Origin of the sequence: Coprobacter tertius, assembly GCF_024330105.1 — a bacterium.
Classification (GTDB): domain Bacteria; phylum Bacteroidota; class Bacteroidia; order Bacteroidales; family Coprobacteraceae; genus Coprobacter; species Coprobacter tertius.
In genome coordinates, this window is record NZ_JANDHW010000005.1 from 57,672 (window position 1) to 115,342 (window position 57,671).

The window sequence follows — 57,671 nt, forward strand, 5'->3', positions numbered from 1 at the left end:
ATTCCGGCAATGGCCACCGAGGGAATATGCCTTGTCATCACACCCCTCATCGCTTTAATGAAAGACCAGGTAGATGATCTAAGAAATCGCGGTATTAAAGCAAATTATATATGTTCGGGACTTTCTCGCCGGGAAACGAATGTCGCTTTAGATAATTGTATATATGGAAAATATAAGTTTCTATATGTCTCTCCAGAGCGTCTTTCAAGCGAACTTTTCCTCTCCAAGTTAAAAGCGATGAAAGTATCCCTAATCGTCGTAGACGAGGCTCATTGTATTTCTCAATGGGGATACGATTTCAGACCATCTTATCTCAAAATTGCCGATATAAGAGATATATTCCCTGAAGTGTCCATCCTTGCACTTACTGCCACCGCAACACCCCAAGTAGCCACCGACATACAAGAAAAACTTCGATTTAAAAAGGGTAATCTTTTCAAAAAAAGTTTTAACCGTCCAAACCTCAGCTATGTTGTACGATATGGAGACAATAAAATACAACAGCTTGTTCATATTTTAAATCGTGTTCCCGGAACAGCAGTCGTATATGTACGAAGCCGCAAAAGAAGCAAGGAAATATCGGAAATGTTACGGGAAAACGGCATCTCTTCAGATTTTTATCACGCAGGATTACAACGAGAGATAAAAAATGAAAAACAACAAAAATGGAAATCGGGAGAATGCCGAGTAATGGTATCTACAAATGCTTTTGGAATGGGTATCGATAAAGCAGATGTAAGGGTTGTCGCTCATATCGATTTACCAGATTCTCCTGAAGAATATTATCAAGAAGCCGGACGAGCCGGACGTGACGGGAAAAGAGCTTATGCCGTCATAATTTATTCTAAAACAGATAAGGCAAAACTAAAAAAGCGTATATCCGACGCCTTTCCCGAAAGAGAATTTATCCGCCGCATTTACGATTCTCTTTGTTATTTTCTACAAATAGCTGAAGGCGAAGGATTAAATACAATGTATGAATTCGACCTAAACGCTTTCTGCCGAACTTATAAATACCCCATTTTACCAGCTTATAATGCACTAAAATTATTGGAACAAGCCGGTTATATCGTTTTTACAGAAGAAATAGACTCTTTATCTCGTCTTATGATGACCATACAGCGCGATGAATTATATAAATTCAATCAAAGCGATAAAAACGAAAGACTTCTTCAATGCATTCTACGGTCTTATACGGGACTTTTCACCGATTATGTTTTTATACAGGAAGATCTAATTGCACAGCGAAGCGGTCTTTCTCGACAAGAGATTTACGAAGGCCTGATATTTTTATCCAAATCTCACATATTACATTATATTCCTCGTAAGAAAACACCTTACATCATATTTTCATCAAGACGCATCGAAAGTAAATATATTTCTATTTCCCGCGAAATATACGAGAAACGGAAAGAACGCTATGTACATCGTATCGAAAGTATGCTTGGATATGTACATGCCGAAGAAGAATGTAGGGTAAAAGTTCTGCTACACTATTTCGGAGAAGAAATAAATGAATGCGGTGAATGCGACATATGTAAACGAAAAAATGAAAGAAATCTTAGTACCAGCACTTTTTTAAAAGCAAAAAAAGCAATATATCAAGCAATAAGTACTGATAAGAACAGCCTCAATAAAATTATTGAAAGCATACAAATGCCCCAAGAAGAAATTGTCGAAACTTTACGTTATTTATGCGACGAAAAACAAATCGTACATAAAGAAGGATTATATTATATCAATCAGTAAAAAAAAATGATACCAATAATTATTCAATTTTTATGATTAAAGGAGCTGCAATTATTATGCTTTTCTACTTTTTAGGAGAATGCATAAGTTTAAGTATAGGAAGTATAATTCCCGGAAGTGTATGTGGCATGATACTTTTATTTCTTTCGCTATTAGCCAAATGGGTTAAGCCTAAAGATGTAAAAAATGTATCTAACGCCCTTACTCAGAATATGGCTTTGTTTTTTGTACCTGCCGGTGTAGGACTTATGGTCTCCTATGAACTTATAATAAAATACTGGGCCGTATTTTTAATCGTATCGGTAGTAACAACTGCCGTTATCATTGCTGTAGTGGGTTATATGCAAGATAAACTCGAAAAAAAAATCTGAAAAGAAAAAATATGAATGAACTGTTATCCTCTGCTCCTTTCCTATTATTTTTGGTAATGGGTAGTTATTTAGCCGGAGTATTTATTTATACCCGTAGTCATATTGCTCTACTCCACCCAATTATAATCAGCATCGCTGTAATTATCGGCGTTCTCAAATGGGCTGGCGTCGATTATGATACATTCCTCGAAGGAAGTTATATTATACATTTCATGTTAGGTCCTTCTGTTGTCGCCTTAGGTTATGTTTTATACGAACAAATCGGTTATCTGAAAGGTAAAGTCATTTCAATAACCAGTTCGGTCATAGTAGGCAGTTTCGTAGGCATTATCAGCGTTATCGCCATATGTAAAATCATGGGAGTAGATCGCTCTATCATGGCATCATTAGAACCGAAATCAGTTACTACTCCCATAGCATTAAGTCTATCGGCCAAATCGGGCGGAATTCCTTCCCTAACTGCAATTACAGTAGTAATTTGTGGTATATTAGGGGGAATTATAGGCCCTTTTATTTTGCGAAAACTACATATAAAAAGCCGTGTCGCCAAAGGATTAGCTCTCGGAGCAGCGGCACATGGTTTAGGTACGGCAAGAGCGATCGAGTTAGGGGCTGTAGAAGGTGCAATCAGCGGACTGGCCATTGGATTAATGGGTATCATGACCTCATTACTCATTCCTTTGATAGAAAGATTTTTCACATCCTGACTTTCCTCCCCTTTATAACATATTCTTTCATATTTTGTAAGTAAAACTCATAGAATACCCATCTCCGGTTAATCAAATTCATAAATTTACCCCCGAATCATTTTAAATCGTATATTTGTAAATTATCAAATTTTCTTTAACTGGAATCAAATGAAAAAATTCACACCTTTCAGAATAGGATGCATTACATTGCTATGGATTATATTGTGTTATATGCTCATCGACGCATACCGCGAAATCAATCTGAGGGTAATACTTGTTATCCTTACATCGGGAATTATTGTTTTTGTTCCAATTTACAAGCAATTACGCAAAAAGGATGATTAAATAATGCCTCGGTAATGCATACGACACTAATTAAAACGGCAAATGCAAAACATTTTCAATATAAAAAGTTACATTTGCAGGCGTTAATAATTTCCTTATGACTACTGAAACTAACGACATATTATCACTTATAAATACTCCCGACGATCTGAGAAAACTTGATATTTCACAACTTCCTCAGGTATGCAATGAACTCAGAAAATTTATTATCGACGAATTGTCACATAATCCAGGACATTTTGCATCGAGCTTGGGAGCAATAGAACTTACTGTTGCTTTGCATTATACTTTTAAAACACCCTATGACCGAATTGTTTGGGATGTAGGTCATCAAGCATACAGTCATAAAATATTGACCGGAAGAAAAAATAAATTTTGTACCAATCGTAAATTTAAAGGTTTAAGTGGATTTCCTACACCTTTAGAAAGCGAATTCGACACATTTACCGCCGGACATGCATCCAATTCAATCTCTGCAGCTTTGGGAATGGCAGTAGCTGCTAATCTTAAAAATGAAGAAGATCGTAAAGTCGTTGCCGTCATCGGAGACGCGTCAATTTCGGGTGGTCTGGCTTTTGAAGGACTGAATAATGCATCTACCAATCCCAACAATCTGCTGATTATATTGAATGACAACGATATGGCTATCGACCATAATGTAGGTGCTTTAAACGATTACCTCGTTCATATCACTACATCTCCCCGCTATAACAGGATGAGATATAAACTTTATTTACTGTTACGTAAATACGGTTTAATCTCTGAAGCAGCAAAAGGATCGATATTACGCTTCAATAATAGCATCAAAGCTCTTATCAGTAAAAGACAAAATATTTTCGAGGGTCTCAATATCCGATATTTCGGCCCTATCGACGGACACGATGTAAACAGTATCGTACGTGTGCTGAATGATATAAAAGAAATGAAAGGGCCCAAAATATTGCACTTACGTACAATTAAAGGAAAAGGTTATTCTCCGGCTGAAAAATCAGCAACAGAATGGCATGCTCCTGGGAAATTCGATAAAGATACCGGCATACGTATAAAAACCGATACTTCGAACCTACCTCCGTTATTTCAGGATGTTTTTGGCGAAACATTAGTAGAATTGGCTCGTAATAACGAAAAAATAGTCGGAATAACTCCCGCTATGCCGACAGGATGTTCCATGACATATATGATGCAGGAATTTCCACAACGAACATTCGACGTTGGAATTGCTGAAGAACATGCTGTAACATTTTCAGGAGGCCTTGCAAAAGAAGGCTTGTTGCCTTATTGCAATATATATTCCACTTTTATGCAACGGGCATACGACCAAATTATACATGATGTAGCAATCCAAAATCTACATGTCATATTTTGTATAGACCGGGCAGGTTTGGTTGGGGAAGACGGTGTCACTCATCACGGAGCTTTCGATCTGGCTTATTTGCGGTGCATACCCAATATGACGATTGCATCACCAATGAACGAGCATTACCTGCGACATCTCATGTTTACTGCTCAGGCTCAAAATACAGGTGCTTTTGCCATACGCTATCCACGCGGACGCGGTGTCCTCACAAATTGGAAATGCCAGCCTGAAATGCTAAAAATAGGAAAAGGACGTAAATTGAACGACGGCAAAGATATAGCAGTCCTGAGTATCGGCCCTATTGGAAATAATGTACAAAACGCCATAAAAAAAGCTACTGAAAAAGATATTTCAGTAGCTCACTACGATATGATTTTTTTAAAACCGATCGATACGGAGATTCTGCACGAAATAGGATCTAACTACAGTCGTATCGTTACTGTTGAAGACGGTGTTCTTAATGGAGGATTCGGAAGCGCAGTTATCGAATTTATGGCTGATAACGGGTATACCCCAAAAATAAAAAGAATTGGAATACCCGACCGTTTTATCGAACACGGTTCGATTCTGGAATTACGAGAACTTTGTCACATGGATGACGATAGTATCGCCCGACTTTTAGTTTCGGAATGGTAATTAATTAATGACAAATAATATCCTTTATCATTTAACCGATTATGAAAATTATTATTGCAGGAGCTGGTGAAGTTGGTACACATTTAGCTAAATTATTGTCCCGGGAAGACCAAGACATTGTTTTGATCGATACCGACGTCGAGAAATTGCAATGGATAGATGCTAATTATAATTTGATGACAGTAGTAGGCTCCCCCACTTCATTCGATATATTGAAAAAGGCAGGAGTAAATAAAGCTGATTTATTTATAGCCGTAATGCCTTTCGAAACCCGAAATATTACGGCTTGCATGATAGCGGCGAATCTTGGTGCTCAAAAAACAGTTGCCCGAATCGATAACTACGAATATCTTCTCCCAGAGAATAAAGCATTCTTTAAAAAACAAGGAGTAGATGTACTTATTTACCCCGAAATGCTTGCTGCTCAAGAAGTAATGACGGCTCTAAAACGTACTTGGGTACGTAATTGGTTTGAATTATGCAATGGAGAACTCATTCTGATTGGTGCAAAACTCCGAGAAAATGCGACCATACTAAACAAAAAATTAAGTGACCTTACCAGCGAACACAATTTCTATCATATAGCGGCTATTAAACGCAAAGACGAAACGATTATACCACGAGGAAATGACGAAATACAATTAAATGATATTGTGTATTTTACCACTACCCCTGATCACATACAAGATATACGTACAATGACCGGGAAAAAAGAGGTCGATGTAAAAAAAGTTATGATTATGGGGGGTAGTCGTATTGCTATACGAATTGCAGACATAGCACCTGAATATTTAAAAATAAAGCTGATCGAATCAGATCGCGCAAAAAGTTTTAAACTGGTTGAAAAAATGAAAGATACAGTGATTATTCAGGGAGACGGACGTGATATAGACTTATTAAAAGAGGAAGGAATAACCGATGCAGATGCCTTTATTGCCCTTACCGACAATTCTGAAACGAACATATTGGCCTGTCTCACCGCAAAAAACTTCGGAGTTCCGAAAACCGTAGCCGAAGTTGAAAACATTTCCTTTATTACCGTAGCCGAAGGATTGAATATCGGGTCGATTATTAATAAAAAACTAATTGCCGCAAGCCGTATTTACCAGTTGCTGCTCGATGAAGATGAATCGAACGTAAAATGTCTGAGTCTTGCTGATGCGGAAGTAGCCGAATTAGTAGCAAAAGAAGGTTCAAAAATAACCCGCGGAAAAATAAAAGATATTTCCTTACCGAAAGACCTCACTTTAGGAGGACTCATAAGAGAAGGAAAAGGTCTTATCGTAAATGGTAATACTCAGATACAACCCAATGATCACGTCGTTGTTTTTTGTCTCGACACAGCCATAAGTAAAATAGATAAATTATTTAATTAATATCAGTATGGGTAAAAATGCAATGACAAACTTTAATTTCAAAATCGTTTTTCGAGTCATCGGAATGTTGGTGGGATTCGAGTCTGTTTTTATGTTAGTTCCACTAATTGTTTCACTCATATATCGTGAAGACGATACGCCTGCATTCCTTATCACTATTGGAATTACGTTTGTGATCGGACTGATATCTACCTTTTCATTCAGAAATCATAGCAAACACATGGGCAAAAGAGAAGGCTATTTTATCGTAGCCTCTTCCTGGATATTCTTTTCTTTTTTCGGGATGCTTCCTTTTATGTTTCAAGGCAGTATTACCAATCCGGCCGATGCTTTTTTCGAAACAATGTCGGGATTCACAACTACTGGTGCGACAATCCTTACCGATATCGAATCGGTACCTCACGGACTTCTTTTTTGGCGTAGTATGATGCAATGGCTAGGTGGTTTAGGTATTATTTTATTTACATTAGCCGTATTGCCGATGTTAAATTCGGGAGGAGGTATTCAACTTTTTAATGCGGAAACAACAGGTATAACTCACAGTAAATTAAGACCTCGTATAAGCCAAACCGCAAAAAGGCTATGGTTTATTTATTTCATAATAACATTCCTTCTTGTTATTATGCTTGTATTAGGACCGATGAATTTATTCGATTCTCTCTGCCATGCTATGTCGACAACTGCAACGGGAGGATATTCGACAAAACAAGCCAGTATTGCATATTGGCATTCAGCTTATACCGAGTATGTTATTATTTTCTTCATGTTTATTTCCGGAATCAATTTTTCATTGGTTTATTTTGCAGCCCATGGAAAAATAAAAGACTTATTTAAAGACGAAGAAGTAAGATGGTACACATTTGTCCTTATTTTGGCGACAATGGCAGTAACCGGAGGTCTCATTCTTAGTGGTCACACGATCAATAATTTCGAAAACACTTTCAGGTCCTCCCTTTTTCAAATAACCAGTGCTATGACTACCACCGGTTTTACAACAGCAGATTTCACGGTTTGGGGGTCCTTTTGTAATCTTGTGTTATTTCTTGTTATGTTTTTCGGAGCATGTGCAGGATCGACCAGCGGGGGCGCTAAAATGATAAGAATGGTTGTTGTAATGAAAAATACGGCAAATGAATTTTATCGGAATATACATCCCAATGCGATTGTTCCCGTACGTATTAATAATCAGGTAATTTCGTATGAATTGGTTTCAAAAGTACTTGCTTTCCTTTTCGTATTTTCATTAATACTTGTAAGCGGTTCCCTTGTATTAACAGCAACGGACCTGACGTTTGAAGAGGCATTCGGTTGTACTCTTTCCTGCTTAAGCAATGTAGGCCCCGGATTCGGACGTATGGGGTCGAGCTTTTCTGCAATTTCTGATTTAGGGAAATGGGTGTTATCTTTCATCATGCTGGTAGGACGCCTCGAACTATTTACAGTTCTTATACTATTTACTCCATATTTCTGGAAAAAATAAAGGACAGAACAGTAAGTACAACTCACTCTTTTGTGAAAAGTTTTTATTACTTTTGTATCTGCGTAAATAGAATTCTGCTCCATGGCGAAAAAAAAAGAAGAAACAAAAAAAAATAAGAACGAAGATTCCGTTTTTCAAAAAATTAAATCATTTCTTAAGGACGAAAGAACGCATTTTATCTTAGGATTGTTCTTTGTCATGTCGGCAGTATATCTTTTTATTGCCTTTTTATCGTTTTTCTATACCGGAGAGATCGATCAAAGTAAAATAGAGAATCTTCCTCTTTCTGAATTGAGCAGTGTAAAAAACGATATTCATAACTGGACAGGTGCATTAGGAGCCTATCTCTCTAATTTATTTATAAACAAATGGGTAGGAATCTCTTCATTCATTATATGTTTTTTTATCGGAGCAATAGGACTTAAACTAATGAAAGTAAGAAGGGTCCCATTAATAAAATGGTCATTATACTGTTGTTCTCTTATTATTCTTATCTCTATTATTTGCGGTTTTTTCTTTATCGACAGTTACAAGGATTCGTATATTTATTTGGGAGGAGAGCACGGATATTATACCTCTTTACTTTTACAGGCAAATCTCGGATGGACGGGTACATTTCTCATTATAATAGGTTGTGTCCTTACTTTTTTCATCGTAGTAAGCTCACATACTATAACAATATTACGAAAAATATTTTCATTGAATATCGGTAGAAATAAAGAACTGAAAGAAAATACAGTAGAAGAAAATATTTCTATACCTGAAAATGAAAAAGAACATATTTCAGAAAGCCTCTCTTCCGATACAGAAGAAAAAATCAAAGAAGACGATGATGATAGTTATGAATATATAGCTACTGATAATGATGTAAAAGAAAACCTGAATAGACCAGATAATAATCCTTTCGAGGTGGTTTTCGACCAAGAAGAAGAAAAAGAAGAGAAAAAAACGGATCCGATACAAAACTTTAATAATCAAGATAACACCAACGAAGATCATCAATTTACAGTCGAAGCCGGTTCAATAACAGAAGAAGAAAACTATCAAAACAACGAACTCGAAGATTACGATCCCACACTCGATCTGTCTCATTACAAAGCACCAGGTTTCGACCTGTTAGAACGTTATAACGAAACGGAACGACAGATCGATATGGAGGAACAGAATGCTAATCAAAAACGAATTGCAGAGACTTTAAAAAATTACGGCATTCGTATAAAAATGATAAAAGCAACCGTAGGTCCGACAATTACTTTATATGAAATAATTCCTGAGGCCGGTGTCAGAGTATCCAAAATACGAAACCTCGAAGATGATATCGCATTAAGTCTTTCGGCTTTAGGAATACGTATTATTGCCCCTATTCCGGGAAAAGGAACAATCGGGATTGAAGTTCCCAATAAAGAACCTCAGATCGTCTCTATGCTTTCAGTAATTTCATCAAAAAAATTCCAGGAAAGTAAATACGACCTACCTGTTGCTTTAGGAAAAACAATCACGAATGATGTATTTACATTCGACTTATGTAAAATGCCTCATTTATTAGTTGCCGGTGCTACCGGTCAGGGTAAATCGGTCGGGTTAAATGCTATAATCGCCTCTTTACTTTATAAAAAACATCCTTCGCAATTAAAGCTGGTTTTAATCGATCCCAAAAAAGTCGAATTCAGTATATATGCAAATATCGAAAAACATTTCCTCGCCAAATTACCTGATTCGGAAGAAGCGATTATTACTGATGTAACGAAAGTTGTACAAACACTGAATTCGATCACAAAAGAGATGGATAACCGATACCTATTGTTAAAAGACGCGCAGGTAAGAAATATAAAAGAATACAATGCAAAATTTATATCCCGCCGCCTGAATCCGAATAAAGGTCATCGTTATATGCCATACATTGTTGTGATTGTCGATGAATTTGCCGATCTCATAATGACTGCCGGTAAAGAAGTAGAAATGCCTATCGCCCGTATAGCCCAACTCGCAAGAGCTATAGGCATTCATATGATTATCGCTACACAACGACCGTCGACGAATATCATAACCGGAGTTATAAAGGCCAACTTCCCCGCACGGGTGGCGTTCAGGGTATCTTCCATGATCGATTCCCGAACAATTCTCGACTGTCCCGGTGCCAACCAACTAATCGGACGAGGCGACCTTCTGTTTTCTCAGGGAAGCGATCTCGAACGCGTACAATGTGCTCTGATAGACACACCGGAAGTAGAAAAAATTTGTGACTGCATAAGCAGCCAGCAGGGATATCCTACGGCTTACGAATTACCGGAGTATGTGGGAGAAAACGGCGATTCATCCTTTGGTGAAGTCAATCTGAAAGAAAGGGATTCCATATTTGAAGAGGCGGCTCGTTTAATAGTTGTGAACCAACAAGGATCTACTTCGCTGATACAACGTAAATTCTCTTTAGGCTATAACCGGGCCGGTCGCATTATGGACCAGCTCGAAGCCGCCGGAATCGTTGGTCCATCAGAAGGCAGTAAAGCCCGTCAGGTTTTAGTTATGGATGAGATACAGTTGGAACAAATTTTTGCTAACTTGCATTGAAATTAAAAAGAAAGATAAAAAGAAAAATGAACAAATCAATTCAACTTCTTTTAGCTTCTATACTATTGTGCGTTTTTATTTATCCGGTAAAAGCGCAACAGGTAAACAAAGCAATAAAATTACTCGATCAGGTTGCCGCGAATTATGAAAAAGCAAAAGGTATTTCGGCCCATTTCGATATAACGACTATGAATTCTGCCGGAAAACAGGAAGGTACGGTTAACGGAAATATACAAATGTTAGGGAAACAATACGCTTTTTCTACCTCAGAAATGATAACTTGGTATAACGGAACGACACAATGGACGTATATACCTTCTAACAATGAAGTAAATGTAAGTACACCCTCCGAAGAAGAAATACAATCGATAAATCCCTACCTTTTACTAAAAGGGTACAAAAATAATTTTAATTGTATATATAAAGGGAAAAATAAAACCAATGAAAATATAGAACTCATACCGAAAGATAATAGTAACGAAATAAAGAAAATTATACTATATATAGATGTTAACAAGTATCTGCCTGTAAACATTATTATTGAAAATAAAAATAAAACTAAAATACGTATAGGGGTTTCCCAGATTAAGACAGGGTTGAACTTTAAGAACAGCCAATTTGTTTTTGACAAAAAGAAATATCCTGATACTGAAATTATTGACTTACGCTAAAACCACAACAACATGATTATGGAAGATATAGAAAAGGTTCGCTGCCTGATCGTTGGGTCGGGACCTGCCGGCTATACAGCAGCAATCTATGCAGGTCGATCGAATCTTGCACCAGTACTTTACGCCGGTATACAACCGGGAGGACAGTTGACTACAACTACTGATATTGAGAATTTTCCGGGTTATCCCGAAGGTATATCGGGCTATGACATGATGGAAGACCTCAAAAAGCAATCGATTCGTTTCGGCTGCGATGTACGTAACGGTATCGTAACAAAAGTAAATTTAAATGAAAAGCCATATCGAATAACGATCGACGATGAAAAAATCATCGAAGCCGATACAATTATCATTGCAACCGGAGCATCTGCTAAATATTTAGGAATTCCTGATGAAGCAAAATATCAGGGATTGGGAGTTTCGGCATGTGCTACTTGCGACGGTTTTTTCTATCGCAAAAAAGTAGTTGCGGTAGTCGGTGGAGGAGATACAGCCTGCGAAGAAGCCGTTTACCTTGCTCAATTAGCTTCAAAAGTATACATGATTGTTCGGAAAGACTATTTAAGAGCTTCGAGAATTATGCAACAAAGAGTTATGCAGACTCAAAATATCGAAGTCCTTTTCGAAACTGAAACTGTCGGATTATTCGGGACCAAATATGTCGAGGGTGTACATCTTGTAAAAGCGAAAGGAACCGACCGAGAAGAATTTATAGACTTACCGATTGACGGTTTTTTTCTTGCCATCGGACACAAACCTAACACCGATGTATTCACACCTTATCTTAATCTCGACGAATCCGGTTATATTATAACCGAAGGACATACGACAGCCACTAATGTTCCGGGGATTTTCGCTGCGGGAGATGTAGCCGATCCTCACTACCGGCAAGCCATTACGGCTGCTGCGTCAGGATGTAAAGCAGCAATCGATGCCGAACGATATCTGATCGAAAATGGACTATAAAAATAAAATTTAACAATAAAAAGGCTGTAATTTTAGATAAAATTACAGCCTTTTTATTTGCTTAAACATAAAAATTTCTCTTTTTTAAAAGAATATGATAAGCCGATAAATTCAATTAATATCTATTAAAAACAATAACCGAATCAGAAACTAAACATTTTATACACGAAGATCAAGCCTCCGGATATACACACTTTCTGAATCGTATTCCTTTTTATTTAATTTCTATATATACCAAAAGCTTTATTTTTTTTATCTCTAAAATATTATTCTAAGCGTTTTTTCTATATATTTGTGCTGTACAACAGTGTTATAAAACAATCATGGTAAAGAAGAGTACGTTAGAATCTATCCTGCAAGAAGATCTTTCTGAAATGTGGGCATTACTCGACAGTGAAGAAAAAAGATCGCTTATCGACAATTTCCATATACAAACCTTCAAGAAAAACGAAATGATTTACAGTGAAGGTGAAAAAGCGACCCAACTCATGTGTCTGCTTAAGGGAAAGGTAAAAATCTTCAAAGACGGTGTAGGCGGTAGAAGCCAGATTATTAGATTAATGCGTCCTGTTCAGTATTTCGGATATCGAGCTTATTTTGCAAGAGAAGATTACGTAACGGCAGCATCGGCTTTTGAGTCGGCCACTATAGGCTTCTTACCGATGGAACTCGTTGAATCGTTAGTAAAGAAAAATAACAAACTGGCTTACTTTTTCATTAAAGAACTGTCTGTCGATTTGGGGGTATCGGATGCCCGCACTGTAAATCTCACTCAAAAACACATACGTGGAAGACTTGCTGAGTCTCTATTAGTTCTAAAAGAAAACTATGGTCTTGAAGAAGATGGAGCCACCTTGAATATTTACATGGCCCGGGAAGATCTCGCAAACTTATCTAACATGACGACTTCTAATGCTATCCGAACTCTATCTTGCTTTTCCAATGAAAAAATAATCGTAGTAGACGGCCGTAAAATAAAAATAATCGACGAAGAACGTTTACGCAAAATATCGAAATTCGGTTGATCCGCTTTTACATAATATTCTAAAAATATATGCAATAAAGAAATGGGATTTATAAATGTAAATCCCATTTCTTTATTGCATATATTTTTATACTCAAATAGATTTTTAAATTTCGGGAATATAACATTCCAACAATTTACCCGATTTCTCAGGAGAAATTTCAACCCATTGTAAAGATGCCGGTACTAATACCGTATCTCCTCTCCTAACAGATATTTTAACACCGTTATTATCGGTCAATTCCGTTTCGCCTTCCATACAAATATAAATAACGAACGAGTCTTTATCGGCAATATCCCGCTTTATTTTTTTATCGATATCGAGTAAATTCGTAGTAAAATATTTACAACTTACTAATTCTACGGCTCTATCGGTTTCAGGCTTATAAATTGTTTTCAGATCAGAATACATATTGTAATCTATCGCGTCTTTAGCCAATTCTGTATGCAATTCACGACCTTTACCATTAGCATCTTTACGATTATAATCGTAAATACGATAAGTAATATCCGACGTTTGTTGAATCTCGGCAATAAAAATACCCTTTCCAATAGCATGTACACGACCTGCAGGTAAGAAGAATACGTCTCCGCTCTTTACAGGATGAAATTGTAATACATCCATGATCGTATTATCATTTACACGTTTCACATATTCCTCAGCATCGATTTGTTTCGAAAAACCCGAATATAAACCGGCACCTTCCTGAGCCGATATAACATACCACATTTCTGTCTTTCCAAAAGAATTATGGCGTTGTTTAGCCAACTCGTCATTCGGATGTACCTGAATCGACAAATTATCTCGTGCATCGATAAATTTTATCAATAAAGGAAATTTATCTCCAAAACGGTCAACAACATGTTTACCCAACAACTTATCTCCATACCGACTCATCAAATCGGTAAGGGATTCTCCTTTTAACGAACCATCGCTTACAACCGAAACATTATCTTTTACTTGGGATATCTCCCAACTTTCGCCTATGCCATCCTGACATTTAGGGAGATTCTTAAACTTGCATATTTCACTACCTCCCCAAATAACACTTTTCAGAATGGTATCGAATTTTAATGGATACATAATTTAATATTTTATGTGTGAAAATAATCCTTTATATGTTGCCTTTTCATCGGCATATAATATACGGTATATTCCGCTTTGCAAATTTGGCAAATTTATTTTATTTCTCCATATACCCTGATATATCTTTTGTCCCATTATATCCAATATTACAATATACTTGTATTTATTTTGCGTATTAAAATTCAATGTTCCGTCTTTTTCCGAATAAATAATCTTAAATTCCGGCGGTATCGGAGAAGTTTCGGAAACATCTATAAAAACAGGTAAACTTTCGTTATATCCTTCATCATAAGCAGTAAGCGCATAATATTTGCACCTAGGTATCTGTGAATAAGACAATCGACAATTATTTATAAATCCAGTCCATAATAAATTTTCAGATTGTGATATATCCACAGGGTATATATCAGACCCATATAAAGCATAACCTTTTGCTTTTAAGGTTCTATCCCATTTAAAATCGATAAAAGACAAATTACTTTCTATTCGAAAGCCTTTAGGAGTATCCGGCACATAATCGCTTATCCATGGCATTCGGGGTAATAAGGCGGGGAAAGGATATGCCCAATGATATAATTCGTCATAAATTCCTTTTTCATTTTTAACCAGACTTTCCAACCGATAAAAGGCCTGCCCTGAAGCACCTAAATATCTTCCATCATATATCTGACGCAGAAAATCGTTCAATTTCCAATTTCCCTCAGTCTTTTGTAGTCTATAGGCCCCCAAGCCACTGACTACAGGCCGGCCATAACTGTTTTTTATCCAATCGTCAAGAAATGGATAAAAAGAACGTTCACTGAAGTACAACATCGGTACGATAAAATCAATTTTCCCGTCTTTCATCCATTTTTGAGCATCCTGATGTACCGATTCGATACAACTCCATCCCGATGAAGGAAATGCGGGTAAAGATCTATATTTTCCTATCGTAGCCGCACTTACTTTCACAGTATGACGTACCTGCTTCACCGCATTATAAATCGTATACACGATACGATCGATATTATTTTGTCGCCATTGAGAAAGTGATTCCCCCTTCCGAGCATATTTACGATACGTATTTTTATCGGGAAAAGCCCATGCTTGATCCGGATACCTTATATAATCAAGATGAATCCCATCTACCTGATAACGCCTCACGATATCGGCAGCCAACGAAGCCAAATATTCGGCAACCTGCGGATGTCCGGGATCGAGATACCACTCTCCTTTCATATTTATACACCAATCCCGATGCCTCGCCACAAGAGAATTCCGCCCATGCAATTTAACCTGTTTATTAGTTCCGATCGGAATACATACAATCCAGGCATGACATTCGAGCCCTCTTTCATGACATTTTCTTACCGCATATTCTAATGGATCGTATCCGGGATTTTTACCAGATACACCTGTTAATATAGCATTCCAAGGTTCATTTTTCGAAGTATAAATTACATCCCCTCTGAGACGAGTCTGAAAAAAAACGACATTAAAATTCAATTCTTCTACGCAATCCAACAAACGACATAACTCTCCTTTCTGTTGTTCCCTCGATATATAATCTCGTACCGTTTCATGTGGCCAGTCTAGCCCCCAGTTAGTCGTAAACCATACTGCCCGCATTTCATGTTTCGGTTGAGAAAATGTTTTGAAAATCCCCAAAAACAAGAATATAATAAATACTAATTTTTTTAGCATATAAAGGCTGTTTTTTCAAGAGACGAAAGTAATTCAAATTCATGAAATTACAAAACATACATTTTATAAGAAACGATAAGATTTTACAACAATAACCCCATCCATTTTGTTATAACTTTAATAAACTAACTTAAAATTGAAAACTATGGCTACACGTACTTTTAAAGAAGCTTTAAAACACAGAAGATCTTATTATGCAATCAATGGAAATTCACCGATCTCAGATGACGATATAAAAGATATTCTCGATTTTGCGATAACACATGTTCCTTCTGCTTTTAATTCGCAATCGACAAGGCTCGTTCTTTTACTGAAAGAACATCATCATAAATTCTGGAATATCGTAAAAGAAAAATTACAAAAAATGTTACCCGAAGACCGGTTCATCGCAACCAAAGAAAAAATAGAACAATCTTTTGACTCAGGATATGGTACTATATTATTTTTTGAAGATGAAAATGTTGTAAAAAAACTACAAGAAAACTTTCCACCGTATGAAGCTAAATTCCCGGTATGGTCTGAACAAACATCAGCTATGCACCAATTAGCGATATGGACTATGCTCGAAGATTCCGGATTAGGAGCCTCACTACAACACTATAATCCGTTAATCGACGAAGATATACACCGGCAGTGGAATATTCCAGAAAACTGGCAGTTAATAGCACAAATGCCATTCGGTACTCCTTTGAAAGAATCCGAAGAAAAGCCTAAACTTCCTGTATCGGAAACTGTAAAAACATTTAAATAATTAAAAACCGGTCGCAAATTAAATTTGTGGCCGGTTTTTTACACAATTTATGCTTCTTAAAAATATTTACAGAATTAATTATCTAATAATTTCCTTCTTTTGTGTTATATATTCATCAGAACAAATGCTAAAAATAACTCTTCAATATACATCTCTTTTTTAATTCTCCGTTTACCCCACAAATATAATTTAAAGATCGTGCTATAAACCTCAAAAAAAATTCTAATACCGTAAAGGCTATTAAACCAATTTACAGAAAAATACCAATCTAAAAACAAAAAACATGTTAAAAAAAATCTTATTTTCAGCTTTAGCTCTGATTTTATACCTCGAAGCCTATGCCGAACCGGTTCCTTACTTACAAACACCAACTCATAATTCTATCTGGATTAATTGGAGAACAACTAATGAAAAAGAAAGTAAAGTTCTTTACGGAGAAACTACCGAAGCTCTCGAAAACATAACTAACGGGGACGCTGAGTTTTTTACCTCAACCGAAGATAACAATTATTCGTACACTTATCACAGCGTACAACTTACCGGTTTAAAGCCCGATACCCGCTACTTTTACAAAGTCATAAGTGGTGATCAACAATCGAATGTGTATAGTTTTAAAACCCAACCTGTTCCCGGCAGTAAAGGTATTTACCGGTTTATTATTCTGGGCGACCACCAGCTACAAGACGACAGGTATGTGCGCCTGATGAAAGGTGCGAAATCTATCGCCGAAAAAAAATACGGAACTCCCATCGAAGATCATATCAACTTAATTACAAACGTAGGAGACCAGGTGAATGCCGGAACATTGAAAGAATATGATATTACTCATTTTAAAAAATCGGAAACATTATCTCCCAACCTGCCGATCATGACAATTATAGGAAATCACGATGTTGCCGGTAATAATCCTCTTAAATATTATAACGATCATTTTATTTATGACAAAATAGAGTACAAAGGAATAAAAAGCAATTCTGAATATTATTATGCTATGCAGCAGGGACGAGCTTTATTCCTGATGCTAAGTTCGGAGCATGCCGGTATGACCCAATACAAATGGGCCAAACAAGTCATTGAAAAAGCAATCGCCGATGACGAAATAGACTGGATTTTCAGTTACAACCACCGCCCATTACAAGCCGAGCAATATGTAGGCGATGTATCGGAATGGGTAAGAGACCAGATTATGCCTTTATTAAATAAATCGGAAAAATCGGTTATGAATGTTGCCGGACATCACCATTTATACCACCGCGGACAATTACGCGATTATCCTACCTACCATATCATATCGGGCGGAGCATCCTGGGATCAACGCTGGGGCCAAGGAACAGAACAGGATTTCGATGACGTGCAAAAAACAATCGATTATTGGCCATTCCAGATCGTAGAACTCAATTCGGAAACAGGGACAATGACAGTAGAAACATATGTCACCGGAAACCAAGCAGAAACCTTCGCAGAACCGAAACTGGTCGATAGTTTTTTCCGTACCTTCGAAAAGAGTAAACCCGAGAAACCTTATATCGAAGCACTGGAGCCGGCCGATGCCATCGAGCTGCCCTATACATTTAAAAGCAGCGCTTATTCAAGCCAAACTGGTTACGATTACAATAGTGTACAATTTCAGGTAGCAAGCGACGCGACTTTCTCTGACCTCGAATTCGATCTGATACGGGATTACGAAAATATCTACGGAAAACATCCTGTAGGAGCCAAATTCGTTGATTTGCACAAAGATATCAACATATTTGAACAAACTTTGAAAAAAGAAGACCTGCATAACGGTATACATTTCATACGCGTGCGGCATCGCGACCGGAACTTAGAATGGTCGGATTGGTCTGAACCAGTAACTTTTACAACCGTAAACGGTATTGACGGAGATCCCGAACTCGAACTGTCCAAAGAAAAATATCTTCCAGACGAAGAAGTCAGCATATCTTTCAAATTTGCTCCGGGGGAGTCGGGACAATGGATCGGAATTTTCAGAGAAGGACAAAATCCTGTTAACGGAGTTATCTCTACAAAATGGGACTATGTATCGGGAAGTGAAGGAATAATTACATTTTCGTTGGAACCCGGTGCCTACTACGCAACTCTTTTTAGAGACAGCGGATACGACCTTTTATACCGTACAAAATATTTCTATGTAGGGGTTATACCCAAACTCGAAACTGAATCTACGGTTTTTGAGAAGGGTGAAACCATAAAAGTAAAATTTTCTAACGGTCCCGGATTACAGAAGGACTGGATAGGAATTTACAAAGAAGGACAAATTCCGGGAAGTAGTTCCGATCAGTCGCTGGCCTGGACCTATATCAATTCTACTTCGGGAGAATGTACTTTCAACAATTTACCGGTAGGAGATTATTTCGTTTCTTATTTTATAAAGGAAAAATATTACGAACCCGCAGAACGAATATATTTTCAGGTCGTCGAACCGACGTCAGTAGAATCCGAAAAAAGTCCCATACTGGTTGCATACCAGGATGCGGCAAACCAAAAATTAAACGTAAAATATACTACAAACATAAAAGAATCGGGTACACTCTTTAATCTTAACGGAATGGCTGTAAAAAGTTTTTCCTTTGAAAACTACGCTATAATATCAACAGATGATATTTCGGCGGGAGTATATATATTACGCATAAATAACGAAACAAAAAAGATTATTATTCAATAAAAACTTTCAAAAAAAAGACGTCTTTTACAGACGTCTTTTTTTATTTGCGGAAGCGGGGGGATTCGTTTTATTATAACTCAATCTCTGATCACATACTTAAACAATGTTAAATTAATACATCGTCAATGATTTACATATTTTTTTTATAATCAAAATAAATCAAATAAAGATTTACGTTATAATAATTTGGTTCTACATAGGGTAATACAATTATTTAAAGAATGGATGATTTGAAAGTATTTCGGCATTCTCTTTTTCATCGACTTTTATGTATTTTAAAAAAGTCGATTGTTTGCTATGGCCGGTAATTTTCATAATGGCAATAACCGGTACTCCGGCTTTATAGGCATTTGTTGCAAAAGATCGTCGGGCTGTATGTGTTGAAATTAAATCGCATTTCTCAAATTCGAATTGTACATATTTACCCTGAATATGTTTATTTATTAATACCTTATCGGTTATTCCAGCAATACGGGCAATTTCTTTGATGTGTTCGTTTATTTTCTGATCTGATACTCTAATGTTCGGATCAAATCCATTATTTAAGATATTACGTATATAGGGATGTATGGGTATAATTGATTCTTTACCGGTCTTTTTCGCCCTTATCCTGATAAAATTATCATCAATATTTAGTTCATTTAAACGCCCGTAATCCGAAACTCTTAACCCTGTATAAGCGCCGATCAGGAATCGATCACGAACTAATTTATAGGATTTAATTTTCTTTTTTGCGTTCTCATCACTTATGTCTTTAAAGTGATTCTTTATTGAAGAAATTTTAAAATCAAAATCATATATTTTCTTTAGTTCATCTTCCGTAAGGTAGATACTATCGGTATCTACCTTTATGCCAATAAAATCCCTATGGTTAATATCTGATAGATTATGAATATGATCTACAACCTTAGCCTCAGTATATATTTGTTTAATATTTCGTATGTTATTTCCGAAGTAATTAGTTGAATAACCTTTTTCAAAGAACCATTCCTTAAATAAGTTGTAGAAATCAATATTTATATCACTGAATACGAGTCTTTTTTTTAAATATTTCTCATATTCAATTAGTTTATCTCTGGTTCTTTGAAATTTATTAATCAAATCCTTTGATTTAACACCCCGGTATCGTTCAATATATTTATTTATGTAATCGATGAAGTAAATATTTCTATCATTTGGGTCATCAATATAAAATTCTTCGTCCAGTTTCTTAAAGAACTCTTCCTTTAAAGGAGTATTATAGAACTTCTTAAAGTGAGATATAACCCTTAATGCGGCTTCCTCCCACCTGTCTAAAATTTCGTTAGTGAAATTTGCTTCCGTATTCTTCGCCGTCACACGCACACGTTTTTTTTCTGCGTTCCAAAATTTCGGTTCCACCGATTCGCCGATATTTCTACGATATTTATTTCCCCGAAAGCAAATCAATATAGCTATCGGGGAAATTCTACGTGATTTATGAACCAACAGGAAGGAGATCATTTTAAAAATTAATTCTTTATTATTTATTCTTAATAAACTTGTGAGTAGTATTATTTAATTGTTGTACGGTTATTATATTTTTTTTGTAACTAATCCTTGTATAGTTATCAATTGGATGTTTAGGATGAGAATTATCGTACATAACATCATTTACAATATAAATACTAAGAATACCGCAGGAATCTTTTTCAGGGAAGCTTATATCATATTTAAAAAATAAAGTATCTTTTTTATTTTTTATTTCAGCATAACCTTCTGCTTTTTCCAAACGCCCATTATTATAAGTTGGGGATATTAATGTATATCTCCCAATCTTTAATGAATCATCCTCTTTTGAACATGATGAAATAATTACTAAAAACAATGACATTATTAAGTATTTCATAAAAATATTTATTAATTGATATATATATTTATATATATTTCTCGAACCGATATATTAATTGCAACGTTAACGAATAAACACATAGTTTAAGTTAACCCTATATCTAATTTTATTTATGACTTAATAATTCTCGTAACATAGAAATCATTTCATCCTTAGATTTAATAATGGCCCGGCTCTCGATTACCTGTTTCTCGAGATCGTTTATTTGTTTTAATAATTCTTTTTCTCGTTCATTTGTGCCATCGACATAAACTGAGGTAGATAAGTATGTCTCAATTTCGCCAGAAGGTCTAATAATTTTTACGTACCCGGATTCGGGCAAATCAGAAATGTTTATATGATTATTTACATTATTATGCGTTGAACGATTATGATTCCCTACAATTACACTATGATTTTCTCCAGCTACCCTAACACTATTATCATTAATTACATTTTTTAGCATATTCCCTTCTCCAGTTCTTAGCCAATTTATATTCAAGTTTGGGTAAATCATAGATATTTTATCTAATGTGGTCTTTCGTGTATTATCACTCATTTTGGATACAGATCCATTACTCATACCTACTTGCTTTTCAAACAAACTGATACTAATACCTTCGGCGGTAATAAATTCCAATAATCTGTCTTTTAAACTCATGATAATAGTTAATTAGATTTAAAATCGATATTTTTAGTAGATTATCTATTGTTTGTTTAGATTTTATATCTATCTTTGTCCTGTTGTTCAAACAACAACATCACAAAGATAAAAGATTATTTAAATAAAACAAATACCTAATAAGGATGATAGACAATAATAAATCATTGGTTAAGCAAATACTTTCACTGAAAGTGGAAGGCCCGGAAATAACATTTGAAGCCTTAAAATTACCGTCTATTGAAACTACGATTTGTAAAGTAAATAGAATTACCGGGCAGAAAAGGGAATACATTAAGACGGTTAAGAATAATATGTTGCATTTAAGACGCATAAAATAATGGAAACATTAACTCATGCAGAATGGCAGGTTGCCTATGAATATGGCAAAGGATTATGTGACAAAGAAGTCGCCGACAATCTTAACAAGTCGGTTTGGACGACTAAGACGCAGAAACGGGCTATTTATCGGAAACTTGGAATATCCAAAGATACAGAACTTGTATTGTATCTGATCTGCATGAAATTGAAAAGGAATTTCGATTTAAAGGAGATTCGTAAACATGGAATAGAAGTATTATTCAGTGTATTATTCTTTATCAACCAATGTATGAGTATTGATGGTGATATGTATAGAACACGTACACGAAGCATAACGAGAACAAGCGTAAGATGTAGAACGAGCGGAAGAAGGAGTAACGATTATGAATATTAATACGATTGACATATCAAATATGACTATAAATCAAATTACAAGTATGATTTATAGTTTACAATACGAGATCGAAGAAAAGAATCGTATGCTATCTGAAAGCATACCATTTGAATCAATTAATAAATGTGCATTTACAATTGAAATGGTATCCATATTACATAATATTAATCCGCATACAATTCGTAAATATGTAGAAATGGGGTATTTACAGAAACACCCGGAATCTACAGATAAAAGAATACTTATTTGGGCATCTGATGCATTGAAATTAAACTTTAAAAATATTAAGAAGGAATGCCGGGGATTCGAACCCCCGGTACGGTTACCCGTACGTCAGTTTAGCAAACTGGTGGTTTCAGCCACTCACCCACACTTCCTCAATTTGGATCAGCCGTTACCCATACCAAAGCTATGCAAATATAAGTTCCCGATTTTTAACATGCAAATATTTATATGCATTTTATCCCTGTATTAGGGTAATTGCTTACTTTTGTAATTTAAAAATTCAACGACAAGAAAATATTATAATGGTAAAAAAACGTAGAAAAAAATCGGGAAAAAGTACTGTAATCAAAATTCTATATATCGTTGCAGCAATCATTTGTATTTTACTCGTATCAGCCGGAATTATTTATAAAAGATACATGATCGATAGTTTTACAAAAGATACATTTTGGATTTATGTCGACAAAAACAGTAAGTTGGAAGATATTCTGTCAGATTTAGGAAGCAAAATAAATAAATCGGACATTATAAAATTTGCCCGCATAGCACGTATAAATCATTATAAACCATCGGATGAGCCAGGTGCATACCGTATAGAGCCGGGTATGGGCGTATTTAAGACTTACCGTAAATTATCGAACGGAAACCAAACACCGATACGATTTACCTTTAACAACATTCGTACGACCGAAAATCTTTCCGAGCGTATAGGAAAAACCTTTATGATGCAACCGGAAGAGATAAAGAATTTACTAGATAATCCGGAAATATGTAAATCTTACGGCTTTTCTACACAAACGATACCGGCGATGTTTATCCCCGATACTTACGAAGTTTACTGGACGATAAAACCTGAAAAATTACTCGACCGGATGTATGACGAATACATGAAATTCTGGAACGAAGACCGGAAACTTAAAGCGGCTAAAATACATCTTACCCCTATTGAAGTGAGTACATTGGCTTCTATTGTCGAAGAAGAGACCAAAAACACAGCGGAAATGCCTATCGTAGCCGGAGTATACATAAACCGACTTAAAGCCGGTATGTTGCTTCAAGCTGACCCTACTGTAAAATTCGCATTACAGGATTTTTCATTAAGGAGAATTCTGCATCAACATCTGGACACCGATTCTCCATATAATACATATAAACACTCAGGGCTCCCTCCAGGCCCTATTCGTATCCCTTCAAAAGCAGCGATCAACTCTGTATTAAACTATCAACCTCATAATTACGTGTATATGTGTGCTAAAGACGATCTTTCGGGTCGCCATAATTTTGCCGAAACCTACGCTGAACATCAACAAAATGCCATACGCTATCAAAAAGCGTTAAATGAGCGGAGGATTATGAAATAAATACTGCAAGGGCTATTTTTAATAAGATTCTAATTTTTTTCCCTATATTTGTAGTTATTTGAAATTAAATTGTTCACTTAAATCTTGTCATATATCAAAAAATAAATTATGAATAAACATTTGTTATTAGGTGACGAAGCCATTGCTCAAGCGGCTTTGGATGCTGGTATATCCGGTGTATATGCGTATCCGGGAACACCGTCGACCGAAATTACGGAATATATACAGGCTGCCACCCAAAAAACAGGAGAAAATATACACAGCCGATGGTCTGCTAACGAAAAAACTGCAATGGAAGCAGCCTTAGGGATGTCATATATCGGGAAAAGAGCTTTAGTATGTATGAAGCATGTCGGTATGAACGTTGCCGCTGACGCTTTTGTAAATGCCGGTATGACCGGTGTAAACGGAGGGCTTATTATTGTAGCAGCCGACGACCCGTCGATGCATTCATCTCAAAATGAACAGGATTCTCGTTTTTATGGTGATTTTGCATTTGTTCCTATTTTAGAGCCATCTAACCAACAAGAAGCCTATGATATGGTCATTTCGGGTTTCGAATTATCAGAACAGTTTAAAATTCCGGTGATCCTTCGCATTACCACCAGACTTGCCCATTCCCGCTCGGGCGTCGATATCAGAGAAAAACGTTACCAAAATAAAATCTCATTTCCCGATGATCCGAAACAGTTCATCCTTTTACCAGCCAACTCCCGAAAAAGATTCAAAATATTATTACAAGATCAGAAAAAATTCGTACAGGCTGCCGAAAAATCGGAGTTTAACCATTATATCGATGGAAATAATAAAAAATTAGGAATCATTGCCTGCGGTATCGCATACAATTATCTGACAGAAAATTTCCCAGACGGATGCGAATACCCAATAATAAAAATATCTCAATATCCACTTCCGGTAGATATGATCGCCCGGCTTGTAAAAGAATGCAACGAAATATTGATATTAGAAGAAGGCTATGCATTCGTAGAAGAAAAATTAAAAGGATTATTAGGTTTGGGAATTACGGTAAAAGGACGTCTGGATGGTACTCTTGACCGAGATGGAGAACTGAATCCCGATAAAGTAGCAACCGCTTTGGGTTTAAAAAACGGCCCCACCTACCCGATTCCCGATATTGTAATGATGAGACCACCAGCCCTGTGTCAGGGATGCGGACACCGGGATATGTATGAAGCCCTGAATAATGTAGCACGGACTTATGAAAATGCACGTATTTTTAGCGATATCGGTTGTTATACTTTAGGAGCTCTACCACCCTTCCGAGCAATCCATTCATGTGTAGATATGGGGGCATCGGTAACCATGGCCAAAGGGGCTGCCGACGGAGGACTTTTCCCAGCAATTGCTGTAATTGGAGATTCGACCTTTACTCATTCAGGCATTACAGGTTTACTCGACTGTGTAAATGAAAACGCAAATGTAACGATTATTATTTCGGATAACGAAACGACAGCGATGACCGGTGGACAGGATTCGGCGGGAACCGGAAAACTGGAAGCGATATGTGCCGGCGTAGGAGTATCTCCCGAACACATAAGAATCGTTGAACCCTTGAAAAAAAATATGCAGCAAATGGAAACTGTAATACGGGAAGAAATTGAATATAAAGGTGTTTCGGTAATTATTCCCCGAAGAGAATGTATACAAACCTTATCGAGAAAAAAACGTCAAAAAGCATGAAAACAGATATTATACTTTCGGGTGTCGGCGGTCAGGGAATTCTTTCCATAGCCGCGATTATAGGAGAGGCCGCTTTAGCCAACGGACTGAATATGAAGCAGGCTGAAGTGCATGGAATGAGCCAAAGAGGTGGTGACGTACAATCCAACTTACGCATTTCAAGCGGCCCGATATCGTCAGATCTGATTCCGTACGGAAAAGCGGACCTAATTATTTCGTTAGAACCGATGGAGGCTTTACGATATTTGCCCTATCTGAACAAAAATGGCTGGATCGTAACAAATTCTACTCCTTTTATAAATATTCCCGAATATCCCGAAACAGAGACAATAATGAACGAACTTAAAAAAATACATAACACCATTATTCTCGATGTAGACGGTATCGCAAAAGAAGTAGGTTCTCCCCGTACAGCTAATACGGTTATTCTGGGTGCGGCTTCTCCATTCATCGGTATTCCCTACGAACAACTTGAAGCCGGGATACGCAATATTTTCGGAAAAAAAGGAGAACAAATAGTAGAAATGAATATAAAAGCTTTAGCTGCAGGCAGAAAAGTTGCAGACCGTTTTGAACAATAAATTTTAAAAGATTAAATATTAAAACGATCCCGACCGGCAGGAATAAGACATTTCTACCGGTCGGGATTATTTTATTATATTAATAATTAAATATTATACTTAAAACGATATAACCTTTCCGACAAAAAGGATGTTACCATGTTATACTTAATTGAACGACAAATACACTTTTTAGTCAGAAAAGAAATTTGCAGCATGAAACATCCTAAATTAAATCTGGCACAGATATGGAACATGAGTTTCGGCTTTCTGGGAATACAATTCGGCTTTGCGCTGCAAAATGCAAATGCAAGCCGTATACTACAGACTTATGGCGCCGATGTAGAACATTTATCCTGGTTCTGGCTCGCCGCCCCTATTACGGGAATGATCATTCAACCGATCATTGGTTATTACTCGGACCGTACATGGTGCCGTCTCGGACGGCGTAAGCCCTATTTTCTGGCTGGTGCGATTCTTACTTCGATCGCACTTATATTTATGCCAAATTCGGGATCGCTATCCACATTGATTCCGCCGATGTTTATCGGAGCTGGAATGTTGATGATCATGGATGCGTCGATAAATGTAGCGATGGAACCATTCAGAGCTTTAGTTGCCGATTTATTACCGTCTGAACAACGAACATTGGGATTTTCTATACAAACCTTCCTTATCGGAGTAGGCGCAGTCGTTGCCTCCTGGTTTCCATATATTCTCGCAGAATGGTTCGGTATATCCAAAACAGCTGCCCCTGGAGAAATACCCGATAATGTTATTTTTTCATTTTATGTAGGAGCTGCAGTATTGTTAAGCACTGTTTTATGGACAATATTTCATACAAAAGAATATCCCCCCGAGATACAGAGACAATTTACCGATGATAGAAAAGAAAGCGTCCCGACTGAAAAAGGGAATTTCGGTGATATCCTGAGAGATATCGTACATATGCCACGCACCATGGCTCAGTTGGGAATCGTACAATTTTTTTCATGGTTTGCCCTGTTTTCGATGTGGGTATATACAACTCCAGCTGTAGCCGAGCGATTTTACGGAACAACCGATGCTTCGTCTGAAGCCTATCAAATTGCAGGAAACTGGGTAGGTGTACTGTTTGGAATTTATAATGCCGTAGCAATGGTTTTTGCGCTTTTCCTTCCGGTTATCGCCAAATGGACTAATCGTAAAACCACTCATGCTTTATCCCTTTTTTGTGGTGGGTTGGGACTTATATCCTTCCATATATTCAATGACCCTTATTTGCTAATCATTTCTATGGTCGGAATCGGAATCGCCTGGGCAAGTATTTTGGCTATGCCCTACGCAATATTAGCCGGGGCCATACCTGCGACCAAAATGGGTGTTTATATGGGGATTTTCAATTTTTTTATAACGATACCTCAGATTGTAAATGGTGTTTTTAACGGATTTATCGTAGAATACATATATCACAAAGATGCGATATACGCATTGTCCACAGCCGGAATATTTCTTATGTTGGCCGCAATTTCAGTTATATTTGTTAAAGACAAACATTAAAATTTAATGATATCGGGTAAAAAACAGAAATTTCATATCTTTGCAAACTCTAAAAATCATATAATTATGCCCAATATCACTGAAATAAAGCCTAACGTATTCTACGTAGGAATAAACGACCGTACCAAACACTGCTTCGAAGGTTTATGGCCGCTTCCTCTGGGGGTTTCTTATAATTCCTACATTGTAAAAGGTGAAAAAATTGCGTTGATAGATACGGTAGACGCCTGTTATACAGAGCAATATTTAACAGAAATAAAATCTATTATCGGCAATTTACCTATCGACTATTTAATCGTAAACCATATGGAACCCGATCATTCGGCTTCTATTCGTTCGATAAAACAACATTATCCCGACATAAATATTGTTGGTAATAATAAAACGATTGGAATGATTGAAGGTTTTTACGGCCTTTGTGACGGATTCAAAGAAATAAAAGAAGGCGATACCTTGTCATTAGGAAATAATAAAACGATGCGTTTCTATATGACTCCGATGGTGCATTGGCCCGAAACAATGATGTCGTATCTCATAGAAGAAAAAACATTGTTTACCGGAGATGCATTTGGTTGTTTCGGAACTCTTGACGGAGGTATTATCGATTCTGAAATGAATACTGACCGATATTGGGACGAAATGTATCGTTATTATTCCAATATCGTCGGTAAATACGGGGCATCGGTACAAGCAGCTTTGAAAAAACTCAAAGATGTAGACATACAGATGATTTGCAGTACCCATGGACCCGTTTGGACCCGTGAAATTCAGAAAGTGGTAAGCATTTACGACAAATTAAGCCGATACGAAGGGGAAAACGGTGTTGTAATTGCTTATGGAAGTATGTATGGAAATACTGAACAGATGGCTGAGCAAATTGCTCGTCGACTGGCTTCAAACGGTGTTAGAAATATTATTATGCACAACATGACGAAATCGGACGTTTCTTATGTTCTACGAGATATTTTCAAATACAAAGGGCTCATCATCGGAAGCCCCACATACTCTAACGAGCTTTTCCCAAATGTAGAATCACTAATATCGAAAATAGAAAATAGAGGTATAAAGAACCGTATATTCGGATTCTTCGGCTCCTTTACATGGGCAGGAGCAGCCGTAAAAAGATTGACGGAATTCGCAACCCGTATGAATTGGGAAGTTACCGGAAATCCTGTTGAAATGAAACAAGGCATTTCTCAACCTAAAATTACCGAATGTTGCTCGATGGCAGATGCTATCGCTGCAAAATTAAAAGAATAAAAACCTTTTCCCCATAAAAAAGCCTGTATATACAGGCTTTTTTTATAAAACAAAATGATAAATTATAACTATCGTACGTGTTTTCCCCTACTCAAGAGAATATATCTGCCAAAAACTAAACACAACATCTACAAAGCATAATAATCTACTTCTCGTTCATACGATTTGTATTGCAGTAAATATTCTTCGAATTCAACCAGATTTAGTTTTTCTTACTTTCTATATAATTCTTTCTTCTTTATCTATCCATTCGGTCTATCCATTCTCACTGCGTCCCATACAAAAAACTGCAGCTCTGCTTACACCTGTAAAAATAACATCCGAATTTAATATAAGCTTATTATTTACAATCGAAGTATAATTATCAATCAACAAAATTCGCTTTTCTTTCCAAGAAAATGATTGAGCAACACCTCTTTCGATAATACTACCTTTTAGCACAATAAATCCCGATCGATTATAAAATCCTTTTGCAATACAACCTATGCTTTAGCATAAAACAAATTCTCTTCTTTAGGCTCAGAAATCTCAAAAATATTACAACCTACAAAAAAGGCGAAAAATTTTATATCCTCAAAAAATTCACCCATGGCGTCCTGTTGATGTTCCGGGAGATTCGGTGCTTTTGGTATCTGCTTATTCTCAGTAAGAACAAAAGTATTTGATTTTTTCGCTTCAGCTATCGCTCTATATTCTAAATATTGAACATCTGCTTTTGTCTTATTTTAATCTTTCGAAACAAAAATAAGAGCTTTTTACCAAAACGCCTTTTTATTATCATGGTCATTTACTCTTTCTTTAAAATTCTCTGTTTCAAAAATATAAGCTTGTGACTTAGTAGATTCATCTTCCCCAATCAAAATGTAAAAAGACGGTTTCTGCAATTTTTCCTTTTCACTTAAATAAAATAAATTTGAACATGGAACCACAGACATTTGACAAATCTTATCACTGATAAATGCATATTGCATCCTTTTCGAATCACCGTCTATCAGATCTATCGCCTAACTGCCGATAGATAACGTCTTTAAAATACTGATATCTTTATCGGGATGATAGAAAGCTTCGTACTTATTACCTTTGAGTACACCTAATTTATTTTCTCGGATATCTCGGATTTCGATATTGTTAGAAATTTTCTTTTTCTTTGTTTATCAAATAATTGAGCTAACTTATGTGCAAAAGCTAAATTAGTAATTACAATTATACATCCAATAATAGTCCATATAACAATCTGTTTTGTAGAAAACAAATTATTATCAAGAATGAAACAGAGAGAATATATACAATAGATTAAGGAAAGCACTGCTGTATAAATACCTGGAATATATCTGCGAAGTACGCAACATTGCACTATGTGAGCTAACAAATGAACAAAATACCCCATAAATATAACAAACCATAGCTGATACCAATTGAATATAACCGACAAAACAGTTATAGTACTAAGCAATAAAAACTCCTCGGCTACAGCGACTGTGAATGCAGGAACAGATAAACTTTCAAAATGAGACAAAAAGCATTTAGCTATTTTGGGATATCGTTCTGGCAAATAATCCTTATTTGTCTTTATCCATGATTCAAAAAATATTATTTCTTCAAATTCGTGGAACATAAAAATGATAGGAAATAGCCAAACTATATACAAAAGATCAGACATCACCTTTTTATAAATTGCTCAAAACCAACTTGATATTTAGTTGGCGAGAACTCTATTAGTTCATACTCAGCAACGTCATTTCTAAAAAATGGATCTTCTTTTATTAAAAGTTGGGCTTCCTCTTTAGTTATATTCATTAATATGATACCTCCTATACGAGGGGTTTGTGCTCCCGAAGCAATGAACTTTCCCGAAGAATAATACTTGTCCAGATAGATTCGGTGTTCTTGCAGGGATTTTTCAACCTCTGATAGTTCTTTTTTATACGTTAAAACGGCAATTGTCATATATTCATTAGCTTATATTTCATTCAACTTTTCCTAATTATTATCATACACACGCTATCGCATGTTCGGGATTTTCCTTGTACCCTAACTTTGTATAAAGATATAGGTATTAGGAGTTATTTCTCCTGTAAATAGCAGATATTTTGAACAACTACTAAATTTTTTCTCTATTTCAATCATCAAAGCTTTTCCTATACCTTTGTTCTGATAATCGGTATGTACAATTAATTTTCCGATGCAGAAACGATGATAGATTTTGTCTCAGCATCATAGTGGTTGTTAGATTGAAATATAGCGAGATTGATAAAGTGCTGCCTAGAAGTGTTTTTTATCACTCTTGCTTTTCTCAGAAATTAAAGGTAATAATTATTTTGAATTCAGATAGTTTTATTGGGTAGATATTGTTTAAGGATTTATGCCAAAGTTCCATGAGGATAGCGAGATTACCCCATAAGATTAAATATATCGCTCATTTTTTACCGGATATCGCTCAAAACAGGAAGTTTTGAGCGATAAATTGATCGTATTAGTGAGCGATAAATCAAAAGTCATATTCATCATTTTATTTCTGTAATGATGCAATTATGGTGCATTACGGAAATAAAAGCGAATAGTAGACCGTTTTTTTTAATCTTCTATCGTATAAGTTTCATCATAGATATCGCGAAGATTTTTCCCTTCATACTCCCAATAAGGTGTAGGTTGAATGGGACGTGTTATTCCGAGCAACCTTTTTGTTATAGCCGTTAATGATGACTCTTCTCCATCTAGCGACACTTTCCTATCTCCGACTACAATCACTTGGATAGTCGGATCTTTAACGAACGTTAGAAGCGAGTTTAATTCTATTCCCATCTCTCTGTAATTCATAGGGGGACGACGAGTATATTTAATCTTTTCGCTTGCGACCTTGTCGTCGATAGTTAAATCATTTTCGATTTCAGCACTGACCTCACTCGTAATGTCTTTACGGTCGAAAAGTTCAAGAATTGCTGTCGCTTGCTCGGGTTTAATACTGAAAAACTCTCGATTCGCATTAATTCTATTCGGTCCAAAAGCAGTATGCAGGGCCTTTTCAATTTTGGCGCAATCGGAAACCTTGACCTCACATGCATATGGGCAATCAAAAGGAACAGGTACACCAGTGCTGTAAAGCTCTTTCATTCTGGTATCAATGCTATCACGTGTTGTCATCCCAATTTTAACCAATCCAGGCATGGCCGAATTAGTTAGTACGTATACAATACCTATGTCATTTTGTTTACTCATCGTCCTTCGTTATTTTTATTTTCCCAGTGACAATAGAATTTATAAGAGAATGTTTGTATTCTTTAAGATGAGTAATTTCATCTTGTTTTAGATGTATTGCAGCCTCTATTTTTTTGTTTATGTTATTTAAATAGTTAGCTATTTGCTTTTGTTCTATTGGTGGCGGGATAGCAATTTTTAAATTGCCGATAAAATTACTATTTGCTCTGGGCATTTTAGAACCATAAGTAGATGCGTTAACAATATTAATGAAACTAGGCGATAACAATAGATTTTGTATATACATACTATTATTATCAAGAACGTCGTATACAATGAACTCGGTTGAGCATAGCCCATCTGTATTGGCTCTATAAACCTTTGCTAAATATGGCCTGAGTTTTCCAAATAACACATTGCCAGCATGAAAATAATTTGATAGCCCTTCGACCTCGGAATCAGATCCAATAAATTTGCCTGTCCATGATTCTACATTCTCCATCCCTATGTATGGCAGATTATTATTTATACTAGACCGTTTAATATTTATTTGTTTTAAAGCATACTTCAGTTTTTTTACTTTCCAATGGCTCGGAATTCTATCTATCCAGTCGACGCCACTATCCGTATATTTTGCTTCAGAATTAATTCCCTTAGTTATTGCAGTCTGGATAGTCATTAAACGCTGTTCTTTCAGACAGTCAATAATACTCTCTATTTTTGCAATGGTTGTATCTATTTGTTGGCATTTAAAATCTAGGAATTTAGCTATTCTATCCTGTTCTGTAATCGGGGGCAATGGAATATAGATACGCTTTAATTCATTATATGAGAGTGTAAGTCTTATGCCCACTCCCATCCCATTCAACACCTTTTGGAAATCCATGGATTTTAAATAATAACAATAGTAGAATGGGTTGATCTTTTTTTGAGGACGTAGAGATATATAAGCAGATGTAATAATTCCATTCTGCTTGGCAATAGCTATTCGTTGAGTAAGAAAATCGTAATTCAGATTTAATCCATTAACTATGATGTCGTTGGGTTTTATAATTGTGTATTTTTCAAGAACTTTAGCCAATTCACTATCGAATTTTGTTTCTGGTTTTTGAATTATCTCTCCCTGTTTAAACTGTAAAGATGTAATATCTGAAAGCGAAGAGTTAATCTCCTTATTTTCAGAAAAACATAATGATAAAGGTATCATCTTCCAATGAGCGGGTATTTCACCGAGCCATTCTAGTCCACTATCTGTATATTGGTTATATTTATACATGATTAAACTTCTAGAATTTTATTAATCAATCCATTACTTTGGCGTTCCAAATCAAGAATGTCTTTTTTAACATCATCTATGCTTCTCAATGGCTTATGACGATAAAAGTATTTGTTAAATGAAATCTCATATCCGATCTTTGTCGCTTCCATATTAATCCAAGCTTCAGCAACATAAGGCTTTATTTCTCGATAAAAATAAGAATAGATATTATCTTTGAGTGGAATGTTTTCAAAGTCTCTTAACTCATTCTCAGACTCATATTCTATCCATATTCCTGACTCCCCAGTAGCGTAATATCCGAAATCAGCTAAATCATGAATCTTACAATTATATTTTCGTGTTAACTCTGTCAGCTTTTCAGAGGAAAGCCTATGACGTTTCTTTATAACTTTCTCTGCATTTGCATTATAGGTGCTTATCGCGCCCAATATTAGTTTGCGATCGCTGCTTGAGAGTTTTATTTTCAAATCTTTAAGAGTCTTGTCAAATATTTTTAAAAATTCATTATAGTCCATCCAAATATCTTCGCCTATTTTATACATTAATTTATAGGCTGTCTCTCGCAAACTACGCCCTTTATTCCATGTCGTCAGACTAAATAAAGTGTTCTTGACCTTGGTGGTCAGTTCAACTCCATTTTGTTTGCACCATTTTTCAATTTCTGGGACATATTTATTGAGGTTCGAATAAATATTATCATTGTATTGAGAATATGCCCATTTCATTGGCTTGGCAACAGTTTTATCATAACGTAATTCATCGATAGCTCCATTGCTAAATTGCACCATAAGTCTTTTGGGGCGTTCTATGGTTACTTTATGATACCCGAAATCTATGTTTTCCAGCACTAAACTGGCAATCTTATTCTTATCTGTTTTTTCTTGATTAGCTGCTGATGCGTAGCATTTCATTATCTGCTTAATGCTATTCTCTGAAAATTGACAATTCTTATTACCAAGGTTCTTTCGTAGCTTTTCACCAAGTTCGCTCGCATCAATAAGTTGTACCTTGCCGACTCTTTTCTTTGATTTATTATTAGTGAGCACCCATATGTAGGTCGTAATACCCGTGTTATAAAACATATTATTGGGTAGTTGAATAATAACTTCCAAAAGATCATTCTCAATAATATATCTACGAATATTACTTTCTCCACTTCCGGCATCCCCTGTAAAAAGGCTTGAGCCATTATGCACAGAAGCAATACGACTCCCACAAGAAGACTCATCAACAGGCTTCATTTTGTCAACCATTTCCATAAGGAATAATAATTGTCCATCACTAGAACGAGGAGTTGCATTCTCAAATGATTCAATCGACCAAAAATCAGCCAATTGCACTTCAAATCGAGGATCTGTAATGACTTTTTCTTCATTAAAGATATATTTCATGTCACTAACCCAGGATTTGCCGTAAGGCGGATTGGATTGCATGACATTAAATTTTCGACTTTTGAAATGGTTTTCGGCCAATGTTGATCCGCAAATAATGTCTCCGGTATTGCCTTTTATTAGCATGTCGGATTGACAAATAGCATAAGTTTCATCATTTATCTCTACACCATAAAGCTGAACCGATTCTTCAGGAACATTATATTTATCAACAATAAAACTCTTACTCTCTGTGAGCATCCCGCCAGTCCCACAAGCCGGGTCGTAAATGCTGATCTCTTTAGGTAAGTGATTTTTAATTGGTTCAAATGTGAGATTGGCCATTAAATGAATGATGTCACGGGGAGTGAAATGCTCTCCAGCTTCTTCGTTATTTTCCTCATTGAACTTTCGAATTAATTCTTCAAAAACACATCCCATATCATGATTGGATAACGCAGGAAGTTCTCGGCCATCTGGATCCACTTTTTCCTCATTAGTTAAATTGATATATGGGGATGTAAATTTTTCAAGAACATCGTACAGCACTTTCTTTGTTGCCATATGACGAATTTGCACACTCAATCTAAATCGATCCACAATATCCTTTATATCATCAGTAAACCCTTTTAGATATTCTAAAAAATTAATTTCTAATTCGGCTAAATAATCGATATCTTTTCTCGCTTTGTCTTTTGTGGCTGTTTCATATAATTTCTGAAGAGTCCAGTCGCTAATGTTATTAAATTTATGTCCAGAAATTTTCTGTATCCGAATCTCATTTAACTTTGTAGTTCCTTCTATTTTTTCCTGGAATCGCTTTTCTTCTAATATTTCTTTTTTTCGTTTGCCGATGAACGGCTCTAATCTACAAAGCACAACCATTGGGAGAATAACATCGCGGTATTTCCCACGCACATACACGTCACGCAAACAATCGTCCGCAATAGACCAAATAAATGAAACTAAATTATTATGTATTGAGTTATCCATATTATTTTTATTTTTTACTTTTAATCAGCTCCTTTACATCAATTTCAAGAATTCTCGCTATTTCGAATAGCAATTCCAGGCTTGGTTGGCGTCGGTTACATACGTAGGCATTTACGATGCTGAAACTTTTGCCCAACCTTTCAGCTAGCCATGTTTGTTTAATCCCTCTTTCTTCAAGCACTTCCTTTATTCTGTTCATGGTGTCGTGCGTTAAAACGAAATATTTTGAATGTAATGATATGAAATATTATGCTATATAAATGTTTAAAACCTATGAATATTCGAAGTGAGTGACTCAAACCAGAAAGGAAGACTGTGTGCCATAAAAGACCAAGCGCGTATAATATTGCTGGAGATGTAACGAAATTACATTTATTCTTCTTGATAATTGCTTCTGTAAATATAGCATATTTACGCATTAAGATAACTTTCTTGGTCTCAGACTTCGGTAATTGGGTTGCATATCGGAACACGATACAACAAATTCCTCAAAATCCACCTATATTGCCTCCAGACCTAAATGAATGCGGATTTTATTGGTCCGGCTACCGGAGTAAAAAGGGTCTGTGATTTTGGAAAGATGAAGAACGATATGCAAAAAACAGATAACTGTATCGGTTGGGAAGCAAGGAGATTGCTTAATAAAAAAAGGGAGACCCGGAAGCTGCTATTCGGGGTGATACAACCCGTTCTACCAGACTGGTCGCAACTTTTAATGTATCAATACTTTACAAGGGTGTATCTCTATATATGTAACAAATTGCTTAATAAAAAGAGGAGACTCCACTTTATTACCATTTTAGTTTTTACAAGCTGTTTTCCCGAGCAGATTACAATCCTTAGTAATCGATCCTTACATAGAGACTCATTCTGGGATATACAGAAAAAAAAGAACGACTCGAGAGTCGCCATTTCGGATGCTATAACCCGTTGTACCGAACAGGTCACAACTTTGAATCTACCAGCAGTTTATACGGGCCTTCTCTATATATACAAATAATAAGAGTAGCTCGCAAAGGGCTAACGTTTTTAATAAATTGGCGCCTTGACACACAGTGACTTATAGTTTTGACACGACTCATAAGAAAGACAAAGAATGGAACAAAAAATGATGAAAAACAAGGGTAGGATATATACAGTTTTCAAGGACAGTATTAAGAAAATCTGGAAGGATCCAGTGGGGAGCAATGTGATTTCAATGGTCATAAAAGAGTCTCTTAGATGGTTATTTTCGCTGATCATAAAATTGTTCTAATAACACGATAATAAGCCCCGGTTTTGAATATATATAGAGACGGCCTTACTCATTCTTGGGTACACAGATGGCTACATAATTACCTACACGCTACAAGGTTGTTATTTAGAATATTATTAACCTTGGATACTAAAATACCTTGTTCATATTTTGGCGTAGCTCTTCTTTATTCGTATGGGAATAATAGAACCGATGAATCGTACCCGGACTGTTGCCGGTTTGTTCGGCTATCTGCAATGCGTGATACCCTTCGTCAACCATTTTCGATATGAAATATGACCTTGCCATCCTCCAAGTAATATGTTCTTGAATGCCTAGCGATTCACAGATACAGGCAAGGGTGTCGTTTACCCTGTGTGATAATTGCCGCACCCTCCCAAGCATCCTTTTGGTCGTATCGTGTTTGCGAGTGAAAACTGGAAACACATATTCAGAGCAGGTTTTCCGGTATTTTTCAATGATAGCTTTTGCCTTGTCGATTAAGACCGGCCGGGCTATCTTGTCGCATTTTATGCGTTCGTAAATAATTTCATTTCCTTTTATGCTGCGATGCCTCAGGTAGCAGACATCGACAGGCGACATCCCGCCGACATACGCACTGAACAGAAAAAGCTCCCTGTCCATCATTTGCCTGTGCGTCAACCATGACGTATCCATTTCCTCTATCATAGTCACGGTTTTAGACGAAATGGTTTTAGGAGTGACAGGCTGCACTTTGTATTTCGTTCGGACAGAATCGAAAACCGCTATTCTCACGTTATAAACACCTTGCCGTTTGGCTGCAACAAAAGTAGCATGCAGGAGTTTTAGCTTGCCCTGGACTCCGCCACCATTACCATTCTGCGCCCCTCTTTTCTTCAAGTACAGGACAAAAGCTGCGAGGAAAGACTCGTTTATATCGCAAAAACGGTATTTGCTAAATTCTTTCCGGTAAACATTATGGGTAAATTCTCCCAATGTTTTTTTGAGGAGTTTGTATTTCTTTGCGTTGGAAGAGCTGGTTAGGACATGACCGTTCTTAATTCTTTCCTGTTTGTGGAATTGTTCGGCAATACGATCAAGCATAGCCGACACCCTTATGTAAGGTATGGAGTCTTTGTCTCTTTGATCAAAGTAATGGGCCAGCTCCTTGGGAATCCAATCATACCCGCTGGATTCCCATTTTTCCGCAATCTTCCGGTATCTTAATTTTTCTTTCAGGATAAGCTGGTTACGCTCATGCACATCCTTTGTATTCCCGTCGAATAACTGACGTTTTTGATTCCATTCCTCATATCGTCCGGATATCGGGATAACTTTGGGGATGCGGTTGTATCCGCTCTGAAAAAAGATGAGCCTGAGTTTGACCATCTCCAAGTCACGGGGATTTCGCTCTCCTTTAACATTAATTGAAAACATAGCATTGATTCTTTTAGTTTGACATTATTTTTCCAATAAGCCAACCTACAGAATCCGAATGACATATGTTCACAAAAAAGCGGTGAAACAGAAACTGCACACCGCATTTACTTAATATGTTTTATATCGAATGAAGAATATTTTGTTCCCAAATTGAACTCAAAAACCGAAGTTTGGCTTATCCGGCTAAAGTATGCCTAATAATTCGGATTGCAAAAATCAACGATGTTTTTTCAATCTAACCTGGAATTCCGGTAAAATCTGTAAATTGCAGTGAAATACCCCCTCCTAAACCATAACACTTTAAAAACCGTAAATCATATGAACAAAAAACTTTTAACAGGCATAGCATTCTCCCTGATACTTTTTTCACTGTCCTCCTGTAATCTCAAAGTCCGGGAAAATCAGGACTCGGTTTCAGTTTCTGGAATCGGAACGGTATTGGCGCAACCGGATATGGTGCTGATGAACGTCAGTTTTTCGCACACAGCGCCAACTACCAAACAAGCCAAAACCGCCGCGGAGCAAACTATGCAGCAGATCCTGGCCATACTGAAGGCAGAAAACGTTGAGGATAAATTCCTGAAAACCACATCGCTCAATTACGACGTCGAATACGAATACCGCAACGGCCGAAGGGTTACGCTCGGACAACGTGCACAGCAGACCATCGTGGTGACCGTAAACGATATGATCAACACGCCAGAAAGGTTCTCGTCCATACTGGATCAGATTACGGCGATCGACAAGGTTGAAGTTCAGAACATTCAATTCGACATTGAGCACAAGACGGAGTTATTCAAACAAAGCCGCGAATTGGCATATCAAAAGGCATTTGACAAGGCCCAACAATACGCCGAACTTTCAGGGCGTAAAATAGGTAAAGTGCTCACTATTTCAGAAGTGGTTAGCCGGGACGTAGCGCAAACCCGCGCGTTTCAGAATAACCTGATGTTCAAAGAGGAGGCGCTTGCTATGGATTCCGGCGACTCCGGGATTCCTACGGGCGAACAGGGGGTAAGCTCTGAGATCAATATTGTCTTTTCTTTGGAGTAGCGGAGCCGGGATAAGAAACGCAATATATATCCGACTTTATTCACGCCTGTGAACGTGAAAATATCCACAGGTTGGTTATGACTACCTATCCATAAACAATAACCCCTTCGAAAATATCGAGGGGGTTATTTGTATATAGAATTCATATATACGGATATGGGGTGTGAATTGTTAAATTTCTTATATTTGGGATAATATGGATATACAGAATAAAAATACTCCCAATAAACTTCTTTTAGATTATGTAGCTAGTCGAATAGGTTGCTGCACCTTATACCGTTACAGACCTATTAACCCGAATGAAATAGATGCATTGGAAAAGTGTTATCTATGGTTTTCGTCCGCAGATGATTTGAATGATCCCTTTGAAGGCAGTATTAAACTGAAAGAGGTCGAGCAAGACACGACAATGGAGATATCTTTGAATTTCAGTATTAGCCGTAATGGAGGGACTCCAAAAGTCGAAGAAAAAATCTATGAAATTCCAAATCTAATACGTCAATCTAACGATTACTATAAGAGAGCATTTCAATCAATGCTTGCACAGACCAAAGTTTGTTGTTTTTCCAAATCGAAAACCAATAAGCTAATGTGGTCACATTATGCCGACAATCATAGAGGAATGGTTTTGGAGTATGACATTTCTCTTGACCTCAATGTTTTCCAATATGCTATACCTGTCATATATCACGAAAAATTACCAGAAATAAATTTTATGGCGCAAAAGGATAAATCCATAGTGAGTGTTTTGAAGAATAAATCTCAGGATTGGAGTTACGAAAAAGAGGTAAGGATCATAAATGATAACCCCGCAGGTGCACCGAATAGAATCCCCATAAATCCCGAATCATTGAGAAGTGTAATATTCGGGCATAGGACAAGTAAAGAGGATATAGAGAAAGTAAAAGCAGCCCTTAAAAAATTTCCTCATATAAAATACCTGCAATGTCGTTTATCCGAGGAGGAATATGATTTAATTATTCATAATGTATAGGGCGAACTGGCTGATACAGCTACTTACTGCACAAATAAGCCAACGAAATTAGATTTCATGGGCTTATTAGGCATGACAGTTCCGGGCGTTGTTATTCTAAGAAACTTGAATTTCGTGGTTTGTTTCGCACTGATTTCTGCATCTGCATTTCAATATCCGCTTTGGTTTCAGCGATACACTTTTTCCGGCCGGCGGCTATCCAATCCAGTAATTCATGCTCATAAAAATAAAGTTTCTGGCCTACCTTGCAGCAAGGTATCAAACCCTTCTGTACGGAAGTATAAATTGTTGACTTTGCTTTGCCAACAATCCGGCATGCTTCATCTATTCCAACAGGCATATTTTTATTAGGAAGTGGTTCCGTCGACCGGGATACTAAGTCTTTTATCTCACGGATCTCTTCTATCAGATAACCTACCGCTGCAGGCAGATTATCAAAAGTGATTTCATTTTTTGTCATAATTCAGTGTTTGTTTCTTAATAGATAGGGAAGAGACAAACGAAAAGATTAAGAAATGTGAGAAATAATCAAAAAACGGCAAGAGACGCTTGCATCTCTTGCCGTTTAGAAATATTAGTCTTCTTTTAGAACCAATTTTTTCAAAGAAATTCTGTTCGCAGACTCCCGTTTCTTCTCATTCACCAGTTCTGCGTAAATCTGGGTCGTTGAGACGTTCTTGTGGGTGAGCATCTTGCTGACAGTGAAAATATCGGTGCCGAGAGCAATCTGTAGGGTAGCGAACGTGTGACGGAAGCAATGGAATGTGATGTGCTTCTCGATGCCGGCCGACTTGAGCCATTTTTGCAGGGGATGTTGGATCATACTGCGTTCAAGTCCCTTGAATACTTTCCCGGTTGAGCGCTCCCCGCATAATTCCAATGCCTCATCGCTTATCGGTAGAGTAGTTTCGGTTTCGGTCTTTTCGGTTCTGAGGCGCATACAGTAACCGCCGTCCTGCGCCGGGACAATGTGTTTCCAATCGAGTTTCAATATATCGCTGATCCGCAACCCGGTCAGACAGGCAAAAAGCGATGCGGCTTTTAGTACCGGGATTTCGCACGGAGCGCCTGCCAACCGACCCAATTCCTCGGCGGTCAGAAACTCTTTCTTCACATCTTTATATTCGATCTTCTCGAGGAAGTCGTTGACGTTCTCCCGGATCATCTTGTCCCGGTAGGCGATCTTCAACAGTCCCCGGAACGTCGAATAATATCCGGCAGCCGAATTACGCTCCAGTTTCTTCTTGGAAAATTTGAGTTGGTTTGCATTCAACAGGTACTCGCGGAACTTTCGGCAGAGATCGACATTGACTTCCCCGAAAGTACACTTACCTTTGGTGAACTTCTCGAAGTGGGCGTAAACCATTTTCCACTTCGGGTCTTTCTTCATCAGAAAGCTCCGGAAATAGGCAAGGAAATCGCCTTTCTGCTTGCGTTTGTCGAGGAACCCAAATTCTTCGTTGATTACCGCTTGGATACGCATAGCCTGAATAGCCTCGGCTTTCAACAACATATCGGCATTGTATTCCCGTTGGATCTCGTTCTGTGGTTCCTGAAAGATATAGATCCCCAGATATTCCTTATGGATCATCTTCATCGTTTCAGGGTCGAGGATTGGCGGATAATAATCCAGAAAGAGTGTTGCACGTCCTTGCGTGATCGGCTTGCGCCGTAGTTTTACTTTTGTTGCCATAGTTTTAATATATTATTGGTTGTTCAAAAATTCTGTCTAATTCCTCTTTGGCAATCTTGATATACCTTCCTGCTTTAGTTTTTGTAATATCATTGCGTTTGATGATGTGATAAAGGGAATCACGCGTCAGGTTATATTTCAGCATTGATTCTTCGGTCGTATACCATTCTTTTATGGATCGTTCGGTTTTCGGCTTTGTCAAAACTTTATCTACGTGAAGTTTACTATACAAGGTATTCCCGCGATGAGTGATTTTGGGAACTCCTTTCTCTTTGATCATCTTGTAGGCCCATGTCCCCTTGATGCCAAATTTTTCGGTTAACTCTTTCATAGTATAGAAATCTGTTATGACAATCGAGGTCTCACGCTTTCGGATTTTATATTCTGTCGCATTGTCAAAAAGCGCTTCTAAATCCTTGCGGCGTATAAAAGTTTTTCCCCGGAGTTTTACGCATTTAAGCAGATTGTCATGCAAATAGCGATAAACCGTAAATCGGCTTACACCCATTAACTTCCCGGCTTGTGGTACAGTTAAAAACTCCTTGTTATTAATACTAGCCGAATTTTTGGAGTTAAGTTTAGATAATGTTTCATAATTTGTAGCCTCTACCTTTTGCTCCCTCGTTCGTTGTTTATGCGCAAGGGAGGAGCAACGATGGGAACAGTATTTCGTTACCGTTGTTTTGGCCGTAAATTCTGCCCCGCAAAATTGGCAAACGCGCTGAACCTCAATATTACTACTCATAATATTTCGACATCGGTAATTATTTCGCCAATAATTTCGCCGGGGTAGTGTAGAATCGCACGTACGTCAAAAAAATGTTCGCATAGTGTATCATCACGTATCAGAGTGTTGCATTTTGTTGCAACACTCCACCACCTCATATAAGAGTAGTGATAACAATAGCCAACGGGGGCCAAATGAGGGGAAATACCTCGGTTTGAGGAAGCAAAATGAGAGGGAAATAAAGGAAGTGCAAACAATAAAAGTCGCTGAAAATTAGCGACTAATAAATTGTTTTTGTTTTCTGGGAATTGGTTCTTACATCGGCTTATTTGCCGATGCAAAATTTACTGAAGATATTACCGAGAATATCGTCGGTTGAGATTTCTCCGGTAATTTCCCCAAGATAGTGCATACATTCCCGAATATCCTGTGACAAAAAATCGCCAGAGAGGCCCGACCGAAGCCCTTCTTGTATGCGTTTTATGGCATTATATGCTTTAGTAAGAGCATCGTAATGCCGCGCGTTGGTGACAATCACGTCATCGGTTCCGGTTTTAGGTAACTGTGCTGCCGATATAAGACGATTTTCGAGCAAATCGATATTCTCGTTTTCTTTGGCTGACACAAATAAATATTCTGCATCGGGTATTGTAATCGCGAATTGCTTTTTATCTTCTTTCATTTTGTCATCGGCCTGATCGGACTTGTTAAAAACCAATATAAGTTTTTTATCTTCACTACGGGATAAAATATTTTCGGCAAGAGAATATAAATTTTCAAAAGGCTGTGTCGTATCTATCACCCACAAGACAATACGAGCCTGATTGAGTTTCCGATAAGTAAGTTCAATCCCCATGTTCTCTATTTTATCCTGAGTATCACGTATTCCGGCCGTATCGATAAATCGAAAAGTAACGCCCCGCAAGTTTATCGTATCCTCTATTACATCCCGGGTAGTTCCATGTATTTCCGACACGAGTGCACGTTCTTCATGTAATAAACGGTTCAACAGAGTAGATTTTCCGGCATTCGTTTCTCCGATAATAGCAGTCGGTATGCCGTTTTTTATAGCATTACCCATGTCGAAAGATTCGATGAGCTTTTCTATGGTATTTTCAATTCGGGATGCCAATTGAGTCAAATGTTCCCGGTCGGCAAACTCAACTTCTTCTTCACTAAAATCAAGCTCGAGTTCGATCAGTGAAGCAAAATCGAGTAATTTCTCTCTTAATGCCCCCAGTTCCCGGCTAAAACCACCACGCATTTGATTCATAGCTAACCGATGGGCAGCGGCAGAAGAAGAAGCGATAAGATCGGCAACAGCCTCAGCTTGCGAAAGATCCATTTTCCCATTTGCAAATGCCCGACGCGTAAACTCTCCGGCATCTGCCATGCGGCATCCTTGTCTGAGTAGCAATGAGATAATCTGCTGTTGTATGTATAACGAACCATGACACGATATCTCGACTACATCTTCGGCCGTATAAGAATGAGGTTTACGAAATAACGAAACAACGACTTCATCGATAATATTTCCCGTCTCATCCCTTACTTCCCCATAAATAAGGGTATGGGATTTACGACTGACTAAAGGCATATCATTAACTCCCGAAGCACGAAATACTCGATCGGCAATCTCGATCGCATCAGGTCCGCTGACACGTATTACGGCAATGCCTCCTACCCCGGCAGCGGTCGAAACAGCACATATTGTATCGTCTATTCGATTCATTTTCTTATTTTATTTAACTGATTACAATTTCCATTCGCCAATATCGTAAGAAGATTCTAACTTTTCTTCTACCTCATCGGGCAAACGAGAGAAAAAATCGATACCAGTAAGTTCTTCCACGCTATCGATAGAAACGGCATATTCAGCAGGTTCCCCCTCTTCTTTTTTATTATCGAATATAAAGCCAATACCTTTGGGATGTTTTGCATAAGGAGTCAATACAACCTTAAAAAATCCATGTGGTACCTTAACCTTATTTTTTCCTATCGTTTTATCGTTTTTACCGGCCAACGGACCACAAACGACGAGCACACAACTGTCTTTCCGGGCCCGATCACGTATTTTTTCCTCAAGATTTTTCCATACCCCCCTATTCAGCCCCGGATGTTGAGGACAAATATTCGTAAAATAAAACGATTCTTTCATCGCCGTCTTATTCCACGTCATATCTCCTGCAGGAGCCATATGACCTTTGTCATACCCCGAACGAGAATAGTCGGCATTCGTAGCGCACATTCCTTTCACATAAGGATCTACCATAAACTTATTGTACCGATTTTCAGGGCCATCCAATTCTCCCAGAATCAGTTCATACGCAACCCAATTGGGTATATGCCAATCTTTGTTATAAGAAACCGTATAACCTTTATGTCTGATAATTTGCTCGGGTTTCCCTTTTAAAGCATCGGGTATTTCAAGGTCAGTATACCGCTCTATTCCATATCCATTCCCATGGGTTGTATAATCGCGATAAAGAGACTTTAAAAAAGGCCAAAACCCATATAAAATGAGTATAAAAAACAGAACCCATGCTACCTTTACAAGATAGGTATTATTCTGTTTCTTCCCTGAACGTTTTTTGTTTCGACGATTAGCCATTGAATATTCCGGATAAAATTTAATCCGGACAAAGGTACAAAAAATGCGATAAATTAGTACGGCCCCATATCCATTATCATAACGACGAAATATGACAACGGCACACCCATAAAAACATACTCTATTTTTTAAAATCTTTATGGCAAGCAAAACAATGGTATGCTCTACGTATTACAAATGGATAAATGGTGAGGATCAATGAAATAATAATAGTTATCCAACGAAATTTCTTTTCGGTAGCCGTGCCATACCTGACATTATCCGATCCGCAATACGGACGAACGATACAGTCTTTTTCTAACAAAAGCGAATGTTCATTATTCGGGTCTATCTCATCCGGCTCTTCATCGATAATACGCATTGCCTCTTCTTTGTCACGATAAAAAATATTTAATCTTATCCCACCTAAAGCCTGATTAAAAAGAGGATATAATGTTACCGTATTTTCATCGGAAAGGAAACAGGGAATGCCATAACTCAATAATTTACTTTTTACCAGATTGGCCTCACCAGCATTTTCAAATGTTCTGAGAACAACTATAGAATCAGGTTTCATTTTTAACACTCCGTATTTTTAAAGGGTAAAGATACAATATTATCAACGGTCTATAAAGTATAAAAAACATAGAGCAAATCCTTTTTATAAATGTATATAAATTTATACCTCAAAAACGAGATATCAAAATCTATAAATAAAACAAGTTTTGTAAACAATTTATAATATCTATTTATAATCAACATTAAGAACATCTTTTATCAACTTTCCGCTTGTCGCTTCTACAAATACATTTCCCGCAACCGAACCCGTTTTTAATAAAATAGTCGCTATTCCGCCCAATGCCTCCACTGGGCTATCATCTACAATCGATCCATTTCCTTTTACCTTAAAATATACCCGATCGGAAGCTGTATTCACTAAAGTCCCGTTTTTATCGATAATACGGGCATATACAAAAATAAGGTCATTTTTGCGGGGAGATATACCGCTGGTATCTACACTCAAAGTTATTTTATAAGCCTTTCCGGGTGTAGACACAGAGTCGGAACAAACTTCTTTACCTTTATAATATCCTCTTGCCGTTAAAGTCCCGGGAGCTTCACATTCAACGTCGAACGTAAAGGGCGGATGTTTTAAAAAGGCAGAAAAACGATCCTTATCGGAAGTCTTCTTACCTATTAGCCGATTATCGAGATAAAGAGCCACTTCGTCACAATTACTGAATATTTTTACGCTTTTACTAATTCCGGGAGTCCAAAATGAAGCTATTTTTATCATAGGTTTCGCAAATACGTTCAGATCCGAAATACTCCTCTGACTTTTAAAGAAATAATATGAAAATTTCGGCAACCTACAAATATCCATAATACCTGAATATTCCAAGTCGTTGGCATATCCCCGGTTATAGTCGTACATAACCCAGTAACCGTCGGCAAATGCATTTGTCGTTAAATTATCATTATGCGCCTCTTGTATATTGGTGGCCTGCTGCAACATTCTTTTCTCTCCACTTTCACGAGGTTGTCGCGAGGTCCGTTCCTCTTCCAACAAGTCATTCCATTTATTTTGATTAAAACCTGCATTTTGTGCATAATACTCCCAATCTCCGTATTCCGACACGATAAGAGGAATGCAACGGTCAACCTCTTTTCTATGCTGACGAGCTTCGATGTATATATCGTATTTTCCTTTTATCCATCCGGCCGTATAAGTTCCGGGATCTTCCTCGGTACGTATCGCATTCATTTCCTTCATAAAATACTCAGGCATTGGCGTCTCGTTTACCGATAATTCCCAACCTAAAATACAAGCATGATTACGATCCCGTCGTATCAATTCCCGAGCCGATCTCTTCATATAATTTACAAATAAAGAATCTCCGAAGTATTGCCAACCAGGGATGGCATCGAGTACGAATATTCCGAGTTCGTCACAAGCATCTAAAAAAGCCGGCGAGGGTGGATAATGCGAAGCACGTACATAATCGAAACCGGCTTCTTTTATTTTATATGCGTCACGATATTGAGCGTTATCTGGCACTGCATATCCTACGTAAGGATACTCCTGATGTCTATTCACGCCCCTCAAGAATATTTTTTTACCATTCAGATATAATCCTTCCGCTGTTATTTTAATATCCCTGATTCCAATCCTTGTCGTATCGCAATCTGCTAAAAAATTACCATCATACAAACCAGTTTTAAGAGTATATAATATCGGTGAATCGGGACTCCATAATGACGGATTCTTCAACTGCATTTTACATTCAAATATCGTATCGCAACCTGCGTTAATACATCCTCCGTCTTTACCACTCATTACAGCTTTCCCGTTTTCGGAAATGAGCGTATGTTTTAAAACAATGTCGGCCGACTTATTTCGCGTATTTATAACATGAGTTTTTATGATCATTTCGGCACTGTTCTCCGATACATTTCCTGAAGTTACGATCACCCCACCACTCCCCTTTTTATTTCTACATACAGGATCAACTATATATACTGGCGCTTTTTTAATCAACCATACATCTCTGTAAATTCCTCCATATGTATTAAAATCGAGTTCTTTCAGCGGCTTAGGCCCGGTAACAGGATTATCTCTATTATCTAACCTTACAACTAAAGTATTAACGGAATCCGGATGTGCGACGGATGTAATATCGATAACAAACGGCAAATATCCTCCCAGGTGCTTTTCCAGATGCTTTCCGTTGAGCCATACATCCGCAACATTCATCACCCCTTCAAATTTCAGGAATATGTTTTTCTCTTCATCCTTTTTATCCAGAAGAAAAGTTTTTCGATAATAACAAATTCCTTGCCACTGGTCGTTCACCACCAATGGCTCGATACGAGGTGTATGCGGTAATGCTACATTCACCGCACCCGGAGGAAAAATTCCCTTAACGATCATCCCTTCATCAACATGAGTTGCGGAATCTACTCTTAAAAATGTCCAGTCCCGATTTAACGACATGCGTTCGCTATGACACTCCCCGCTCTCCGAACAGGATACCAACAATAATGCAATTAGAATTAGAAGCAATAAAAAACTATATAATTTCATCTATTAATCTAAATTAAAATTAAAGATTTATTTTGATAAATCGTACTTCGTTATATTTTTACGAAAGCCATAAGAAAAATTTATTATAAGAAAATTTATTTCTTTTACAAAATTAGAAAAATATTACAGGATTTCATATTTTATCTTTATTTTAATAAAATAAATTGGCTTTTTTGGAAAAACAAATTATATTAACGGTAAATAAAAATAAACGCAGTTTTTAAATTACACTTTTATAATCACAATATATAGTTTAGGAGGTAATTAAAGAAAAATACTCCAAAACACAATAAACAAACCGTTTTTTAACCAACCGTAAGAATATATAAATAATCCGGTGGTGTTTTGTCGGAAACGGAACATAACGGGTAGGACATAAATTAAATAGAAAAATTTAATAACGACAACAATGATATTATTGAAATACTTTAACGTAGGAATTGGTTTACTTACCATTTCGATTTTTATCAGTGGATGTGGAAATATTAAAAAAAATAATATTGAAACGAATAAAAATGATAGCATTACGGTGTTATTAACCAGACAGTTGAATGCAGGATATTATGCTTCCGGAGCAGGTGATATAATGTTATATGATATTGACTTACCTGATTTTAAAATTACAGAACAATTAATTTTGGATTCTTTAGAAAAAAGAGGCTTTATAGTACCGACAGACTCATCTTTTTTGAAACGGATAAAAACCATATTCGGAATCGAGGTGAAAATTGGAGAAATTATACATCTGCACACGAGGAATAATGATGAAGACGTTGTATATAACCCCCAAAATCCATTTGGTATCGGTGATGTGATACATATAGATGCCGATAAGAATATCGTTTCAAAGACTTGTTATCTGCCCGATATAATCGACTATAAAATTTCATTTCCAGACTTGGCTAAATCAGAAAAAAATATAGATTCCCAACAAATATTAAATAATAAATTTAACGGAGAGGAAAATGATTGGGATGTGCATTTATGGAATGAAAAAAAATATTCAGACTTTGATCTGAAGTGGCTATTTCATATCAATCAATATATATCTTACGATAATCTGACAAGTTTCATCTGGTTATCGGAAAATGTGCCGGATATTTTGAAAAATTTACTTCTAACTTTTAGCTACGATAAAGATGATAGAATCAACAAGTTGGTTCTTGACGATAACAATATCTCTTTGATTGATAAATTTATCGGTCGCGATAAACACGGTACATTAAAAATCCAAGAAGGTGTTTTACACACCGTCGAGCAGCTTTCAACACCAGATTGTAACAAATATTTCGAAATGACGAGTTCATTAGTCGATCTGATGGCATACCATCCGGATACAGAAAGAGACAAACAAAACACCTATCCTTCATTCAACGACCTGACACTGCAAGAACGACATCATATAATTGCATATGCCGTAAATACCCTCCAGCCTTTATATGAAAAATATAATGGTGAAGACGGTTACGGTAATTTGGATCAATTTAACATCGGAATTGTAGATTGTTTCTGGAATGCTTTTTTCGACGACCATAAACTGCTGTATGATATCGAGACGAATAACTGTTACAATTTGCCTAACCTGACAAAACTGATTCAGAAGATGAGACAGGATGATCGTCTGATTAATGGAAAAAACGGATCATTGGAACCATGGAACTGGTCGCCGGAAAAATATTTGGAAGAATAATAATCATTTATTAAAACGGATACGGAAGCCGGTTTATAAATAGTCTCTTCGCTTCTAGAATGCCTGTTTTCTTGTTAGGCTCTTTACGTTGCTTGAGGAGATCATCCGCTCTGTTAAGAATCACAAGAGATTATATTTGATGTCTATTATTCAATCTTGTCCTTACTTTCTTTACCCCGTCATTAAAAAAAACGAGTCATTTTCGCAGCAACGAGATAAGTATAATTACCCGAGGTAACCAATATTAGTAATCGCTTCGTTTCGTTCAAGATGACAAGCGGGATAAAAACTTTTCCCGTTTGTCATCAACTGTATATATATCAATTATGAAGACCTTTTTTCCTCAAATATTCAATTAATTGCGCAGGACGGTCGGTTTGTATCAATTTTGCACCTTGTCCTATAACCCATCCCCAACTTTCTTCGGGCTGATTACGTTCTACAGCACGATCATCGTCATGTCCACCACATAACTCGGGCCACATCGTATTAATAAATGCTTTTGAACCACTGTCACGCACTTTCCTGATAAGTTGCTGAACTTCGGGACCGTCATTTTTAAAACATAATTCAAAAGCGGCCGGTCTCATATTATTCAGGTATCCATCGATTATCATATCCGAGCCGTCGTTATCGATATTTATTACCGGCATAAAAATAACCTTAGCTAGCAAATCCCCGTTTTCGGCCTTTACCTGTTCATAAGGTAAAGAGGCCTTCATAACACACTGGTTTACAGTCCCGGTATTTACCATTATTTCATAAGCCTGTTTAAAATATTCGTATCCTTTATCTACATTTACCATAATTTTACCTTTGCACAGCTGCATGACTTCTTCGAAGGTCGGGATCACATGCGATGTCTTGTGCCCCGCTCCATTACGCAAATTAAATTTCCGTAACTCGTTAAGAGTATAATCTTCGGGCTTTCCTTTACCGGTTGTCGTACGATCTATCGTTTTATCATGCATAAGTATCAAATGACCGTCTTTCGTTCTTTTTAAATCGATCTCAACCATATCTACACCCATATCAATGCAATTCTTTATGGCTTGTAAAGAGTTTTCGGGAGCGTTACGCCAGTCAGCGCGATGCGCTACCACAAGAACAGGGCTACCCAATAAATTTCCTCGTATTGCCTGCGCAGGTTCTTGTGCGGGCAGAGTACTTACCATTGCAATTAATAACGTTAACAGAAAAAACTTTTTCATAACTACTACTTTATATATTTATCTAATAAATGATTGTCCCCTCAATGGCTTAATCTTGGCATATATCGAAAAATGTAAGCGGGAATTTTTTTACCCAATTTATGAATATTATTTACTAAAGAAGAAATTCCATTTATTCATAAAATTAAAAATGTCAATTGATATATATCCGAATAATTTTGAACAAAAATAAAAATAAAGTTCGTAATTTTAATCATTATGCATTATAATTATCCCGTTTTTTAAATAAATTCATAATCTATAAAATGAAATATCGACTGATAATATAACATATGAAAATCAGATATTTATATTAATTATTATCATTATTATACTCCTATTATTATTAGATATTTACATTATTATCAACATATTAATTAATATAATTTTGTCTACATTTGCATTTAAAGAATAAATTTTTATCTATTGAAAATTTAAAATTTCGATTTAGCGTTCCATACTAGTGTTGCCAATAATGCGGAAATTAAGGCCGACCCTATCCAAAAAACATTTATATACCTAAAATCATATATTTCAGATCCTTCTTCAATTATTTTATACCCTTCAATAAGTACTCCACTCATTATATCTTGCAATCCCGCCCCGATATAGCTGGCTATGCCCACTATACCCAGGGCGGCTCCCGATGCATTACGCGGAGCGATATCTACAGCCATTAATCCGCCCAAGAAACAAATAAGTACACCTATACCCACCCCAAAAAGGATCATAGCTATAACATCGATCCAAAAATGGACCCCGGGTACAAGTAAAAAAAGACAAAGAGCCAGCACATTAGTTAATCCGAAAATAAGCGCCGGCTTATTACGTTTACCACCGAATAATTTATCTGAAATAAATCCCGAAAATACAGTACCTATAATCCCGCATACCGAACTGATAGAGATAATAAAACTCGCATCCAGCATCGAATACCCTTTCTGTGTTTCTAAATAAAATACCCCCCAACTATTTATCGCATATCTACTAATATACATAAATGCACTCGAAAGAGCTAATATCCATATCGCCGGCATTTTCAGCACTTTTTTTTGAGCGCTATTGTATTCGTCCGAAGAAGTAACGGCTCCTGTCATTTTATTTTCTGACCGATTTAATTCAGGTAATCCCTCACTTTGAGGAGTATCATAAAAGAAACGCCACACGATTAAAGTTCCCAACAAGCCGACAAGTCCTGCCCCTAAAAATCCATATCGCCACCCGAATACACTTACAATAGACGCCACGCTGATAAAAGTCATCGCTTCACCGATATTGTGACTGGCACTCCATAATCCATAAAAAGTTCCTCTCTTTTTATCATCGAACCAGCGAGACAAACCCACTACACAAGAAGCTGCTCCCATTGACTGAAACCACCCGCTTACCCCCCAAAGCACCAAAAACAATATAAACGAATGAGTAAACCCTAAAAATAAATTGACCAATGCGGTCACCAATAGGCCAGTAGTCATAAAACGATTTATATTACACCTATCGGCAAGAAAACCGTTCGTAAATTTACCGATAGCATACGTAAAAAAAAGCACCGAACCGATAATCCCCAATTCCGTTTCTGAAAATATACCTTCTTCAACTATAGGCTTTTTTACAACATTCAAGCTTAAACGGCAAACATAATATGTACCATAACCTATGGTAGCAGAAAGAAACGTAGACCACTGGAGTAGATTTGCCCGATGTTTCTTTTCAGATACAGTTTCGGTATTACAAAGTTTCGGAGATGAAACTCTGTAGAAATTTATTAAAGCTTTCAGCATATTTATTTACTTTATTATTGTAAAGATTTTTTGTCTCAGACAAATTATGATCGAACCGATTGGCATCAAATCCAATCCTTGTTTCAAGATACAATCTATCAGCCGTTTAATCATTTTCGTATTTTATGCGTGACTCGGCCTATAAAGAATTAATAAATTATTGCCCCGAAGATTCTTCTATTTTACGAATAGCATAATTTGAATAATCCGCTACATATAACGCGTCATCCGGCCCGAACTGAAGACCTTCCGGGTTATTAAACTCCGCTTGTGAAGCAATACCATCGACCATTCCCGCTTTATTATATACACCTGCATAGGTCGAAACGTCACCTTCGGGAGTTATAACTCTGATGCAATGATTTCCCCTGTCGGCTACATACAAATTGCCCTCTTGGTCGATATCCGCCTGACAAGGATCGCTGAATTTGGCATCGTTACCCATACCATCGGCATACCCCTTTATCCCAAATGATCCGGCAAATAGTTTAACATCACTAAAATTACCGGTAACTAAATCATACTTTGCCTTATATATTACATGATTTTTTCGGGAAACGATATATACCGTCGTACCCGATTCATCAAATACGATACTGTTAATATTCCCCTTGGAAGCGATACCCCCTTTGTCATCCGGAAGCTGAAACATTGAAGCAAAGCCAGTATTCTCATCGTATTTATATATCCAAGACCCCGAATGATAACCCATAAAAACAGTACCGCTTATAGGATGTACTTTTACCGAAGTAACACCGCTTTGCTCCGATAAAGAAATCAAATTATCATATTCTTCACCATTTTTTGTCATCGTTCCAAATCCCATTGTGCCTCTCGCATCATTGTCATTAACAATGTACATGGTATTTCCATCCAAAGAAAAATCGATAGCCCGTATGCGCTGTACCAATTCGCTATCAGAAGCTTTCAACAGAGTCGTTAATCGATTATCTTTTACTCTCCGGATACAAGCCATATCGTTAATTTCGGCATTACCATCTTCAACAATATATAACGCATTATCTTTCCCCCATATTAAATAACGTGGTTTGGATAGCGTAGCGACAGAAAGTTCACCATCTGTTTCACCCTCTTCTTTTCCACCCAAAAACGTAGATACTAATTGATTGGATATATAAGTAAATTCTGTGTCATAAATTAAAACTTGTGCATCAGGCCTCTCCCCCAAAATGATTCTGACAAGACCCGAACTCATTCCTTTCTGCACTTCAGCGGTAATAATTTCATTCGATACACTTTTAACCAAAGCTTCCTTTCCGTTAATCGTTACTTTAACACGATTAATATCCGTTCCGAAATTATACCCGTTCAGAGTAAGCAGTGTACTTCTTCCTCCTGTTACAGGAGAATATTCTGTAACTCCCGCCTTCATATTTTTCGCTTGATCATTATCGTTACATGCATAAAACGCCGCAACCATTATAAGCAACGTCACCCATAAACTACTTTTATTTAAAAGATCTTTTGTATTCATCCGATATCTATTTTAATATTAAACTTTCTGTTTTTCATATTTCAAATATTATGATCCAAACCATTTTTACATACATAGGGACCGTAAATTCGCTTTATTTTTCGTTTTGTATTACTATCATCTAAGATATAGATATAATATTGCTCACCATCGGGTAATACCCGAATGACAATGTGCCCTTTCCTACTTTTCATTTTTTTTACATTCTTTCCAATAACTATTTTGGCAGCATCATGGAGATTAGTGGTAAATACATCTCTTTTCCCTTTATATAGTTGTTTAGAAAGCATTCTTTCCAAAGTTGAATGGTCGGGATGAAGAGCATCGCTTGCCTGTATAATAAATACGCGAGGAGACAAGGTTGAAACAAATAAATCATTTGTCGCATCACTATATCCATGATGATCGACACAACAAACTTCGATAGATCCGATTACCGGAGCCATTTGGGTCTCCACATCATGAAACGATGCCCTACCCGGTTTAGGATATCCTGTCACATCACCACCCGTATAATATGTAAAATTCCCATAACTAATCTTCAATGCGCAACTTAATGTGTTTTCTTTGGGAATATCATACTTTTGCAACTGGCCAAAATCAGGGAACAGATATCTTATTTCATCTCCTTTACCGGTCCATAACCAACCATTGGCATATAGATTTTGTACTTTGAACTTCCCGTCATAACTAACCGAATCATATAGTAATTTGAACTGATTATCTGCCCCCGGCTTAAACTTTTCAAGTTTTATTTTGCATTTAGTGAAATGAAGAAAATTAAAATAGTTCTTTAACATCTTATCCTCTTTATTCACTAAAAAGTCATAATCGGGGAAACCCCTATCCACCAATTTGCCAACCGGCAGATTTTCTGCCACCGTAATCATACCGGTATCATAGTACCTGCCCGAAGCATTTTTTGATTTAAGCACACCTCCCATATGATCACTATGGAAATGTGTGATTAATGCATAATCCAAACCTTTGTGTCGGGCAGGCATCATATTCTTAATATAATCCACAATCCATTCTCCGGGCGCCTTGTTATCGTTCGGTTTAGGAGGAACATGCCGGGGAGAATCGGCATTATTTTCACCCGCATCGACCAACATAGTAGTACCATCGGGAAAAATAATATATGCGCATTCACCGCAACCTGTATTTATATGATGAATATACATATAACCCTTTTCCCAGATGGGTAATGTATCTCCTACTTTTTGCGCATACGGCCGAAGGTACAAAAAGCATAAGAACCACAGTATTATATATATCTTGTATTTCATTTAATAACCCGGATTTTGAGGAAAATTTACTGGATCGTTACGTAATACGACTTCACTATTCGGTATCGGATAGAGTAAATCATCATTATCTATATTAATGTTTATTTTGGCCATTTCATTAATCGCATTTCCAGAACGTATCAGATCAAACCAGCGTTGCATTTCCATCGGAAATTCAAGACGACGCTCAAGAAAAATAGCATCCCTGAAACTATCCTGGTCCGGAAGATCATCGGTTGTATATGCGCCCATTGCATAAGAGCGGGTTCTAACCTGATTCAACGCTAATAACGCCGGAGCTGCGGCAGAATTATCATAAGCCACTTCATTACAAGCCTCGGCATACATCAATAATACATCAGACCAACGAAGTATAGGAGTATGATACCCATATTGTTTCAGCGAACTTTGAATATCGGCATACTTCACCAATAGGTTATTATCGTTATTCGTACCTTTCATGCTACGCATCAAATCGGCTCGCCGATCCCCCGTCGCATAAATACACTTTTCGGTATTGCTTAATTTAAGTTCTTCGTTCAAATCTGCCTGATTGGCATAATAAGTCAATGCATCCCGGCCTTCACCCGGTATATCTTTATTAAAAAGTACTTCAAATAAAATTTCTTTATTCATGGTTTGCGGAGACCAACCGGTATAGTTTTTAAAATCCGCAGCCGAACTACCTTGCGCAGGTGCGGTACTAAAAACATTCGCGATATCAGGCAGTAAATCATGTGTACCGGCATTATCTATATTTATCAGTTCTCCCAATACCGCTTTTGCCTCCGGCCATTTTTTTTCTTGTAGGTAAACTTTGCCTAAAAGTGCCTTCGCAGCCAATGAAGTAGCTCGTCCCAAGTTTTTACCGCTGAACTTTTTGGGTAGATTTTTTATATCGGATGCAAAAAGTAAATCGTTTTCGATAGCACTATAAATTTCCGTTGATTTATCCCGTTTACATTTAGCCACTTCTGAAGGTGTCATCGGAGTTAAAATCAATGGAGCATCTCCCCAAAAACGAACAATATTAAAATAAAACAATGCCCTAATGAAACGCGCTTCAGCTTCATATTGCAATTCCAGCTTATCGTCATTTACCACCCCGATGTTAGCGATCACATTATTACATCGATATATCGTCTCATAACTTTTTTTCCATACGTTACGAAAAATCTGATTATCAGATTGTGCCGTAAATATTTTAATGCTATATTCCCGGCCTGCGTTACCTCCCGTATTGGCAAACGACCCTAAATC

The 57,671-nt window shown here is 37.0% G+C and carries 48 protein-coding genes, 1 tRNA gene and 1 pseudogene (2 of these 50 cut by a window edge); 23 read left to right on the top strand and 27 right to left on the bottom strand.

Features of this window, described 5'->3' with window-relative positions; translation table 11 throughout:
• From NMU02_RS06320 to NMU02_RS06370, 11 genes are all read left to right on the top strand, one after another.
• Positions 1-1,749 carry the 3' portion of a RecQ family ATP-dependent DNA helicase gene (locus tag NMU02_RS06320; RefSeq protein ID WP_255026931.1) on the top strand. 150 nt of this gene lie to the left of the window's left edge, so the window shows 1,749 of its 1,899 coding nt (coding positions 151-1,899); the start codon falls outside the window, past its left edge; the stop codon is at positions 1,747-1,749.
• A 32-nt stretch (positions 1,750-1,781) separates the two neighbouring features.
• Positions 1,782-2,120: a CidA/LrgA family protein gene (locus NMU02_RS06325; protein ID WP_255026666.1), complete on the top strand. Its 339-nt coding sequence runs from the start codon at positions 1,782-1,784 to the stop codon at positions 2,118-2,120.
• An 11-nt stretch (positions 2,121-2,131) separates the two neighbouring features.
• Positions 2,132-2,827: an LrgB family protein gene (locus tag NMU02_RS06330; RefSeq protein WP_255026667.1), complete on the top strand. Its 696-nt coding sequence runs from the start codon at positions 2,132-2,134 to the stop codon at positions 2,825-2,827.
• A gap of 150 nt (positions 2,828-2,977) precedes the next feature.
• Complete coding sequence (locus NMU02_RS06335; protein ID WP_255026670.1) at positions 2,978-3,154, top strand: hypothetical protein; 177 nt, start codon at positions 2,978-2,980, stop codon at positions 3,152-3,154.
• Between the two features lie 97 nt (positions 3,155-3,251).
• Complete coding sequence (dxs, locus tag NMU02_RS06340) at positions 3,252-5,147, top strand: 1-deoxy-D-xylulose-5-phosphate synthase (RefSeq protein WP_255026672.1); 1,896 nt, start codon at positions 3,252-3,254, stop codon at positions 5,145-5,147.
• 41 nt (positions 5,148-5,188) lie between these two features.
• Positions 5,189-6,523, top strand: coding sequence for a Trk system potassium transporter TrkA (gene trkA, locus NMU02_RS06345; RefSeq protein WP_255026674.1), 1,335 nt, complete (start codon positions 5,189-5,191; stop codon positions 6,521-6,523).
• A gap of 7 nt (positions 6,524-6,530) precedes the next feature.
• A complete protein-coding gene (locus NMU02_RS06350; RefSeq protein WP_255026675.1) occupies positions 6,531-8,003 on the top strand; it encodes a TrkH family potassium uptake protein in 1,473 nt (490 codons plus the stop codon).
• Positions 8,004-8,084: 81 nt separating this feature from the next.
• Positions 8,085-10,571, top strand: a complete 2,487-nt coding sequence (locus NMU02_RS06355; RefSeq protein ID WP_255026676.1) for an FtsK/SpoIIIE family DNA translocase — start codon at positions 8,085-8,087, stop codon at positions 10,569-10,571.
• A 26-nt stretch (positions 10,572-10,597) separates the two neighbouring features.
• Entirely contained in the window at positions 10,598-11,242 is a 645-nt protein-coding gene (gene lolA1, locus NMU02_RS06360) for an outer membrane lipoprotein periplasmic chaperone LolA1 (RefSeq protein ID WP_255026681.1), read from the top strand.
• Between the two features lie 18 nt (positions 11,243-11,260).
• The gene (gene trxB, locus NMU02_RS06365; RefSeq protein ID WP_255026683.1) at positions 11,261-12,208 is read left to right on the top strand and encodes a thioredoxin-disulfide reductase; all 948 of its coding nucleotides are present in this window, start codon (positions 11,261-11,263) and stop codon (positions 12,206-12,208) included.
• 323 nt (positions 12,209-12,531) lie between these two features.
• Positions 12,532-13,233 (top strand): Crp/Fnr family transcriptional regulator, encoded by a 702-nt coding sequence (locus NMU02_RS06370; protein WP_255026684.1) that lies wholly within the window; start codon positions 12,532-12,534, stop codon positions 13,231-13,233.
• Between the two features lie 105 nt (positions 13,234-13,338).
• On the opposite strand, the gene NMU02_RS06375 is transcribed toward NMU02_RS06370, so the two are convergent.
• Positions 13,339-14,319 (bottom strand): type I phosphomannose isomerase catalytic subunit, encoded by a 981-nt coding sequence (locus tag NMU02_RS06375; protein WP_255026932.1) that lies wholly within the window; start codon positions 14,317-14,319, stop codon positions 13,339-13,341.
• Positions 14,320-16,002 carry a family 10 glycosylhydrolase gene (locus tag NMU02_RS06380; RefSeq protein WP_255026687.1) on the bottom strand — a complete coding sequence of 561 codons (1,683 nt, stop codon included), beginning with the start codon at positions 16,000-16,002 and terminating at the stop codon, positions 14,320-14,322.
• Positions 16,003-16,147: 145 nt separating this feature from the next.
• On the opposite strand from NMU02_RS06380, the gene NMU02_RS06385 reads away from it, so the two are divergent.
• Together NMU02_RS06385 and NMU02_RS06390 are read left to right on the top strand one after the other, a co-directional pair.
• Positions 16,148-16,753: a nitroreductase family protein gene (locus NMU02_RS06385; RefSeq protein ID WP_255026688.1), complete on the top strand. Its 606-nt coding sequence runs from the start codon at positions 16,148-16,150 to the stop codon at positions 16,751-16,753.
• A gap of 283 nt (positions 16,754-17,036) precedes the next feature.
• Entirely contained in the window at positions 17,037-19,439 is a 2,403-nt protein-coding gene (locus NMU02_RS06390; RefSeq protein WP_255026689.1) for a fibronectin type III domain-containing protein, read from the top strand.
• Between the two features lie 210 nt (positions 19,440-19,649).
• Here the strand turns inward: NMU02_RS06390 and NMU02_RS06395 are convergent, their stop codons facing one another.
• The 3 genes from NMU02_RS06395 to NMU02_RS06405 form a co-directional block, all read right to left on the bottom strand.
• Positions 19,650-20,777 carry a site-specific integrase gene (locus NMU02_RS06395; protein ID WP_255026692.1) on the bottom strand — a complete coding sequence of 376 codons (1,128 nt, stop codon included), beginning with the start codon at positions 20,775-20,777 and terminating at the stop codon, positions 19,650-19,652.
• A gap of 163 nt (positions 20,778-20,940) precedes the next feature.
• The gene (locus tag NMU02_RS06400; RefSeq protein WP_255026693.1) at positions 20,941-21,306 is read right to left on the bottom strand and encodes a hypothetical protein; all 366 of its coding nucleotides are present in this window, start codon (positions 21,304-21,306) and stop codon (positions 20,941-20,943) included.
• A 109-nt stretch (positions 21,307-21,415) separates the two neighbouring features.
• Positions 21,416-21,949 carry a hypothetical protein gene (locus tag NMU02_RS06405; protein WP_255026694.1) on the bottom strand — a complete coding sequence of 178 codons (534 nt, stop codon included), beginning with the start codon at positions 21,947-21,949 and terminating at the stop codon, positions 21,416-21,418.
• 146 nt (positions 21,950-22,095) lie between these two features.
• Here NMU02_RS06405 and NMU02_RS06410 point away from each other — a divergent pair, with 146 nt between their 5' ends.
• Positions 22,096-22,290: a hypothetical protein gene (locus NMU02_RS06410; protein WP_255026695.1), complete on the top strand. Its 195-nt coding sequence runs from the start codon at positions 22,096-22,098 to the stop codon at positions 22,288-22,290.
• On the top strand, positions 22,290-22,664 hold the full coding sequence (locus NMU02_RS06415; RefSeq protein WP_255026697.1) for a helix-turn-helix transcriptional regulator: 375 nt from the start codon (positions 22,290-22,292) through the stop codon (positions 22,662-22,664). The genes NMU02_RS06410 and NMU02_RS06415 overlap by 1 nt, the downstream gene beginning before the upstream one ends.
• Positions 22,665-22,949: 285 nt before the next feature.
• Here the strand turns inward: NMU02_RS06415 and NMU02_RS06420 are convergent.
• Positions 22,950-23,042, bottom strand: a tRNA-Ser gene (locus tag NMU02_RS06420).
• 149 nt (positions 23,043-23,191) lie between these two features.
• On the opposite strand from NMU02_RS06420, the gene mltG reads away from it, so the two are divergent.
• The 5 genes from mltG (at position 23,192) to NMU02_RS06445 (ending at position 29,310) form a co-directional block, all read left to right on the top strand.
• Positions 23,192-24,250 (top strand): endolytic transglycosylase MltG, encoded by a 1,059-nt coding sequence (gene mltG / locus NMU02_RS06425; RefSeq protein ID WP_255026699.1) that lies wholly within the window; start codon positions 23,192-23,194, stop codon positions 24,248-24,250.
• Positions 24,251-24,358: 108 nt separating this feature from the next.
• Positions 24,359-25,951 (top strand): thiamine pyrophosphate-dependent enzyme, encoded by a 1,593-nt coding sequence (locus tag NMU02_RS06430; RefSeq protein ID WP_255026703.1) that lies wholly within the window; start codon positions 24,359-24,361, stop codon positions 25,949-25,951.
• Positions 25,948-26,532 carry an indolepyruvate oxidoreductase subunit beta gene (locus NMU02_RS06435; RefSeq protein WP_255026704.1) on the top strand — a complete coding sequence of 195 codons (585 nt, stop codon included), beginning with the start codon at positions 25,948-25,950 and terminating at the stop codon, positions 26,530-26,532. The genes NMU02_RS06430 and NMU02_RS06435 overlap by 4 nt, the downstream gene beginning before the upstream one ends.
• Before the next feature lie 195 nt (positions 26,533-26,727).
• Positions 26,728-28,050 carry an MFS transporter gene (locus NMU02_RS06440; protein WP_255026934.1) on the top strand — a complete coding sequence of 441 codons (1,323 nt, stop codon included), beginning with the start codon at positions 26,728-26,730 and terminating at the stop codon, positions 28,048-28,050.
• A gap of 66 nt (positions 28,051-28,116) precedes the next feature.
• Positions 28,117-29,310 (top strand): FprA family A-type flavoprotein, encoded by a 1,194-nt coding sequence (locus NMU02_RS06445; protein WP_255026706.1) that lies wholly within the window; start codon positions 28,117-28,119, stop codon positions 29,308-29,310.
• A 255-nt stretch (positions 29,311-29,565) separates the two neighbouring features.
• Here NMU02_RS06445 and NMU02_RS06450 read toward each other — a convergent pair.
• The 9 genes and pseudogenes from NMU02_RS06450 to NMU02_RS06480 form a co-directional block, all read right to left on the bottom strand.
• Positions 29,566-30,281: pseudogene (locus tag NMU02_RS06450) on the bottom strand (GIY-YIG nuclease family protein).
• Positions 30,282-30,400: 119 nt separating this feature from the next.
• Positions 30,401-30,970 carry an HXXEE domain-containing protein gene (locus tag NMU02_RS13710; RefSeq protein ID WP_354003108.1) on the bottom strand — a complete coding sequence of 190 codons (570 nt, stop codon included), beginning with the start codon at positions 30,968-30,970 and terminating at the stop codon, positions 30,401-30,403.
• The gene (locus NMU02_RS06455; protein WP_255026708.1) at positions 30,970-31,257 is read right to left on the bottom strand and encodes a YciI family protein; all 288 of its coding nucleotides are present in this window, start codon (positions 31,255-31,257) and stop codon (positions 30,970-30,972) included. The genes NMU02_RS13710 and NMU02_RS06455 overlap by 1 nt, the downstream gene beginning before the upstream one ends.
• An 84-nt stretch (positions 31,258-31,341) precedes the next feature.
• Positions 31,342-31,512, bottom strand: a complete 171-nt coding sequence (locus tag NMU02_RS13715) for a GNAT family N-acetyltransferase (protein WP_354003109.1) — start codon at positions 31,510-31,512, stop codon at positions 31,342-31,344.
• Between the two features lie 372 nt (positions 31,513-31,884).
• Positions 31,885-32,526 (bottom strand): GIY-YIG nuclease family protein, encoded by a 642-nt coding sequence (locus NMU02_RS06460; protein WP_255026709.1) that lies wholly within the window; start codon positions 32,524-32,526, stop codon positions 31,885-31,887.
• Positions 32,519-33,781 carry a restriction endonuclease subunit S gene (locus tag NMU02_RS06465; RefSeq protein WP_255026712.1) on the bottom strand — a complete coding sequence of 421 codons (1,263 nt, stop codon included), beginning with the start codon at positions 33,779-33,781 and terminating at the stop codon, positions 32,519-32,521. The genes NMU02_RS06460 and NMU02_RS06465 overlap by 8 nt, the downstream gene beginning before the upstream one ends.
• Before the next feature lie 2 nt (positions 33,782-33,783).
• Complete coding sequence (locus NMU02_RS06470) at positions 33,784-36,147, bottom strand: type I restriction-modification system subunit M (RefSeq protein WP_255026714.1); 2,364 nt, start codon at positions 36,145-36,147, stop codon at positions 33,784-33,786.
• A gap of 7 nt (positions 36,148-36,154) precedes the next feature.
• Positions 36,155-36,346 (bottom strand): helix-turn-helix domain-containing protein, encoded by a 192-nt coding sequence (locus NMU02_RS06475; RefSeq protein WP_255026716.1) that lies wholly within the window; start codon positions 36,344-36,346, stop codon positions 36,155-36,157.
• Positions 36,347-37,531: 1,185 nt separating this feature from the next.
• Positions 37,532-38,800, bottom strand: a complete 1,269-nt coding sequence (locus NMU02_RS06480; protein ID WP_255026717.1) for a phage integrase SAM-like domain-containing protein — start codon at positions 38,798-38,800, stop codon at positions 37,532-37,534.
• A gap of 321 nt (positions 38,801-39,121) precedes the next feature.
• On the opposite strand from NMU02_RS06480, the gene NMU02_RS06485 reads away from it, so the two are divergent.
• Positions 39,122-39,856 carry an SIMPL domain-containing protein gene (locus NMU02_RS06485; protein ID WP_255026718.1) on the top strand — a complete coding sequence of 245 codons (735 nt, stop codon included), beginning with the start codon at positions 39,122-39,124 and terminating at the stop codon, positions 39,854-39,856.
• 196 nt (positions 39,857-40,052) lie between these two features.
• Positions 40,053-40,850, top strand: a complete 798-nt coding sequence (locus NMU02_RS06490; protein ID WP_255026719.1) for a DUF2971 domain-containing protein — start codon at positions 40,053-40,055, stop codon at positions 40,848-40,850.
• Positions 40,851-40,941: 91 nt separating this feature from the next.
• Here NMU02_RS06490 and NMU02_RS06495 read toward each other — a convergent pair whose 3' ends face one another.
• The 7 genes from NMU02_RS06495 to NMU02_RS06525 all read right to left on the bottom strand — a co-directional run bounded on the left by NMU02_RS06495 (position 40,942) and on the right by NMU02_RS06525 (position 48,945).
• Positions 40,942-41,310, bottom strand: a complete 369-nt coding sequence (locus NMU02_RS06495; protein WP_255026720.1) for a helix-turn-helix domain-containing protein — start codon at positions 41,308-41,310, stop codon at positions 40,942-40,944.
• A 114-nt stretch (positions 41,311-41,424) separates the two neighbouring features.
• Positions 41,425-42,552 carry a tyrosine-type recombinase/integrase gene (locus tag NMU02_RS06500; protein ID WP_435522022.1) on the bottom strand — a complete coding sequence of 376 codons (1,128 nt, stop codon included), beginning with the start codon at positions 42,550-42,552 and terminating at the stop codon, positions 41,425-41,427.
• Entirely contained in the window at positions 42,548-43,288 is a 741-nt protein-coding gene (locus tag NMU02_RS06505; protein ID WP_255026723.1) for a helix-turn-helix domain-containing protein, read from the bottom strand. The genes NMU02_RS06500 and NMU02_RS06505 overlap by 5 nt, the downstream gene beginning before the upstream one ends.
• A gap of 307 nt (positions 43,289-43,595) precedes the next feature.
• Positions 43,596-45,002: a tRNA uridine-5-carboxymethylaminomethyl(34) synthesis GTPase MnmE gene (gene mnmE / locus NMU02_RS06510; RefSeq protein WP_255026724.1), complete on the bottom strand. Its 1,407-nt coding sequence runs from the start codon at positions 45,000-45,002 to the stop codon at positions 43,596-43,598.
• A gap of 21 nt (positions 45,003-45,023) precedes the next feature.
• Positions 45,024-45,881 (bottom strand): DNA/RNA non-specific endonuclease, encoded by an 858-nt coding sequence (locus tag NMU02_RS06515; RefSeq protein ID WP_255026725.1) that lies wholly within the window; start codon positions 45,879-45,881, stop codon positions 45,024-45,026.
• Positions 45,882-46,002: 121 nt separating this feature from the next.
• Positions 46,003-46,437 (bottom strand): putative signal transducing protein, encoded by a 435-nt coding sequence (locus NMU02_RS06520; protein WP_255026726.1) that lies wholly within the window; start codon positions 46,435-46,437, stop codon positions 46,003-46,005.
• A 168-nt stretch (positions 46,438-46,605) separates the two neighbouring features.
• Positions 46,606-48,945: a glycoside hydrolase family 2 protein gene (locus NMU02_RS06525; RefSeq protein WP_255026728.1), complete on the bottom strand. Its 2,340-nt coding sequence runs from the start codon at positions 48,943-48,945 to the stop codon at positions 46,606-46,608.
• A 409-nt stretch (positions 48,946-49,354) separates the two neighbouring features.
• Between NMU02_RS06525 and NMU02_RS06530 the strand changes: the two genes are divergently transcribed.
• Positions 49,355-50,635 carry a hypothetical protein gene (locus NMU02_RS06530; RefSeq protein WP_255026729.1) on the top strand — a complete coding sequence of 427 codons (1,281 nt, stop codon included), beginning with the start codon at positions 49,355-49,357 and terminating at the stop codon, positions 50,633-50,635.
• A gap of 320 nt (positions 50,636-50,955) precedes the next feature.
• Here NMU02_RS06530 and NMU02_RS06535 read toward each other — a convergent pair whose 3' ends face one another.
• From NMU02_RS06535 to NMU02_RS06555, 5 genes are all read right to left on the bottom strand, one after another.
• Positions 50,956-51,810, bottom strand: a complete 855-nt coding sequence (locus NMU02_RS06535) for a glycerophosphodiester phosphodiesterase family protein (RefSeq protein ID WP_255026935.1) — start codon at positions 51,808-51,810, stop codon at positions 50,956-50,958.
• 470 nt (positions 51,811-52,280) lie between these two features.
• Complete coding sequence (locus NMU02_RS06540; protein WP_255026730.1) at positions 52,281-53,627, bottom strand: MFS transporter; 1,347 nt, start codon at positions 53,625-53,627, stop codon at positions 52,281-52,283.
• Positions 53,628-53,784: 157 nt separating this feature from the next.
• Positions 53,785-55,122, bottom strand: a complete 1,338-nt coding sequence (locus tag NMU02_RS06545; protein ID WP_255026731.1) for an IPT/TIG domain-containing protein — start codon at positions 55,120-55,122, stop codon at positions 53,785-53,787.
• A 41-nt stretch (positions 55,123-55,163) separates the two neighbouring features.
• Positions 55,164-56,411, bottom strand: coding sequence for a ComEC/Rec2 family competence protein (locus tag NMU02_RS06550; RefSeq protein WP_255026732.1), 1,248 nt, complete (start codon positions 56,409-56,411; stop codon positions 55,164-55,166).
• Positions 56,412-57,671, bottom strand: partial view of a RagB/SusD family nutrient uptake outer membrane protein gene (locus tag NMU02_RS06555; protein ID WP_255026734.1) — the 3' portion only. The gene runs 228 nt beyond the window's last position; 1,260 of the gene's 1,488 nt are visible here — the last part of the coding sequence; the start codon falls outside the window, past its right edge; it ends in the stop codon at positions 56,412-56,414.

Bases quoted from the DNA above. Each gene is read 5' to 3' on its own strand.
- mnmE (WP_255026724.1), bottom strand. From the start codon at position 45,002: ATGAATCGAATAGACGATACAATATGTGCTGTTTCGACCGCTGCCGGG.
- NMU02_RS06400 (WP_255026693.1), bottom strand. From the start codon at position 21,306: ATGAAATACTTAATAATGTCATTGTTTTTAGTAATTATTTCATCATGT.
- NMU02_RS06335 (WP_255026670.1), top strand. From the start codon at position 2,978: ATGAAAAAATTCACACCTTTCAGAATAGGATGCATTACATTGCTATGG.
- NMU02_RS06525 (WP_255026728.1), bottom strand. From the start codon at position 48,945: ATGAAATTATATAGTTTTTTATTGCTTCTAATTCTAATTGCATTATTG.
- NMU02_RS06490 (WP_255026719.1), top strand. From the start codon at position 40,053: ATGGATATACAGAATAAAAATACTCCCAATAAACTTCTTTTAGATTAT.
- trxB (WP_255026683.1), top strand. From the start codon at position 11,261: ATGGAAGATATAGAAAAGGTTCGCTGCCTGATCGTTGGGTCGGGACCT.
- NMU02_RS06435 (WP_255026704.1), top strand. From the start codon at position 25,948: ATGAAAACAGATATTATACTTTCGGGTGTCGGCGGTCAGGGAATTCTT.
- NMU02_RS06415 (WP_255026697.1), top strand. From the start codon at position 22,290: ATGGAAACATTAACTCATGCAGAATGGCAGGTTGCCTATGAATATGGC.
- NMU02_RS06410 (WP_255026695.1), top strand. From the start codon at position 22,096: ATGATAGACAATAATAAATCATTGGTTAAGCAAATACTTTCACTGAAA.
- NMU02_RS06380 (WP_255026687.1), bottom strand. From the start codon at position 16,002: ATGCTAAAAAAATTAGTATTTATTATATTCTTGTTTTTGGGGATTTTC.
- NMU02_RS06350 (WP_255026675.1), top strand. From the start codon at position 6,531: ATGGGTAAAAATGCAATGACAAACTTTAATTTCAAAATCGTTTTTCGA.
- NMU02_RS06430 (WP_255026703.1), top strand. From the start codon at position 24,359: ATGAATAAACATTTGTTATTAGGTGACGAAGCCATTGCTCAAGCGGCT.
- NMU02_RS06460 (WP_255026709.1), bottom strand. From the start codon at position 32,526: ATGAGTAAACAAAATGACATAGGTATTGTATACGTACTAACTAATTCG.
- NMU02_RS06390 (WP_255026689.1), top strand. From the start codon at position 17,037: ATGTTAAAAAAAATCTTATTTTCAGCTTTAGCTCTGATTTTATACCTC.
- NMU02_RS06475 (WP_255026716.1), bottom strand. From the start codon at position 36,346: ATGAACAGAATAAAGGAAGTGCTTGAAGAAAGAGGGATTAAACAAACA.
- NMU02_RS06505 (WP_255026723.1), bottom strand. From the start codon at position 43,288: ATGAGTAGTAATATTGAGGTTCAGCGCGTTTGCCAATTTTGCGGGGCA.
- NMU02_RS06355 (WP_255026676.1), top strand. From the start codon at position 8,085: ATGGCGAAAAAAAAAGAAGAAACAAAAAAAAATAAGAACGAAGATTCC.
- NMU02_RS06370 (WP_255026684.1), top strand. From the start codon at position 12,532: ATGGTAAAGAAGAGTACGTTAGAATCTATCCTGCAAGAAGATCTTTCT.
- NMU02_RS06405 (WP_255026694.1), bottom strand. From the start codon at position 21,949: ATGAGTTTAAAAGACAGATTATTGGAATTTATTACCGCCGAAGGTATT.
- NMU02_RS06540 (WP_255026730.1), bottom strand. From the start codon at position 53,627: ATGCTGAAAGCTTTAATAAATTTCTACAGAGTTTCATCTCCGAAACTT.
- NMU02_RS06495 (WP_255026720.1), bottom strand. From the start codon at position 41,310: ATGACAAAAAATGAAATCACTTTTGATAATCTGCCTGCAGCGGTAGGT.
- NMU02_RS06385 (WP_255026688.1), top strand. From the start codon at position 16,148: ATGGCTACACGTACTTTTAAAGAAGCTTTAAAACACAGAAGATCTTAT.
- NMU02_RS06485 (WP_255026718.1), top strand. From the start codon at position 39,122: ATGAACAAAAAACTTTTAACAGGCATAGCATTCTCCCTGATACTTTTT.
- dxs (WP_255026672.1), top strand. From the start codon at position 3,252: ATGACTACTGAAACTAACGACATATTATCACTTATAAATACTCCCGAC.
- lolA1 (WP_255026681.1), top strand. From the start codon at position 10,598: ATGAACAAATCAATTCAACTTCTTTTAGCTTCTATACTATTGTGCGTT.
- NMU02_RS06480 (WP_255026717.1), bottom strand. From the start codon at position 38,800: ATGTTTTCAATTAATGTTAAAGGAGAGCGAAATCCCCGTGACTTGGAG.
- NMU02_RS06515 (WP_255026725.1), bottom strand. From the start codon at position 45,881: ATGGCTAATCGTCGAAACAAAAAACGTTCAGGGAAGAAACAGAATAAT.
- trkA (WP_255026674.1), top strand. From the start codon at position 5,189: ATGAAAATTATTATTGCAGGAGCTGGTGAAGTTGGTACACATTTAGCT.
- NMU02_RS06545 (WP_255026731.1), bottom strand. From the start codon at position 55,122: ATGAATACAAAAGATCTTTTAAATAAAAGTAGTTTATGGGTGACGTTG.
- NMU02_RS06470 (WP_255026714.1), bottom strand. From the start codon at position 36,147: ATGGATAACTCAATACATAATAATTTAGTTTCATTTATTTGGTCTATT.
- NMU02_RS06325 (WP_255026666.1), top strand. From the start codon at position 1,782: ATGATTAAAGGAGCTGCAATTATTATGCTTTTCTACTTTTTAGGAGAA.
- mltG (WP_255026699.1), top strand. From the start codon at position 23,192: ATGGTAAAAAAACGTAGAAAAAAATCGGGAAAAAGTACTGTAATCAAA.
- NMU02_RS06445 (WP_255026706.1), top strand. From the start codon at position 28,117: ATGCCCAATATCACTGAAATAAAGCCTAACGTATTCTACGTAGGAATA.
- NMU02_RS06330 (WP_255026667.1), top strand. From the start codon at position 2,132: ATGAATGAACTGTTATCCTCTGCTCCTTTCCTATTATTTTTGGTAATG.
- NMU02_RS06520 (WP_255026726.1), bottom strand. From the start codon at position 46,437: ATGAAACCTGATTCTATAGTTGTTCTCAGAACATTTGAAAATGCTGGT.
- NMU02_RS06465 (WP_255026712.1), bottom strand. From the start codon at position 33,781: ATGTATAAATATAACCAATATACAGATAGTGGACTAGAATGGCTCGGT.
- NMU02_RS06530 (WP_255026729.1), top strand. From the start codon at position 49,355: ATGATATTATTGAAATACTTTAACGTAGGAATTGGTTTACTTACCATT.
- NMU02_RS06455 (WP_255026708.1), bottom strand. From the start codon at position 31,257: ATGACAATTGCCGTTTTAACGTATAAAAAAGAACTATCAGAGGTTGAA.
- NMU02_RS06535 (WP_255026935.1), bottom strand. From the start codon at position 51,810: ATGGTAAGTACTCTGCCCGCACAAGAACCTGCGCAGGCAATACGAGGA.
- NMU02_RS13710 (WP_354003108.1), bottom strand. From the start codon at position 30,970: ATGTCTGATCTTTTGTATATAGTTTGGCTATTTCCTATCATTTTTATG.
- NMU02_RS06550 (WP_255026732.1), bottom strand. From the start codon at position 56,411: ATGAAATACAAGATATATATAATACTGTGGTTCTTATGCTTTTTGTAC.
- NMU02_RS06440 (WP_255026934.1), top strand. From the start codon at position 26,728: ATGAAACATCCTAAATTAAATCTGGCACAGATATGGAACATGAGTTTC.